62 protein-coding genes, 1 tRNA gene, 1 other RNA gene and 1 pseudogene (2 of these 65 cut by a window edge) are annotated in these 53,711 nt (G+C 64.0%); 28 read left to right on the top strand and 37 right to left on the bottom strand.

From position 1 onward, the window contains the following. On the bottom strand, positions 1–137 hold the 5' portion of the coding sequence (locus AC0X69_RS14985; RefSeq protein WP_482608583.1) for a DUF2905 domain-containing protein. Its footprint begins 64 nt before the window's first position; the window shows 137 of its 201 coding nt (coding positions 1–137); the start codon lies at positions 135–137; the stop codon falls past the left edge of the window. Positions 138–709: 572 nt separating this feature from the next. Between AC0X69_RS14985 and AC0X69_RS14980 the strand changes: the two genes are divergently transcribed. After that, positions 710–1,393 carry an alpha/beta hydrolase gene (locus tag AC0X69_RS14980; RefSeq protein WP_482608582.1) on the top strand — a complete coding sequence of 228 codons (684 nt, stop codon included), beginning with the start codon at positions 710–712 and terminating at the stop codon, positions 1,391–1,393. A 61-nt stretch (positions 1,394–1,454) separates the two neighbouring features. Here AC0X69_RS14980 and AC0X69_RS14975 read toward each other — a convergent pair whose 3' ends face one another. Further along, positions 1,455–2,210, bottom strand: a complete 756-nt coding sequence (locus tag AC0X69_RS14975) for a class I SAM-dependent methyltransferase (protein ID WP_482608581.1) — start codon at positions 2,208–2,210, stop codon at positions 1,455–1,457. A 109-nt stretch (positions 2,211–2,319) separates the two neighbouring features. Here AC0X69_RS14975 and gloB point away from each other — a divergent pair, with 109 nt between their 5' ends. From gloB to AC0X69_RS14960, 3 genes are all read left to right on the top strand, one after another. Then, entirely contained in the window at positions 2,320–3,096 is a 777-nt protein-coding gene (gene gloB / locus AC0X69_RS14970; RefSeq protein ID WP_482608580.1) for a hydroxyacylglutathione hydrolase, read from the top strand. After that, positions 3,093–3,548 carry a cupin domain-containing protein gene (locus tag AC0X69_RS14965; RefSeq protein WP_482608579.1) on the top strand — a complete coding sequence of 152 codons (456 nt, stop codon included), beginning with the start codon at positions 3,093–3,095 and terminating at the stop codon, positions 3,546–3,548. The genes gloB and AC0X69_RS14965 overlap by 4 nt, the downstream gene beginning before the upstream one ends. 109 nt (positions 3,549–3,657) lie before the next feature. Continuing rightward, entirely contained in the window at positions 3,658–4,470 is an 813-nt protein-coding gene (locus AC0X69_RS14960) for a DUF5765 domain-containing protein (RefSeq protein ID WP_482608578.1), read from the top strand. On the opposite strand, the gene AC0X69_RS14955 is transcribed toward AC0X69_RS14960, so the two are convergent. The 3 genes from AC0X69_RS14955 to AC0X69_RS14945 are packed head-to-tail and all read right to left on the bottom strand — an operon-like array spanning position 4,471 to position 7,024. Next, complete coding sequence (locus AC0X69_RS14955; protein WP_482608577.1) at positions 4,471–5,469, bottom strand: 5-oxoprolinase subunit C family protein; 999 nt, start codon at positions 5,467–5,469, stop codon at positions 4,471–4,473. Continuing rightward, positions 5,466–6,203 carry a 5-oxoprolinase subunit B family protein gene (locus AC0X69_RS14950; protein WP_482608576.1) on the bottom strand — a complete coding sequence of 246 codons (738 nt, stop codon included), beginning with the start codon at positions 6,201–6,203 and terminating at the stop codon, positions 5,466–5,468. Before AC0X69_RS14950 ends, AC0X69_RS14955 begins: the two co-directional genes overlap by 4 nt. 5 nt (positions 6,204–6,208) lie before the next feature. Further along, a complete protein-coding gene (locus AC0X69_RS14945; protein WP_482608575.1) occupies positions 6,209–7,024 on the bottom strand; it encodes a LamB/YcsF family protein in 816 nt (271 codons plus the stop codon). A gap of 179 nt (positions 7,025–7,203) precedes the next feature. On the opposite strand from AC0X69_RS14945, the gene AC0X69_RS14940 reads away from it, so the two are divergent. Next, positions 7,204–7,350, top strand: a complete 147-nt coding sequence (locus tag AC0X69_RS14940) for a hypothetical protein (protein WP_482608574.1) — start codon at positions 7,204–7,206, stop codon at positions 7,348–7,350. Positions 7,351–7,501: 151 nt separating this feature from the next. On the opposite strand, the gene AC0X69_RS14935 is transcribed toward AC0X69_RS14940, so the two are convergent. After that, positions 7,502–9,763: a sensor histidine kinase gene (locus AC0X69_RS14935; RefSeq protein WP_482608573.1), complete on the bottom strand. Its 2,262-nt coding sequence runs from the start codon at positions 9,761–9,763 to the stop codon at positions 7,502–7,504. A gap of 314 nt (positions 9,764–10,077) precedes the next feature. Here AC0X69_RS14935 and AC0X69_RS14930 point away from each other — a divergent pair, with 314 nt between their 5' ends. Next, positions 10,078–10,434 carry a phasin gene (locus AC0X69_RS14930; protein WP_482608572.1) on the top strand — a complete coding sequence of 119 codons (357 nt, stop codon included), beginning with the start codon at positions 10,078–10,080 and terminating at the stop codon, positions 10,432–10,434. Between the two features lie 14 nt (positions 10,435–10,448). Further along, positions 10,449–10,916 carry a phasin family protein gene (locus tag AC0X69_RS14925; RefSeq protein ID WP_482608571.1) on the top strand — a complete coding sequence of 156 codons (468 nt, stop codon included), beginning with the start codon at positions 10,449–10,451 and terminating at the stop codon, positions 10,914–10,916. A gap of 87 nt (positions 10,917–11,003) precedes the next feature. Here AC0X69_RS14925 and AC0X69_RS14920 read toward each other — a convergent pair whose 3' ends face one another. From AC0X69_RS14920 to AC0X69_RS14905, 4 genes are read right to left on the bottom strand one after another with little or no spacing between them, the layout of a single operon-like run. After that, on the bottom strand, positions 11,004–11,852 hold the full coding sequence (locus tag AC0X69_RS14920) for a shikimate dehydrogenase (RefSeq protein ID WP_482608570.1): 849 nt from the start codon (positions 11,850–11,852) through the stop codon (positions 11,004–11,006). Positions 11,853–11,866: 14 nt separating this feature from the next. After that, positions 11,867–12,166, bottom strand: coding sequence for an acylphosphatase (locus AC0X69_RS14915; protein WP_482608569.1), 300 nt, complete (start codon positions 12,164–12,166; stop codon positions 11,867–11,869). After that, on the bottom strand, positions 12,163–13,020 hold the full coding sequence (gene panC / locus AC0X69_RS14910; protein WP_482608568.1) for a pantoate--beta-alanine ligase: 858 nt from the start codon (positions 13,018–13,020) through the stop codon (positions 12,163–12,165). The genes AC0X69_RS14915 and panC overlap by 4 nt, the downstream gene beginning before the upstream one ends. Continuing rightward, entirely contained in the window at positions 13,017–13,469 is a 453-nt protein-coding gene (locus tag AC0X69_RS14905) for a gamma-glutamylcyclotransferase family protein (protein WP_482608567.1), read from the bottom strand. Before AC0X69_RS14905 ends, panC begins: the two co-directional genes overlap by 4 nt. A 46-nt stretch (positions 13,470–13,515) precedes the next feature. On the opposite strand from AC0X69_RS14905, the gene AC0X69_RS14900 reads away from it, so the two are divergent. After that, positions 13,516–13,605, top strand: a tRNA-Ser gene (locus AC0X69_RS14900). 13 nt (positions 13,606–13,618) lie between these two features. Here AC0X69_RS14900 and AC0X69_RS14895 read toward each other — a convergent pair. The 4 genes from AC0X69_RS14895 to AC0X69_RS14880 form a co-directional block, all read right to left on the bottom strand. Further along, positions 13,619–14,134, bottom strand: coding sequence for a superoxide dismutase family protein (locus AC0X69_RS14895; protein ID WP_482608566.1), 516 nt, complete (start codon positions 14,132–14,134; stop codon positions 13,619–13,621). Positions 14,135–14,327: 193 nt separating this feature from the next. Continuing rightward, the gene (locus AC0X69_RS14890) at positions 14,328–15,269 is read right to left on the bottom strand and encodes a phosphotransferase family protein (RefSeq protein WP_482608565.1); all 942 of its coding nucleotides are present in this window, start codon (positions 15,267–15,269) and stop codon (positions 14,328–14,330) included. Then, the gene (locus AC0X69_RS14885) at positions 15,266–16,186 is read right to left on the bottom strand and encodes an HAD family hydrolase (protein ID WP_482608564.1); all 921 of its coding nucleotides are present in this window, start codon (positions 16,184–16,186) and stop codon (positions 15,266–15,268) included. Before AC0X69_RS14885 ends, AC0X69_RS14890 begins: the two co-directional genes overlap by 4 nt. A 329-nt stretch (positions 16,187–16,515) precedes the next feature. Continuing rightward, positions 16,516–17,376, bottom strand: coding sequence for a sensor histidine kinase (locus AC0X69_RS14880; protein ID WP_482613411.1), 861 nt, complete (start codon positions 17,374–17,376; stop codon positions 16,516–16,518). A 424-nt stretch (positions 17,377–17,800) separates the two neighbouring features. Between AC0X69_RS14880 and AC0X69_RS14875 the strand changes: the two genes are divergently transcribed. After that, positions 17,801–19,975 (top strand): catalase, encoded by a 2,175-nt coding sequence (locus AC0X69_RS14875; RefSeq protein ID WP_482608563.1) that lies wholly within the window; start codon positions 17,801–17,803, stop codon positions 19,973–19,975. Positions 19,976–20,032: 57 nt separating this feature from the next. Further along, positions 20,033–20,560, top strand: coding sequence for a hemerythrin domain-containing protein (locus AC0X69_RS14870; RefSeq protein ID WP_482608562.1), 528 nt, complete (start codon positions 20,033–20,035; stop codon positions 20,558–20,560). Between the two features lie 18 nt (positions 20,561–20,578). Here AC0X69_RS14870 and AC0X69_RS14865 read toward each other — a convergent pair whose 3' ends face one another. From AC0X69_RS14865 to AC0X69_RS14855, 3 genes are all read right to left on the bottom strand, one after another. Continuing rightward, on the bottom strand, positions 20,579–21,145 hold the full coding sequence (locus AC0X69_RS14865) for a general stress protein (protein WP_482608561.1): 567 nt from the start codon (positions 21,143–21,145) through the stop codon (positions 20,579–20,581). Positions 21,146–21,287: 142 nt separating this feature from the next. Continuing rightward, on the bottom strand, positions 21,288–22,196 hold the full coding sequence (gene speB / locus AC0X69_RS14860; protein WP_482608560.1) for an agmatinase: 909 nt from the start codon (positions 22,194–22,196) through the stop codon (positions 21,288–21,290). Beyond that, on the bottom strand, positions 22,193–22,762 hold the full coding sequence (locus AC0X69_RS14855; protein ID WP_482608559.1) for a pyruvoyl-dependent arginine decarboxylase: 570 nt from the start codon (positions 22,760–22,762) through the stop codon (positions 22,193–22,195). The genes speB and AC0X69_RS14855 overlap by 4 nt, the downstream gene beginning before the upstream one ends. A gap of 168 nt (positions 22,763–22,930) precedes the next feature. On the opposite strand from AC0X69_RS14855, the gene AC0X69_RS14850 reads away from it, so the two are divergent. Continuing rightward, positions 22,931–23,977 carry an SGNH/GDSL hydrolase family protein gene (locus AC0X69_RS14850; RefSeq protein WP_482608558.1) on the top strand — a complete coding sequence of 349 codons (1,047 nt, stop codon included), beginning with the start codon at positions 22,931–22,933 and terminating at the stop codon, positions 23,975–23,977. Between the two features lie 15 nt (positions 23,978–23,992). Here the strand turns inward: AC0X69_RS14850 and AC0X69_RS14845 are convergent, their stop codons facing one another. Then, complete coding sequence (locus AC0X69_RS14845; RefSeq protein ID WP_482608557.1) at positions 23,993–24,817, bottom strand: cell envelope integrity EipB family protein; 825 nt, start codon at positions 24,815–24,817, stop codon at positions 23,993–23,995. A 106-nt stretch (positions 24,818–24,923) separates the two neighbouring features. Here AC0X69_RS14845 and AC0X69_RS14840 point away from each other — a divergent pair, with 106 nt between their 5' ends. After that, a complete protein-coding gene (locus tag AC0X69_RS14840; protein ID WP_482608556.1) occupies positions 24,924–25,403 on the top strand; it encodes a RidA family protein in 480 nt (159 codons plus the stop codon). Beyond that, positions 25,400–26,167 (top strand): glycerophosphodiester phosphodiesterase family protein, encoded by a 768-nt coding sequence (locus tag AC0X69_RS14835; RefSeq protein WP_482608555.1) that lies wholly within the window; start codon positions 25,400–25,402, stop codon positions 26,165–26,167. Before AC0X69_RS14840 ends, AC0X69_RS14835 begins: the two co-directional genes overlap by 4 nt. A gap of 186 nt (positions 26,168–26,353) precedes the next feature. On the opposite strand, the gene AC0X69_RS14830 is transcribed toward AC0X69_RS14835, so the two are convergent. From AC0X69_RS14830 to AC0X69_RS14820, 3 genes are all read right to left on the bottom strand, one after another. Next, complete coding sequence (locus tag AC0X69_RS14830; RefSeq protein ID WP_482608554.1) at positions 26,354–27,919, bottom strand: SulP family inorganic anion transporter; 1,566 nt, start codon at positions 27,917–27,919, stop codon at positions 26,354–26,356. 42 nt (positions 27,920–27,961) lie between these two features. Further along, positions 27,962–28,612 carry a carbonic anhydrase gene (locus AC0X69_RS14825; RefSeq protein WP_482608553.1) on the bottom strand — a complete coding sequence of 217 codons (651 nt, stop codon included), beginning with the start codon at positions 28,610–28,612 and terminating at the stop codon, positions 27,962–27,964. Positions 28,613–28,855: 243 nt separating this feature from the next. Then, positions 28,856–30,394 carry an NAD(P)H-hydrate dehydratase gene (locus AC0X69_RS14820; protein WP_482608552.1) on the bottom strand — a complete coding sequence of 513 codons (1,539 nt, stop codon included), beginning with the start codon at positions 30,392–30,394 and terminating at the stop codon, positions 28,856–28,858. Here AC0X69_RS14820 and AC0X69_RS14815 point away from each other — a divergent pair. Next, on the top strand, positions 30,393–31,028 hold the full coding sequence (locus tag AC0X69_RS14815) for a transposase (protein WP_482608551.1): 636 nt from the start codon (positions 30,393–30,395) through the stop codon (positions 31,026–31,028). The genes AC0X69_RS14820 and AC0X69_RS14815 overlap by 2 nt on opposite strands. A gap of 1 nt (position 31,029) precedes the next feature. On the opposite strand, the gene ypfJ is transcribed toward AC0X69_RS14815, so the two are convergent. Continuing rightward, positions 31,030–31,926, bottom strand: coding sequence for a KPN_02809 family neutral zinc metallopeptidase (gene ypfJ / locus AC0X69_RS14810; RefSeq protein WP_482608550.1), 897 nt, complete (start codon positions 31,924–31,926; stop codon positions 31,030–31,032). A gap of 90 nt (positions 31,927–32,016) precedes the next feature. Next, the gene (locus AC0X69_RS14805; protein WP_482608549.1) at positions 32,017–32,859 is read right to left on the bottom strand and encodes a TIGR00282 family metallophosphoesterase; all 843 of its coding nucleotides are present in this window, start codon (positions 32,857–32,859) and stop codon (positions 32,017–32,019) included. Between the two features lie 127 nt (positions 32,860–32,986). On the opposite strand from AC0X69_RS14805, the gene AC0X69_RS14800 reads away from it, so the two are divergent. Both AC0X69_RS14800 and AC0X69_RS14795 read left to right on the top strand, forming a co-directional pair. Then, positions 32,987–34,168, top strand: coding sequence for an aminodeoxychorismate synthase component I (locus AC0X69_RS14800; RefSeq protein WP_482608548.1), 1,182 nt, complete (start codon positions 32,987–32,989; stop codon positions 34,166–34,168). Beyond that, positions 34,117–34,782, top strand: coding sequence for an aminotransferase class IV (locus AC0X69_RS14795; RefSeq protein WP_482608547.1), 666 nt, complete (start codon positions 34,117–34,119; stop codon positions 34,780–34,782). The genes AC0X69_RS14800 and AC0X69_RS14795 overlap by 52 nt, the downstream gene beginning before the upstream one ends. Before the next feature lie 128 nt (positions 34,783–34,910). Here the strand turns inward: AC0X69_RS14795 and AC0X69_RS14790 are convergent, their stop codons facing one another. From AC0X69_RS14790 to AC0X69_RS14780, 3 genes and pseudogenes are all read right to left on the bottom strand, one after another. Further along, positions 34,911–35,339: a hypothetical protein gene (locus AC0X69_RS14790; protein WP_482608546.1), complete on the bottom strand. Its 429-nt coding sequence runs from the start codon at positions 35,337–35,339 to the stop codon at positions 34,911–34,913. 11 nt (positions 35,340–35,350) lie between these two features. Continuing rightward, positions 35,351–35,683: pseudogene (locus tag AC0X69_RS14785) on the bottom strand (DUF8757 domain-containing protein); the annotation flags it as partial. Positions 35,684–35,779: 96 nt separating this feature from the next. Next, positions 35,780–36,217, bottom strand: a complete 438-nt coding sequence (locus tag AC0X69_RS14780) for a hypothetical protein (RefSeq protein WP_482608544.1) — start codon at positions 36,215–36,217, stop codon at positions 35,780–35,782. Between AC0X69_RS14780 and tnpA the strand changes: the two genes are divergently transcribed. The 3 genes from tnpA to tnpC are packed head-to-tail and all read left to right on the top strand — an operon-like array spanning position 36,206 to position 38,615. After that, positions 36,206–36,649: an IS66-like element accessory protein TnpA gene (tnpA, locus tag AC0X69_RS14775; protein ID WP_482608543.1), complete on the top strand. Its 444-nt coding sequence runs from the start codon at positions 36,206–36,208 to the stop codon at positions 36,647–36,649. The genes AC0X69_RS14780 and tnpA overlap by 12 nt on opposite strands. Continuing rightward, positions 36,646–37,002 carry an IS66 family insertion sequence element accessory protein TnpB gene (gene tnpB, locus AC0X69_RS14770; protein ID WP_482608542.1) on the top strand — a complete coding sequence of 119 codons (357 nt, stop codon included), beginning with the start codon at positions 36,646–36,648 and terminating at the stop codon, positions 37,000–37,002. The genes tnpA and tnpB overlap by 4 nt, the downstream gene beginning before the upstream one ends. Before the next feature lie 50 nt (positions 37,003–37,052). Next, complete coding sequence (gene tnpC / locus AC0X69_RS14765; RefSeq protein WP_482608541.1) at positions 37,053–38,615, top strand: IS66 family transposase; 1,563 nt, start codon at positions 37,053–37,055, stop codon at positions 38,613–38,615. A 7-nt stretch (positions 38,616–38,622) separates the two neighbouring features. On the opposite strand, the gene AC0X69_RS14760 is transcribed toward tnpC, so the two are convergent. From AC0X69_RS14760 to AC0X69_RS14735, 7 genes are all read right to left on the bottom strand, one after another. Further along, the gene (locus AC0X69_RS14760; protein WP_482608540.1) at positions 38,623–39,060 is read right to left on the bottom strand and encodes a hypothetical protein; all 438 of its coding nucleotides are present in this window, start codon (positions 39,058–39,060) and stop codon (positions 38,623–38,625) included. A gap of 46 nt (positions 39,061–39,106) precedes the next feature. After that, positions 39,107–39,406: a hypothetical protein gene (locus AC0X69_RS14755; protein ID WP_482608539.1), complete on the bottom strand. Its 300-nt coding sequence runs from the start codon at positions 39,404–39,406 to the stop codon at positions 39,107–39,109. Further along, complete coding sequence (locus tag AC0X69_RS14750) at positions 39,391–39,951, bottom strand: ISAs1 family transposase (protein ID WP_482608538.1); 561 nt, start codon at positions 39,949–39,951, stop codon at positions 39,391–39,393. The genes AC0X69_RS14755 and AC0X69_RS14750 overlap by 16 nt, the downstream gene beginning before the upstream one ends. Positions 39,952–40,022: 71 nt before the next feature. Further along, complete coding sequence (locus AC0X69_RS23430; RefSeq protein ID WP_510175242.1) at positions 40,023–40,427, bottom strand: DUF8758 domain-containing protein; 405 nt, start codon at positions 40,425–40,427, stop codon at positions 40,023–40,025. Continuing rightward, positions 40,351–40,878: a DUF488 domain-containing protein gene (locus tag AC0X69_RS14745; protein WP_482608537.1), complete on the bottom strand. Its 528-nt coding sequence runs from the start codon at positions 40,876–40,878 to the stop codon at positions 40,351–40,353. The genes AC0X69_RS23430 and AC0X69_RS14745 overlap by 77 nt, the downstream gene beginning before the upstream one ends. A gap of 174 nt (positions 40,879–41,052) precedes the next feature. Next, a complete protein-coding gene (locus AC0X69_RS14740; protein WP_482608536.1) occupies positions 41,053–42,333 on the bottom strand; it encodes a cell wall hydrolase in 1,281 nt (426 codons plus the stop codon). A 152-nt stretch (positions 42,334–42,485) separates the two neighbouring features. Then, a complete protein-coding gene (locus tag AC0X69_RS14735) occupies positions 42,486–42,902 on the bottom strand; it encodes a secondary thiamine-phosphate synthase enzyme YjbQ (protein WP_482608535.1) in 417 nt (138 codons plus the stop codon). A 105-nt stretch (positions 42,903–43,007) separates the two neighbouring features. On the opposite strand from AC0X69_RS14735, the gene AC0X69_RS14730 reads away from it, so the two are divergent. Then, a complete protein-coding gene (locus AC0X69_RS14730; protein ID WP_482608534.1) occupies positions 43,008–43,679 on the top strand; it encodes a cyclic nucleotide-binding domain-containing protein in 672 nt (223 codons plus the stop codon). Positions 43,680–43,779: 100 nt separating this feature from the next. On the opposite strand, the gene ppdK is transcribed toward AC0X69_RS14730, so the two are convergent. Next, positions 43,780–46,458: a pyruvate, phosphate dikinase gene (gene ppdK / locus AC0X69_RS14725; protein ID WP_482608533.1), complete on the bottom strand. Its 2,679-nt coding sequence runs from the start codon at positions 46,456–46,458 to the stop codon at positions 43,780–43,782. 133 nt (positions 46,459–46,591) lie between these two features. Between ppdK and AC0X69_RS14720 the strand changes: the two genes are divergently transcribed. Continuing rightward, positions 46,592–46,870, top strand: coding sequence for a DUF1192 domain-containing protein (locus AC0X69_RS14720; protein ID WP_482608532.1), 279 nt, complete (start codon positions 46,592–46,594; stop codon positions 46,868–46,870). Positions 46,871–46,994: 124 nt separating this feature from the next. Then, positions 46,995–48,776 (top strand): aspartate--tRNA ligase, encoded by a 1,782-nt coding sequence (aspS, locus tag AC0X69_RS14715; protein WP_482613410.1) that lies wholly within the window; start codon positions 46,995–46,997, stop codon positions 48,774–48,776. A gap of 5 nt (positions 48,777–48,781) precedes the next feature. Here aspS and AC0X69_RS14710 read toward each other — a convergent pair whose 3' ends face one another. Beyond that, positions 48,782–49,801, bottom strand: a complete 1,020-nt coding sequence (locus tag AC0X69_RS14710; RefSeq protein ID WP_482608531.1) for a COG3904 family protein — start codon at positions 49,799–49,801, stop codon at positions 48,782–48,784. A gap of 290 nt (positions 49,802–50,091) precedes the next feature. After that, on the bottom strand, positions 50,092–50,286 hold the full coding sequence (locus AC0X69_RS14705; protein ID WP_482608530.1) for a hypothetical protein: 195 nt from the start codon (positions 50,284–50,286) through the stop codon (positions 50,092–50,094). Between the two features lie 382 nt (positions 50,287–50,668). Here AC0X69_RS14705 and AC0X69_RS14700 point away from each other — a divergent pair, with 382 nt between their 5' ends. The 6 genes from AC0X69_RS14700 (at position 50,669) to AC0X69_RS14675 (ending at position 53,595) form a co-directional block, all read left to right on the top strand. Continuing rightward, positions 50,669–51,310: a 50S ribosomal protein L25/general stress protein Ctc gene (locus AC0X69_RS14700; RefSeq protein WP_482608529.1), complete on the top strand. Its 642-nt coding sequence runs from the start codon at positions 50,669–50,671 to the stop codon at positions 51,308–51,310. Positions 51,311–51,373: 63 nt separating this feature from the next. Next, positions 51,374–51,979: an aminoacyl-tRNA hydrolase gene (pth, locus tag AC0X69_RS14695; protein WP_482608528.1), complete on the top strand. Its 606-nt coding sequence runs from the start codon at positions 51,374–51,376 to the stop codon at positions 51,977–51,979. A 78-nt stretch (positions 51,980–52,057) separates the two neighbouring features. Next, positions 52,058–52,416: a transfer-messenger RNA gene (ssrA, locus tag AC0X69_RS14690) on the top strand. Positions 52,417–52,517: 101 nt separating this feature from the next. Further along, positions 52,518–53,153, top strand: a complete 636-nt coding sequence (locus AC0X69_RS14685) for an SspB family protein (protein ID WP_482608527.1) — start codon at positions 52,518–52,520, stop codon at positions 53,151–53,153. Continuing rightward, positions 53,153–53,347, top strand: coding sequence for a DUF4169 family protein (locus AC0X69_RS14680; RefSeq protein ID WP_482608526.1), 195 nt, complete (start codon positions 53,153–53,155; stop codon positions 53,345–53,347). The genes AC0X69_RS14685 and AC0X69_RS14680 overlap by 1 nt, the downstream gene beginning before the upstream one ends. Next, positions 53,344–53,595 (top strand): ribbon-helix-helix domain-containing protein, encoded by a 252-nt coding sequence (locus AC0X69_RS14675; protein ID WP_482608525.1) that lies wholly within the window; start codon positions 53,344–53,346, stop codon positions 53,593–53,595. Before AC0X69_RS14680 ends, AC0X69_RS14675 begins: the two co-directional genes overlap by 4 nt. An 83-nt stretch (positions 53,596–53,678) precedes the next feature. On the opposite strand, the gene AC0X69_RS14670 is transcribed toward AC0X69_RS14675, so the two are convergent. After that, on the bottom strand, positions 53,679–53,711 hold the end of the coding sequence (locus AC0X69_RS14670) for a hypothetical protein (protein WP_482608524.1). The gene runs 378 nt beyond the window's last position; only the last 33 of its 411 coding nucleotides appear in the window; its start codon lies off the right edge, out of view; it ends in the stop codon at positions 53,679–53,681.

Below are 53,711 nucleotides of genomic sequence, written 5' to 3'. Positions count from 1 at the left end.
GGAAAATAGAATTTGAAATTGCCGCGCTCGACGACGATGTCGCCCGGCAAGCGTCCAAGGCCAAACCGCTCGCCGACCAGCCAAAGAACGCCGACGCCTGCCAGAACGAGCCCAGCGACGATGAGAAACTTGGCCATGTCGGATCCCCTCCCCTCGCGTCATGATCGCGTCGCGTCCAGCACTGCTATCTCGTGCATCTGAGTGAAATCGCCAGCGGATCGGCGTCGCGTCCGGCGCCGCCGTTTCAGGTGACATATTGTCGCGAAGCCAGGAATCGCGGGCGTTTTGCTTGACCGGGCGCCGCGTCGAAGTTTACCTGCCGACGAGGGTTCGAACTTGAATTCGGTTTTCGCCTGCGGCGAACCGACGCATTCGAACCGACGGCGCATGGCGCGCCTCTTGCGGAAGCCTGTTGGAGACGCAGGCCGCGCGACGTTTCGCAAAACACTCGTCTCGTTTGAATGTCGCTCCTGATGCGATCGCCGGCGCGCAGCGGTTGCGTGCGACTAAGAGGGTTTGATGAGGCCTGATCACATTTATCTCGCCATGACCATGGTCAAGCACAGCACGCTGGCTGGCGCTTGCATCTATGCGTTCAAGATTGCCTCGTTTGTCGTCAAAGCGATGTAATTTCACGCGCCGTTGCGCCGGCGCCGCCCTTCGCGCATAAACCTTCCGACGCATCGATGCGACGGAGGGGCGCAAGTTCATGGCGGCGATTGACGGTCCGAGGGTGCAGGCGCGTTCCGGCAAGCCGAAGCAGCTTGTCGTTTTTCTGCACGGATATGGCGCCGACGGCGCCGATCTCATCGAGATCGGCCGTCAATGGCGCGCCTTCCTTCCCGACGCCGAATTCGTCGCGCCGCATGCGCCGGAGCGATGCTCGGCGTCGCCGACCGGACGACAGTGGTTTCCGCTCACGATGCGCGATCCGGAAGAGCGCTGGCGCGGCTGCGTCGCGGCGCGTCCGACGCTCGACGCCTTTCTCGACGCCGAACTCGACAAGCGCGGAATGGACGACAGCGCGCTGGCGCTCGTCGGCTTCAGCCAGGGCACGATGATGGCGCTGCACACCGGACTGCGCCGCAAACGCGCGCCGCGCGCGATCCTCGGCTATTCGGGAATTTATGTGCTCGGGCCGGCGCAGCCCGGCGAAGAGCCGGCAGCCCATGAGAAGCCCCCCGCGGTCCTCCTCGCGCATGGCGAAGAAGACGAAATCATCCCCGTCGAGGCGCTGCTGATGTCCGCCAATGCGTTGGCGGATGCAGGCGTGCCGACGCAATGGCATCTCTCGGCGCGTCTCGGCCATGGCATCGACGAAACAGGACTGATCCACGGCGCGCTGTTCCTCGCGCAATCCTTCGGCGTCGCCGTCGAATTCCGCCGGCGCTGACGAGCCCTTTGCCGCCGCGGGCTGACGACCTGTTCCCTCATCACGCAAAAAGAACCCGCGTTTACGCGCCTTCCAGCCCCGCCTCCGCGCCGGCTGGCTCCATCGCCGGCTCGAGTTCGATGGGCGCGCGGCGCACCGCGCGGCGCGTCACCGGCCGATAGAGCTGCTTCGTCGCCTCGACGATATGAACGCCGCCGCCCGGCAGTGAGAACCGGCCGGCGATGCGCTCAAATGCGGGCGCCGAGCGCAGCAGCGAAGCGCGCTGGAACGGCGGCACATACAGCGCCTCATCCCAGTAGAGCGGCAGGAACTGCGCCTCCTGCAGCAATTGCTGCAGCTGGCCGCGCGAGTAGGGATGGCCCTGTCCGAAGGGCGTCGTGTCGACGCGCGCCCAAAGTCCGGTGCGGCTCGGCGCGACGATCAGCACCCGTCCGCCGGGCGCGAGAATGCGCCAGACCTCTTCGAGCAGATCATGCGGGTGCTCGTCGGTCTCGAGCGCATGCACGATCAGGATGCGATCCATGCTGGCGTCGGGCAGCGGCGTCATGGACGGCTCCACGAGAGCCGTGGCGGAACGCCCGTCGAGCGGCCAATGAACGACGCCCTGCGTGGCCGGCATGAAGGCGAGAACGCGCTGCGCCTTCTCGCGAAAACCGTCGAGGTACGGCGTGGCGTAACCGAGGCCGAGCACGCGCAGCCCCGCATGATCCTGCCAGCGGGCGCGCACCAGCCGCGACACCAAGCGCCGCGCCACCTCGCCAAGCGCCGTATCGTAAAAGGCGCGCAAATCGACGACGTCGAGCATAGCGTCGATCATCGACGCAATCGGTCACGCGCGCAAGGCGCGCCGAGCCTTCCTGCGTCGCTGTCGCGTTTTTCGGCGGCGCGCGTTTATGATAAACGACCGGCCGAGAAGAGGATGCCCCATGGCGCTGGAAGTCGCGCAGTTCATCTGCCTGAATGACAATTTCGGCCTGCTCGCGCATGAGCCCGAGCTAGGCGCGACCGCCAGCATCGATGCGCCCGACGGCGAAGCGATCGCCAATGAGGCCGACCGACGCGGGTGGCGGCTGACGCATCTGCTGCTGACCCATCACCACGCCGATCATGTTCAAGGGACGCAGACGCTCAAGGCGCGCTTTCCGCACGTGAAAGTCATCGGCGCCGCCAAGGACGCGCATCGGCTCCCGCCGCTCGATCAGGCGGTCGTAGAGGGCGACGTGGTCGAAGTCGGGGAGGCGCGGGCGCGCGTGATCGAAACGCCCGGCCACACGCTTGGACACATCGCCTATCGCTTCGTCGAGGATGAGATCCTGTTCGTCGGCGACACGCTCTTCTCGCTCGGCTGCGGCCGCGTTTTCGAGGGCACCATGGACATGATGCGCCTCACGCTCGAAAAGCTCGCCAACCTGCCCGGCGAGACCATGGTCTATTGCGGCCACGAATATACGCAGGCCAACGCGAAATTCGCGCTCACCGTCGATCCCGACAATTCAGTGCTGCGCGAGCGGGCGCAAACGGTCGCCGAGTTGCGCAAGGACGGGAAGTTCACGCTGCCGACGACAATCGCGCTCGAAAACGCCACCAACCCCTTCCTGCGAGTCGAGGATCCGAAACTGAAGGCCGCGATGGGCATGCCGGACGCCAATCCCTTCGCCGTCTTCGCCGCGATGCGCGAGCGCAAGAACTCTTTCGCCGCATGACAAACGCGCTTCTGACCGATGAGGTTGTGCGGCTTTTGAACCTCTCCCCGCACCCGGAGGGCGGCTTCTACCGACAGACCTTTCGCGACCCCCTGCCCGTCAACAGCGGCCGCGCCGCCTCGACGACGATCTACTATCTGCTCCCCGGCGGCGAAATATCTCACTGGCATCGGGTCGACGCCGCCGAAGTCTGGCACTTCTATGCGGGCGCCGCCCTGGAGCTTAAGGTCGGGGCGCAGGGCGCGCCGACCGAAATCCTGCGCCTCGGCGCCAACCTCGCGGCGGGCGAGCGGCCGCAAGCCGTGGTTCCTGCAGGCGTATGGCAGTCGGTGAAGAGTATGGGCCGTGGACCCGACGAATGGACCCTCGTCGGCTGCACTGTCGCGCCCGGGTTCGAATTCGCCGGTTTCGAACTGGCGCCGGCGGATTTTTCGCCCGACTTTTCGGCCTGAACGCAATGGCTTCGGCCTTTTCGGGGCTTTGACCCACCCGTCGGATAGTGTATCGGGTCGCAGACAATAACGAGGAAATGCTCGAATGTGCTGGAGTGGAGAGGCGTCAATGGTGTTGGCGGCGACGGGGATCGCCGGCGCGGCCTATTCGGCGCTCAAGAAGGATCCCGAACCGCTCGCTCTGTGGGTCTGCCTTCTCTATTTCGCCAGCATGGAGTCGCTTCAGGCCGTCGCCTATACGGTCCTGAACCAATGCGACTCGCCACTAAACCAATTGATGACCATGTTCGGTTATCTACACATAACGTTCCAGCCGTTCTTCATTAACGCCGTCGCGCTCTATTTCATGCCCAAGGACAGCGCCCGCATCATCGCGCCCTGGGCCTATTTCGGCTGCTTCGTCGCGGCCATCGCCATGCTGCTGCAGCTTTATCCCTTCGCCTGGGCGGGTCACTGCGCCGCCGGACGGCCGTTGTGCGGCGACGTGCTCTGCACGGTGCGCGGCGAATGGCACATCGCCTGGCTGCTGCCGACGAACGGCATCGGCAACTCCATGGTCGACAACGCCTATCTCGGGCGCGGCTACATCGAATATCCGCTGATGGCCTTTTACATCCCGTCGCTTTACGGCAGCTGGCGCTTCATCCTGTTCTCCTGGCTTGCCGGTCCGTTTCTGGCCGGCCTGACCACCAGCAACATCAATGAATGGCCGGCGGTCTGGTGCCTGTTCTCGATCGGACTCGTGCTCGCCATCATCAAGACGCCGCTGCGGTATCACCTGCATGTCGGCGATCCGTGGTGGATGATGCTTTACAAGTGGTGGAAGCGGCGGAGAGCGGCCGCGAAAGCGGCCATAGCCGCGCCCGCGCTGCCGGCGGAGCCGCCGGCGCTGATCGCCGAAGTCAAAGAGCCGGCGGAATAGTCAGTCCTTCGCGTTGACGACGCCGCCGACGAGATTCTCCCCGAGCAGCGATTCGGTGGTCAGTCCCGCGGACAGAGGCGCTCGCTGCGCGCCGGACTCGATCGCGGCGAGATAGTCGCGGCGGGCGGCGACCGCCTCGTCCCAACTCACGGCGCAGAACGACAGAGCTTCGCCCGGCCGCAGTTGCGCGAGCCGGCCGAGATCCGCGCCGATCACCGTCGCGATCTTGGGATAGCCGCCCGTCGGCTGACGGTCGGCCATCAGGGCGAGCGGCGCGCCGTCGCCGGTGATCTGGATGGCGCCCATGGCGACGCCGTCGGAGACGATGTCGTGTCCGCGCAAGTGGCGGATCGCCGGGCCCTCGAGCCGATAGGCCATGCGGTCGCTACGCGCGCCAATCCGCCAGCGCGCGGCCAGAAAGGCCTCGACCTGATCGGGGGCGAAATAATCGTCCTGAGGTCCAAGAAGCAGGCGGATCGGCGCGCCGCTCGACGCCAGCCAGGGCGCCGACAAGGCCAGCGGGTCGGGGGGCGGCGGTCCGGTCTCCGCGAACAGCAAGGCGTCGCCAGACGCCAGGGGCTTGGGCCCGAGTCCGGATCGGGCGTGGGTCGCGCGCGAGCCGAGGGTGGGCGCAAGGCCGAGCGTTCCCCCCACGGCGACATAGCACCAGGCCCCGGAACGGCCGGCGCGCAGCGCCAGCCGCGCGCCTGGAGGAAGGGCGAGCAGGCAGGCGGAGGGCAGCCGCCGGCCATCGAGCCGAATGTCGAAATCGCCGCCAGCGACGGCGACGCACAACGTCGCGCCTTCCGCCCGCAGGGTCGCGCCGCCGAGCGAGACTTCGATCGCGCTGTCGGCGCCAGCGGCGCGCGTCGCGGCCAGATAGGCGCCAAGGTCCATGGGCCCCGCCGGCGTGACGCCATAGCGCGACTGTCCGAAGCGGCCCTCGTCCTGAATGGTGACGCCAGGCCCGGCGGCGTCGATAAGCAGCCGCCCGATCATGACAGCATCTGCCGGCGCGCCACCGTTTCGCCCGCCAGGGCGCGGGCGTCGAGCATCCGAAAGGTCTCGGCGTTGATCGGCTCGAAGCGCACCGCGTCGCCCGGCGCGATGAGAAAAGGCGGGTCGCGCCGCAGCGAGAACATGCGCTCAGGCGTGCGCCCGACGACATACCAGCCGGTCGGCATCGGATTGGAGGCGATGAGCGAGAGCGCGCCGCCGATCAGCGCCGCGCCGGGCGGCGTCGGTCCGCGCGGGCTGACGCGCCGGGGAATCGCCAGCCCCTGCGGCAGTCCGCCGAGATAGCACCAGCCCGGCGCGAAACCGTACATATAGGCGCGGTACTCTGCGCCCGCGTGCGACTTTGCCAGCGACTGCGCGGAGCGCCCGAGCTGCGCGGCGGCCTCGCCGATATCCTCGGCGAATTCAGGATCGTAGCAACAGGGAACGGTCCAGCGCAGGGCGGGCTGTAGCGCCTGCGCCTCCGCGTCGACGCGCTCGATCAGTCCCATGATCAGGTCGATCAGCGAGTCGCGTGAAATCTCGAGCGGCTCGTAGCGCAGAAGGAGCGCGCGATAGGTCGGCGTCGTTTCGCGCAGGCCTTGCGGCGGCGCGGCGCAAAGACGCGCGTCCAGCGCCAGCACGCGCGCATTCACCTCGGGGTCGACGACGTCGCCGAACTCGACTGACAGCGCCGCCTCGCCGCAGTCGAGAAAGCGCGGCGTCTTATGGTTCATTGCGGTCAGACTCCCGCGAAGGCGCTGAGCTCCCAGCCGTCGCGTTCGAGGGTCGCGCGAAGATTTCGGGCCATTTCAACCGCGAGCGGCGTATCGCCGTGAACGCAGATCGAGTCGATCTGCGTAGGCAGGAGTTTGCCGCTGGCCGTCCTCAACCCGCCATGCGCGAGCATGTCGCGCACCCGCGAACAGGCTCTGTCCACATCCTCGATAACGGCGCCTTCTTGCGATCTCGGCTGCAGACTTCCATCGTCCATATAGGCCCGGTCGGCGAAGACTTCATTTACGACGCGCAGCCCCGCGCGCGCGCCGGCGCGCGTTTGCTCCGACAGAGCGATGGCGAGCAGCGCGAGCGACGGATCAACGCCGCGCACGGCGCGCGCGATCGCGGTCGCCGCCTCGCCGTCGCGCTCGGCGATATTGGCGAGCGCGCCATGGGCCTTCACATGCGTGATTCGATGTCCGCTCAAGACGGCGAGCGCTTGCGCCGCGCCGATCTGATAAGCGACCGCGCGCTCGATTTCCCGGGCGCTCATCGGCAAGGTGCGCCGGCCGAAGCCCGCAAGATCCGGAAAGGCGACGTGGGCGCCGACGGCCACTCCGCTTTCTCTGGCGCGCGCAAACGTGGTCGCCATGATGTCGGGGTCGCCGGCGTGGAACCCGCACGCGACATTCGCGCTCGTGACGATGTCGAGCATGGCGTCGTCGTCGCCCATGCGCCAGCGCCCGAAACCCTCTCCGAGATCGGCGTTAAGATCGATGGCGCGAGAGTCGGCGTTCATGGCGCTTGCGAGTTCGTCTCTGTTTGCGGCCTGCGACATTGGCCGAACGCCGCCGAGACGGCAATGCGCGCCCCACCGGTTCTGCGCGCAGGATCTTCACGACCGGAATGTCGTCGAGGCCCAGCTTGCCGGGCCGTGAGAGGCCGCTCCGGAGCGACGAGGATCGACACGATCCCGCACAAATAGGGCGTGGCGGCGCTTGACAAAGACTGTCCCCTTTGGTGAAGCTGTATCGCGGCGAAGCCGGAAAAAAGAGCCACTGGCTGGCGCAAACGTGGGAGGAAAATATGCAGTATCTGATCCCGGGACTCATGCTCGCAATCGTCGTCGGCGGCGCGATCGTCGCGATGCGGATGGGCAAGTAAGTTCAAGAAAACGGGGCGTTTACGCCCCAACGGTCCGTTGGCGGGCAGCAGCCTGACGTGAGCGTCGGCGTTATTGCGCCAACGGACTGAGCTGGTCCAGTCCAGCTCTGGCTCGCCCCCAGGCGGCGAATCTCCTCTCCGTTCAGTTGTTTTACTCCGCTGCGAGTTCTTGCTGCGGCGGAAATGCGATTTCGACCAGCGTCCCCTCATTGTGACGGCTCTTGATGCTGAATGAGGCGTGGTTCGCTTCGATCAAGGCCTTTGTCAGCGGCAGTCCAAGTCCCGTTCCGCTTGCCTTGCGCGAGGTGTCGACCTGTCGGAACGGCTCCAAGGCGGTTGCGACATCCGCTTCCGACATGCCGATCCCGGTGTCCTTGACGCGAAGGACGACCGACCCGGCTTCGGTCAGCGCGCTCGACACGATGACCTGCCCGCCAGGCTCGTTGAACTTCACAGCATTTGAAAGAAGATTGAGAAGAATCTGCCTGAGCGAACGCGCATCGGCGCGCAGCGGCGGCAGATCCTGCGCGAGCGCGAGTCGCATCACGACGCGCCCGCGGTTGGCCTGCGCCTGCATGATCGACGCGCATTCGGCGATAACCGCATTGGCGTCCACTCGCGAGAAGGAAAGCTCCATCTTGCCGGCTTCGATCTTGGAAAGATCCAGAAGATCGTTGACGAGCGACAGGACATGCTCGCCGGAAGCGTGAATGTCTTTCAGATACTCCTTATAGCGCGGCGAGCCGATCGGCCCGAGACGCTCCTCCATCATCACTTCCGCAAAGCCAATGATCGCGTTCAGCGGGGTGCGAATCTCATGTGACACGCGCGTCAGAAAATCGGATTTCGCCGCATTGGCGCTTTCGGCGGCAAGCCGGGCCGCTTCGAGCGCCCGGTCGTCCGGAACTTCGCCCTGAGGCGCATCGGCAAAAACCACGATCACTGATTTTCCATCGAGTGAAAGCCGCCGCAGCGTCATCTCTACCGGAGAGCCGCCGCCCGGCGCGGCCGGCGCGACAGACAGTCGTGCGCTCGCGCTCGGTTCGGCCTCAAGAAAACGCTGAACCAATAAGTGTGCGTCGGAGGGGGCGAGAAGAGACGCGAGAGTGCGGTTCTCAACGGACTTCTCTCCGAATCGCGCCGCGAACGGGGCATTCGCCCTTACGATCGTCCCATCGGCGGCGGCGATCGCGAGCGGCGTGGGCGAGAGGTCGAAGACCGCGCCGAGCATCGCATTCTCTGATTTTGCCCGCGCAAGCCTTTCTTCCAGGCTGCGCGCGAGCGCGAGAGCGCTTTGCTCCGGACCCGCCGCGAGAAATTCCCGGCCGTGCAGCAGCGTCGTAGGACGCTCCTCCGCCGACTCAGTCGATTCGGCAAAGACGGTCCCCGTCCCCTGCCCAAGACTCCCTTCCCGGAGCGCCCGCGCGATTTCGTCAAAAGCCAGACGCTCGCTCGAACTGAGCGCCTCCCTCGCGTCCGAATTGACGCGCGCGGACGCGGGCGCGCGCAGCATCACGACATTGTCGGCTGGCCGCTCGGCGGAAGCTTCATGGGGATCCCCACGAGAATCGATCGCCTCCTGCGGCTGAACCGCGCGAGCGCGTTCGATATGCAGCACCCCATAGCCCTGATAGCCGAGAAACCGCCGGGCCGCGTCGGTCATCGGCAGCGCGCCGAGCGTCGTCGGCACGCTGCCGATATTGTCCTCTAGCGGCCACGCGACCTCGACGCCGCTCCAGGCCCGGCGGGAAGCGCAGGCGCGCGCAAATGCGGGCTCGAGCGAAAGCGCATGCGACGCGTCTGGAACCGACCGGCCGAGAATGTCGGCGGCGGCTTCGCCGACGACGCCGGCGAGCGCGTGCGTCAGGTGGATAAAGCGCCCCTCCGAGTCGGTCTTCCACAAAAAGCGCGGCGGACGCGCGCCGTGCCGCGCCGCAAGACTGCGGCGGAGCGCCGCAGTCTCTTCACTGACCTCCGCTTCGCTCGAGACGTTGGGAGCGCGGCGAACTCCAGCAGGCGCATCCGCGCGAACGCCGAGCGCGGCGATGACGAAACAGGAACCGCAATCGGGATCGAGGCTGCGGCAGAGAAAAGTGACGGTCTGCGCCTCGCCGGAAACATGGAAGCGCAGTCGCTCGAGGCGAAGATTCCGACCGTGACGCAATTCGGCGACGAGTCCGGCCAGCCGCTGCGCCCCGGGGTCGTCGCTGCGAAACAGGCGCTCGGTCAAAAGTTCAGCGTCTTCGCCGAAGACCGCCCGCGCCGAATCGTTCAGAAACGTGATGTGCAACGGATCGCCGTTCGCCGCCACGACCGGCGCGCCCGAAGCGTCGAGTGCGGCAAAAACGGGGTCAGCCGCGACGCAAGCGGCTGCGCGCGCGCGCTCTTCCAGGTCCTGCTCCGAACCGCCCATTTGCCTTACCGCCTCAACCGACGGTCTCGCTCGCCGCGCGCTTCTCAGGCGTCTCGCCGGCTCGACGCGAACGGATAACCGAATTTAATCGCGGCTGATTGCAAGGTCTACGATCGTCGTGCGTCTTTCATAGTATTTCTGCGTAATTCTCATCTGGAGATTGCGAGCTGCTGCGGCGCACAAAATTGTTGCATCGCAGCATAAAATCCGGCAGGATGGTTCGACTCGCCGCATCGCCGTTGAGCTTGGCGTGACTCGGGTAAGATATGGCTTAGCGCGGCGTTTCCTGAATTTTCACGGCACGGAGGTGCGTCATGGTCGAATCCATCTATCAAATTCCCACCGAGGTCCGCGATTTCGCGGAGAAGAGCGTCGAGCAGGCGCGCAAGGCCTTCGAAGGTTTCGCCGGAGCGGCGCAGAAGGCGCTCGATACGCAGGCGGACATGCCGTTCGGCCTGCCGAGCGCCAAGGACGTGAGCGCCAAGGCCCTGTCTTTCGCCGAGGCGAACGTCAACGCCGCCTTCGATCTGGCCCAGAAGCTCGTCCACGCCAAGGACCCGCAGGAAGTCTTCAAGCTTCAATCGGAGTTCGTGCAGGCCCAACTCCAGACGATTCAGGAGCAGACCAAGGAGCTTGGCGCGTCCTTCCAGCGCGCGACGACCAAGTCCTAACGGGGAGAAGCTCAATGGCGAATCCGCAGAACAGTTCCCCAAAACCCAAGACCCCCGAAGCAAAGCGCGCGCTGCCCAGCGTTCCGGAGACGGAAGCGGCGCCGACGACGAGCGAAGCTGTGAGCGCAGAACCAGCCTCGCCGCCAGTCGAAGCGGTCACGCCGCCCGTCGTCCAGGCGCCGTCGACCGCCCTCGCGATCGCCGTGGAGATGACGTCGTCAGGAGCCAAGGCCGAGGATTTCGACCCCACGCTCTGGTCGCAGAAGTCGATCGACCTCTGGGCCGAAAACGCGACGGCGCTCCTCGATTTCACTGAGCGGCTCGCCGGCGCCAAGACGCTCGACGAGGTGACGAGCCTTCAGTCGCGCTTCGTAAGCGAAAGGTTCGACGCTCTGCTGCGGCAATCGAACGAGCTGATGACGCTGGCGCAGCGTCTGCTCAATATCTCGATCGCGCCGCTCTATGGCGCGCGCACGGCGTAACGCGTCATGTGAGTCCTGTAAGGCGTAACGCGTAATTCGAGTTCCTGCGAGGAGCGCCGCGGCGAATGGGCTGCGGCGCTCCTTGCTTTAAAGCGTTGCGACGATCACGGCGCGCAGCGCCGGCGTCGCGTCAGGCATCACCCCGGTCCAGTCGCGGAACGCCGGGCGCGCCTGATGCAGCAGCATTCCCAGCCCGTCCACAGGCGTCGCGCCATGCGCGCGCGCGGCGGCCAGCAGCGGCGTTTCCAGAGGCGCATAAACGATGTCGGCGACGAGCGCCGACTTCGACTTCGGCAATGCGCTGAGCGATAGATCGAGCGGCGGCTGGCCGACCATCCCCTGACTCGTCGCATTGACGACAAGTCCCGCGCCGGCAAGCCCCGCCTCACGTTGGCTCCACGGCAAGGCCGACACGCGCGGTCCGAAGTCGGCGGCGAGAATCTGCGCCCGCTCGAAGGTGCGGTTGAACAGTCGAATCTCCTGCGCGCCGGCGTCGAGCAGACCGTGAACGATGGCGCGCGCCCCGCCGCCCGCGCCGATGACGACGCAGGGCGCGCTCGCGGCGCGCCAGCCAGGAACCGCCTCATGAAGCGACGCGATGAACCCATAGCCGTCGTAGTTATGCCCGGTCAGTTCGCCGTTCTTCTCGACGACGACGCAATTGACGGCGCCGATTCGCGCCGCCGACTCATCGACATGATCGACAAACCGGAGCGCCGTTTCCTTATGCGGAATCGTGAGATTGCACCCGGCGAAGCCGAGCGCCGGCATGGCGCGCAACGCCGCCTCGAGCCGGCCCGGTTCGACCGGCAGCGGCGCATAGCAGCCCTCGATGCCATATTGCGCGAACCAGTGATTGTGAATCTTCGGCGAGCGCGAATGCGCGATTGGCCAGCCCATCACGCCGGCGAGCACGAAACCATGGCTGTGTGTCACGTCGTCTCTCCCGGTCACGCGTCAGGGGCGACGGAAAATCCCGCCCCGCAAAACTCGACAAGCGCGGCTTCATTAGCGCCCTCCTCGCGCAGCGCATCGACTCGCGCGAGCCTCGGCCCACGCCGCGCCGCGAGGATAAGCGCGTCGAGCGCCGGGCGCGGACCGGAGACGACCGCCTCGACCGCGCCGTCGCGACGGTTGCGCGCCCAGCCGGTAAGATCGAGCGCAAGCGCCTCGCGGACGAGGAAAGCGCGATAGCCGACGCCCTGCACGCGGCCTTCGACGAAGAGACGTATGATCTCCCGATCGCTCATGATTCTACCGCGATATTGTCGATGAGCCGCGTCGCGCCGAGCTTCGCCGCCGCGAGCAGGCGGATCGGACCCTCCCCGAGAGTTGCGACCGGCGCCAGCGTCTCGGCATGGCGGGCTTCGAGATAGTCGATTTCGAACCCGACATCCGCAACCGCGGCGCAGGCTGCCTCGATCGCAGCGCCGATGCTCTCGCCGCTCAGGATTCGACGCGCCGCTTCGCTCAACGCGCCATGCAACGCCTTCGCGCGCTCGCGTTCATCGCGGGAGAGATAGACATTGCGTGAGGACATGGCGAGGCCGTCCGCCTCGCGCAGAGTCGGCGCGCCGAGAATTTCGGTCGCGATGTCGAGATCGCGCGCGAGGCGTTTGATCACCAGCAGCTGCTGATAATCCTTCTCGCCGAAGACGGCGACATCGGCCTGCGCCTGATTGAGCAGTTTCGTCACGACCGTCGCCACGCCGGAAAAATGCGTGGGTCGAAATCGATCTTCGAGACCGGCCGTCGCCGGTCCTTCCAGGATCACCTTCGTCGAAAAGCCCGGCGGGTAGATTTCGTCGACCGCAGGCGCGAAGACGAGATCCGCCGCGACGCCCGCCAGCCTGTCGACGTCCGCCGCAAGCGTGCGCGGATAGCGCGCGAAGTCTTCATTGGGGCCGAACTGCGCGGGATTGACGAAAATCGTGACGACGACGCGGTCGGCCGCCCGACGCGCCGCTTCGACCAGCGACAGATGACCGGCGTGCAGCGCGCCCATCGTCGGCACAAGGCCGATACGCTCGCCGGCGGCGCGACGCGCGCGAACGTAGCGGCGCAGTTCGTCGATCGCGCCGACGACAGGAACCTGTGCATTCATGAACCGCGCCCCGACTGCCGGATGGAAAGCAAGCTCGTCAGATAATCGATGTAGACGCCGGGCAGCGCTTGCGCGCGCGCCGCGGCGATGACCCCCTCGAAATAGCCCCGCGACGCGGTGCCGAGGTCCGGCCGCGCGCCGACATAGACGAGCGCCCGCGCCGAGCCCACCGGCTCGCGCAGAATGAGGAGATTTTTCTTGGCGCAAAGACCATGGGCGACGTCTTCATAGCGATCGAGCGCGGCGACGTCGCCGACTGCGACGTCCCACAGCACGCCATGGACGCTCATGCGGCGGTCCGGCGCGACGCTGACAAAGCCGGATGGCATCAGAACCGTCCTGAAGCCGGCGAGCCGCCCCCGCCCGATCAGCCGCGACCGCGGACAGCGCGCCGCCATGGCGGCGGCGTCCATGTTTGAGCCATAGGCGAAGTAGAGCGGCACGCGCAAATCCCGGTCGCGAAAAGGACGACGCGTGCTATATCACGACCGACGCGGAAGGGTGGCCGAGTGGTTTAAGGCACCGGTCTTGAAAACCGGCGTGGGGGCAACTCCACCGTGGGTTCGAATCCCACCCCTTCCGCCATCAATCGCCACCGCTACTTCAAGACGGCGCAGGCGACGCGCGCGCCGGCGCCGCCGATCGGCTGCGACATGTGGTCGTCCAGACTGGCGTGCACCACCAGCGCCGATCCGTCCGCGTCAAGGAGATTGATCTTACCGCCGCTCAAGGACACGCCGTCGATGAACATTTCCGCCTGCGCGGAGCCGTCGGCATATGCATAGACATTCGGCAGATCGGCCGGGTGCGGGCCCTTGGGATTGAGGAATCCGTGTTCGGCATTTGACGGATTTATATGGCCCTTCGAGTGCATGAATTTTTCAATGTCGGAGCAGTCCCCAACTTCGTGCAGATGGACGCCGTGCCAACCGGGCGCCAGCGCGCCGGCCCGCAGCATGATGCGCAGCACGACCCCGTGCGGACCTTGCGTGACGTCGATCGCGCCGACCGACTTGCCCTTGTTGTCGAGCACGTCGGCGCCTCGTTGTTCGCCGCTTGCGGCGCCCGTCATAAGGGCGATCGAAAATAAGGTGACGACGAGTCTGTCAAACATGTTTTCCTCGCAGGATTTCGCTAACGCCGCCGCCCGGCGGCTGTTCCCTCGGAGCGGCTCTCTGCAGCATCAGCATATTTGGCGTGACAGCGCAGCTTTGGAAGCGGCGATAACCTTCTGATGACGGATTTTTCCCCTTGATGCGATATCCGGAAGTTTACGTGAAGGAACCCGCGATCAATCGACGTTCTGTTCAGAGCGAATATAGATCCAGCGCGCCCGAGAGGCGCGTCCGATATTGCTCGAGCCGCGCCTTGTCTCTTTCGTCGGCGGCGCGCTCAACATAGGGGGCGTAATTGATTAGATTGATCGCCTTGATGATCGGCGCGATCTCGCGGACCTTCTCCTCCGTCAGACCATAGCCCGCGAGGAATTCCTGCTTGGCGTCGACCGAAAGATCATGCAGCGCCACCGAAAGATCCCAGTAGGGAGCAACGTTCGAGGCGCAGTTCTCCCAGTCGATGACGGCGGCGACCGCGCCGGATGCGTCCGCGACGACATTCTTCAGACGCATGTCGCCATGGTTGAGGACGGGCGATGGCTCCCAGCGCTCCATTTCGCCGACGACCGCTCGCAGGCTTTTAAGCTGCGCCTTGTCGAGCATGCCATGCTCGTCGAGCAGGTCGACGCGCGCTTCAACTTTCAACTCGCCGTGCAGATATTCCTTCCAGGTCTCCTTGCGCGAGAGCTGATTTCCCGACCAGTCGAAAGTGTGGCCAAAGCCCGAAGTGCCGATGGAGTGTATCAGGGCGGTCAGGCGCCCCATCTCGCGTAAGATTGCGAAGCGTTCCGGATGATGCGTGCCTTCCTGACCCTCGATCTTGGGAAGCACCATGTAAGGCATGCCGATGATGTCAGCGCCCACCTCCAGAATCGTCGCGGTCGGCACGCCTGCCTCGCTCGCCCTGGCGATCGCCCATTGCTCTTTGAGATAGTCCTTCAGCTTGTCTGGAGTGGTGTTCATGCGAACGATGAAATCGCCTTCCGCATGGCGCGCCTCAAACACGAAATTCGTCAGGCCGCCGCCGCGCGCCAGAACGCGTTTGGGTTTCGATCCAAAATGATGCTCGATGATCCTGGCCGCATTGGATCGCGCCTTGCGCGCGCTGACCTGCACATCCTGCACATCGGTCATCGCGGCGCCTCGCTCTGCAGCCGCCCGAGTCGAAACAGCAGTTCTCCGAGCTCGATCGAACTCCCGATCTTCACCGTCCGCAGCAGACCTTTGTATTCCAGATCGCGGGTTCCGACATGCACCGCGAGCCCGACGCCGGAAAGGAACGAATCCATCGGCGTGTCGCCGCAGCCGACGGAAGCCTCCAGTTCGACCCCGAGCCGTTCGGCGATGGCGCGGACGCCGGACAATTTGTCGACGCCCCGGCGCGTCGCGAAGTTGGATCGCTTGACGTGCTGGTAGGCCATCAGCCGATCCTGCGGGGCTTCGACAAGCAGAAACATCATGCAGATCTCATGGGCCATCAAGGCCTCGCGAAGATCCTCCAGCGTCAGGCAAACAACCGAGGACGCGCTTTTGTATTTTTCGCGAACATGAGGAACTCTTTCGGCGTCAGGCGTCCAGATCGTCTCGCCGAGAGTCCAGTCCCGCGTGTAGTAGAAGACAAGAAGCTCATTGACGCCAATTGCGAGCAGTCCCCGCACGCCCGTCAGCACTTCGTCGATTTCCTCAGCTTCAAGCGGAAAGGCGTCGAGCTCCTCGAAGATGATTTCGCCGGCGGGGTCTTCTCTGAGATGGCCGACGACGCCGCCGTTCAGCGAAACCAGCGGCAACGGCGCATTTGTGATCGCATACCACTCGCGCCCGAAGGTGCGGATGACGTTCAACGGAAACCGCAGCGTGTTCAGCACAATCGGCCGGCCAAGATCATTGAGGCGCTTCAAGCCGCAAGCCACCGGATCGGGAATGACGACGCGCCCTTCGAATTCGTGCACCGCCGTTCCGTCGAGATCGGTGACGACCGCGCCCGCTCGCGCGAAATCGGTTTCCGACAGAAACGCCTTAAGCTCATCCTCAATCTTCTCGGAGAGCGCCATTCATTGCGCCTCCATAGCTTCTCGCCGCATCGCGACGCCTGCGCATGAGACGCGCACCCCGACCGAGACAGCGGATTTCGACAGCGAGAAGGGAGACATTGAGGTCACGCTTGTGTTTCGTCCATAGACGGATCTGCAGCGGCGCTGATCGCGCACAGTTTCGTTTATCTGGCGATGACGCACCCGATGCGACAGACCTTGAAAGTCATTCGCGGACGACTTTTCTCCGGAGGGGGCTTCGAAACTGCGCCGGAAGCTCGCCAGCGCCCTGCCAAGGACTCGCTGTCCAGCGGCGCCCCGGGCGCGAGCGCGACTGACGCGCAGCTGCGCTACTCGGCCGAGAACTCGACCATCAAGGTCGTGCCGCAAGAGGCTTCCATCTCCAGCGATCCGCCGAGCTGACGCGCGAAGGCCTGCATAATGTTCATGCCGAGAGAACCCGACGCAGCTGCAGGAGCCGACATAATCCCAGGACCGTCATCACGAACGATAAGCTGCAGATGGCCGTTCGTCAGCCTCAGCAAGGCGACCTCGAACTTCGATCCCTGCCCTTTTTCGAAGACATGCTTGGTGGCGTTGAGCGCAGCCTCATTTATCAGGAGAAGCGCCGCCGTCATCTGATCCAGTGACAGTTTTGCATCCGGGGCAATATCCACCGCGACCTCGATCGGCAGATCGCCAAAATCATTGAGCAGCATCTCGCGAAGAATGGGCGCCAGTCCCTGCTCATAGGTCGTCTTATCGTAGAGCCGGCGATGCAGGGTCGACATCGCGGCAATCCGATCTTCTGCGGCTGCGATCCGTTCGGCGGCCGGCCCCTCCGGCATTCCCCGCCGGGCGCTGCTGATCATGGCGAGCACAATCTGGAGATTGTTGGCCACGCGATGCTGAAGCTCGCCGAACAGGCTGACCTGCACCTGGTTCGCCGCCTCGAGTCGCCTGATCAGATCGGCCATTCCCGACACGAGAATGAGCAGGAAGCCGCCGACGAGGAGAAAGCCGATCAGGGCGAATAGGGCGTTCTGCTCTCGGAGCAGAAACGAGTTGTGGGGCTCGAAGAAAAAATACCAACCCGCAAGAGCGGAGAGCGCCATCACCAACATGCCCTGACGCCAGCCGCAGAGGAGCGCGCTCCCCGCGATCGCCGGGTAAAAGGTCACGAACTTCAGAGTGAGCCAGGGATCCGCCAGATAACGAACAGAAAGGCTCGCGGCAAATAGGGTCAGAGCAATGATCCAGGAAGGCGCGCCCTCTATTCTTTTCGACGCCCTGTAAACTTTCGTCGCCCACGCCACGTCGCGCACCCTGTTGTAAGTCGACGCAATTGCGATACTTCCGCCCTAGCCTGGGCGCGCGTATCGTCGCACAGCGCACTGTTGCGAACAAGATCGCGAGCGTTTTCAGCATCGCACATCCATCGCGGCAACGACTCGGAGCGACGAAATTGCGTTCGTCTCTCATTGACGCGTCAAGGCGCTCGGCCTGACTAGGGATTGGGCAGTGTGCGTGATGCGACGTCTGATCGGGAATTTTGTTTCGCCTGGGGAACAATACGAATTGGCCCGAGGTTACGCTTACGATTGGTCTTCTACTGCGGCTTTTCGGAGTTTTCCTATGGCATCAAAACGCAAACCGGCGTCGCCCGCCAAATCCTCCATGCCCTATCCTGGAAAAAGTCCGACCGAGCAGCCGGAAATTTTGGCGGCCGAAACTGAAAGCTCCTTTCAACAGCCGCAAGGCGATGGCGGGGAAACCCACCAGACCGCCAATGATGAAGTTGAGACGCTCACCACGCAGCAGGGCGTCCCGGTGTCGGACGACCAGAACACGCTGCGCGTCGGCGCTCGCGGTCCGAGTCTGCTCGAGGACTTTCACTTCCGAGAGAAGATCTTTCATTTCGATCATGAGCGCATTCCGGAACGCGTCGTTCATGCGCGCGGCTTCGGCGTGCACGGCTATTTCGAACTCACGAAATCTCTCGCCGACGTCACACGCGCCAATCTTTTTCAGCGCGTCGGCGATCAGACGCCGGTGTTCGTGCGGTTCTCGACGGTGGCGGGCAGCAAGGGGTCGTTCGATCTCGCCCGTGACGTCAGAGGCTTTGCGGTCAAGTTCTACACCAAAGAAGGAAACTGGGACCTCGTCGGCAATAACATCCCGGTGTTCTTCATCCAGGACGCGATCAAGTTTCCGGACCTGGTTCATTCAGTGAAGCCTGCTCCAGATCGAGGCTTTCCTCAGGCCCAGTCCGCGCACGACAATTTCTGGGACTTCGCTTCGCTCTCGCCGGAGAGCTTTCACATGATCATGTGGATCATGTCCGATCGCGCCATTCCACGCTCCTTCCGCTTCATGGAAGGATTCGGCGTGCACACTTTCCGTTTTGTCAATGCAAAGGGCAAGCCGACCTTCGTCAAATTCCACTGGAAGCCGAAGCTCGGGCTGCAATCGGTGCTGTGGAACGAAGCGGTTAAGATCAACGGCGCCGACCCCGACTTTCATCGCCGCGACCTCTGGGATGCGATCAAGGGCGGACATTTCCCGGAATGGGAGCTTGGCGTTCAGCTCTTCGACGAAGAGTTCGCCGACGCATTCGAATTCGACGTTCTCGACGCGACGAAGATCATCCCCGAGGAGCAGGTTCCCGTTCAGATCGTTGGGCGGCTTGTGCTCGACCGCACGGTGGACAATTTCTTTGCCGAAACCGAACAGGTCGCCTTCTGCACCCAGAACATCGTCCCTGGGATCGACTTCAGCGACGATCCGCTGCTTCAGGGCCGCAATTTCTCCTATCTGGACACACAGCTGAAGCGGCTCGGAAGCCCCAACTTCACCCATATTCCGGTGAATGCGCCGCGATGCCCGATGGCGCATTTCCAGCAGGATGGACATATGGCGATGAAGAACCCGAAGGGGCGCGCCAATTACGAGCCGAACAGTTGGGGCGCGCTCGGCGGTCCGCGCGAGAATCCCGAGCGGGGCTTCACATCCTTCCCGGCAGAAACGTCAGGGGAGAAGAGGAGACTGCGCGCCGAAAGCTTCGCCGATCACTACAGCCAGGCGCGGCAATTCTTTCTCAGCCAGACGCCGATCGAGCGTAAGCATATTGGCGACGCGCTCGTGTTTGAACTGAGCAAATGCGAGCGCCCCGATATTCGCGCGCGTGTCGTGTCGCATCTCATGAACATCGACGTTGCGCTTGCGACGCGCGTCGCCGACGGCTTGCGGCTTGAAATGCCAGAGCCGGCGAAGGCCGCGCGTCCGACGCTGCAAGAACTCCCCCCATCCCCGCCGCTGAGCATAGTGGCGCGTCCGACATCGTTCGAGGGGCGCAAGCTCGGCATTCTCGCGACGGACGGCGCGGACGCCAAGCTGCTCGCGTCGCTGATCGAAGCCGTCGAGAAAATCGGAGCCGTCTACGAGATCGTCGCGCCTCACATCGGCGGCGTGGTGCTTGACGACGGCGCCATGCAACCGGCCGCGCAGAAAATCGATGGCGGACCATCGGTGCTTTACGACGCCGTGGCCATTGTCGCGTCGGAGACCGGGGCCGCCGATTTTGCGGCCGACGCCTCCGCGCGAGACTTCGTGAGCGACGCCTTTGCGCATTGCAAGTTCATCGGCTTCACCGGCGCCGCCGTGCCTTTCCTTGAGAAGGCCGGCGTCGCCGAAGCGCTGGATGAAGGCTGCATTCGGCTCGCGGCGGCCAAGGACGCGGCGGCCTTTATCGCGGCCTGCGCGAAACTTCGCCATTGGCCGCGGGAACTTACGGTCGATCTCGACGCTTGAGTATGCGCGCCCTGCAGAAGCGCGACGGATTATCGATGCGAGACAAGGAGAACGAAAATGCCCACCGCGAGTGTCAGCAGCAATGCGAAGACAAGAAAGTCGACGTCGAAAGCGCGCGCCAAGCCGGCGACCTCAGCGACCAGGCCGGCCGACGCAATCAAGCTGCTGCGAGATGATCATCGAGAGGTGAAAAACTGGTTCAAGGAATACGAGAAGCTTGAGGACGAGGACGAGCGAGAGGCGCTCGCGCGAAAGATATGCGCCGCGCTGACCGTTCACGCCAGGATCGAGGAGGAAATCTTCTATCCGGCGCTGCGCGAGAGCATAGAGGACCAGGATCTTCTCGACGAGGCGGCGGTCGAACATGCGAGCGCGAAACAGCTCATAGCGGAGATCGAGTCGATGTCGCCGGACGAGGAGCTGTTCGACGCAAAGGTCAAGGTCCTCGGCGAATATGTGATGCACCATGTGCAGGAAGAAGAGCAGGAAATGTTCCCCGAGGCGCGCGAGAGCGACGTCGATCTGCGCGCGCTGGGGGCGCAGCTTTCCAAGCGGAAAGCCGAACTGATGAAAAAGGCGAGCTGATCGCGCTCGCGTTAATTCTCAGACCGCCGCGACAGGCATGTCATGCGCATGAACGTCGCGGCCGGAATGCTGGGCGAGAATATGCTTCGCCTTTTCCTCCAGCGCTGAATTCCGGGTTCGCACCCAGAGCAAAAGCCCGCCATGGTCAAGTTGCTCCTGGAGATATTTTGCATGACGCTCTTCCAGGAACTCGCCAAGCACGACGCCGATCAGGCCGCCGACTTCCGCGCCCACGACCCCGCTGACGAGAAGCATCGCGAGCGCGCCGCCTGAAGCGAGCGCCGCGCCGGCCGCCATCGTCGCGCCGACATAAACAAGCGCGCCGACGAGCGCGCCATTCTTGACGCCTCGAGATTCCTTGGGCGCATAGGCGACTCGGGGCGCCTTGCCGTCGTCCTCGACGTCTTCGACCTTCTCGTATTTATGGCCAAGCTTGGCGGCGACGGTTTTCTCGCCCGCCAACAGGTGTATGTCGCCGAGGTCGAATCCTGAATTCAGCAAGTCGTTGACCGCGCTTTCAAGCGCATAGCCGTCTGCGAAAACGCCGACAACCTCTCGCGTCCGTTCGCCGTCAGCACTGATCATGCCGCCCTCCCCTACGCTTTCAGAAGCCTCGCCTGGTCGCGAAGCTGGACCGCCGCCGCCGCGGCTGTTCATAGCACAGTGCTGCCGAAGGACGGCCTTGGCAAGAGCCGCATTGACGCTGGCGAACGTCGCTCGGAAACGGCTAGGCGGACCGCGACGCGCCCGCCGAGTTCGCGAACAGGCAGAGGTATTCCCATGCCATCGTCGCGCCGGCGAGGGCGGTGATTTCGGATATGTCATAGGCCGGCGCGACTTCGACGACGTCCATGCCGACGAAGCGTAGGCCGGCGAGCCTGCGGAGGATCGACTGCGCCTGCCAGGTCGCGAGGCCGCCGATTTCCGGCGTGCCGGTCCCGGGGGCGAAGGCCGGATCGAGCGCGTCGACGTCGAAGGTCAGATAGACCGGGGCGCCGCCGGCGACTTCCAGGATCCGCGAGGCGACGGCGGCGGCGCCGATCTCATGCGCCTCCTGCGCGGAGATGATCGTCACGCCTTTTCCGATCGTCCAGTCGTAGACGTCGCGTTGCACGGGCGAACGGATGCCGATCTGAATCATGCGGCGCGGATCGATCACGCCTTCGTTGATCGCATGGTAGAACATCGAGCCATGCGCGTAAGGCTGACCGAAGTTGTCTGGCCACGTGTCGACGTGCGCGTCGAAATGAATCAGCCCCAGCGGCCCGCGCCTTCTCGCGCAAGCGCGCAGGAGCGGCAGCGTTATGCCATGATCGCCGCCGAGCGTCACGAGATGCGCGTATCCTGAGGCTTGCTCCTCGATGAGCTTCAGACTAGCCGCGATGTCGCCGAGCGCGATGGCGAAATCCCCAACGTCGGCGAGCGGCAGATCGACCGGCGACGTCCATAAGGACGGATGCTCGCCATCGATGAGCATGCGGCTCGCGTGACGAATCGCCGTCGGCCCGAAGCGCGCGCCGCTGCGATTGGTCGTGCCGATATCGAAGGGCGCGCCCGCGACGACAACCGCGGCGTCCGCGCGCTGTTCGACGCCAAGAAAGGTCGGCCTCGCGGCGAAGGTCGGCGTTCCGCTCACGGCGCGCCATCCAGTCTTTCGAAGCGGAACACCGCCGCGGCGATCGCACAGGTCCAGTCGCCATTTGGAGCGCCTTCGGCGGCCGCGGTCAGCGACAGACTCTCAACGATGAGCTCGCTCGTTTCGTAGACTTTCTTGCGCTCGTTCCAGGCGGCATCGGGGTCGAATTCGATGCCCAGCGTCGACGCAAGCATTGTGGCGGCGAGATCTTCCGCGTAGTCGCCGCTCTCGCGCTCCGTCATGCCGTAGCCGTGATGTTCCGAAATATAGCCGTAGAGCGTCGGCTCTTTTGGCCGGGCGAGGCCGATGCTCGCGGTGATGCGCCGGCCGGGTTCGTCGGTCTCGGCGCGCGCGAGCACGGTGAAGGTGATTTCGCCGGGCTGAAGCGTCGCGACGCCTTTCTCGACAGGCACGAGATCGCATCCCGCCGGCAGGATCGACGATACGGCGACGAGATTCTGCTGTTCGATGTCCGCGTCGCGCAGCGCATATTCGAACGCCGTCAAACGATGGCGATGCACGCCGACGCCGCGGGTGAGAAAGACGCATTGGGGAATGGGAAACATCGAACGCGCTCCGTGGCTCGAAGAAGCCACCGCCTCAATTAGGACGAAAAGCCCGTGCGGCGATAGCCATTCCGGCGACCTTCGTCTATGGCCACGCGCTCACAAACCGATTAGCATCGCCGCGAGAGCCGGCCGCTCTCGACTGATGGCGCAACATATCTCGATCGCATGAAAATTTTGCTGCTCGGCGGCTCCAACGCCGGAATGCGCGAAGGCTGGGCCTCCCAATTTCAACGGCAGGCGTCGACGCACGAAGTCGAGAACCGCTTTCTCGGCGCCGTGGGGTCGCTCTACGGGCTGATGGCGCTGCTGAAAATGGAGCGCGAGGGCGGCGCTCCTCCAGACGTCGTCGTTTTCGAATATTGTCTCAACGACATTCTGCTTTTCGCCGCCGGCTGTCTCGATCCGACGCTCGTCGCCGATACGCTCGAAGCGATCGCAGCCCATTGCGCCCGGCGCGGGATTCGCCTCATGTTTCTTTGTCTCGACCCGCGGCCGACAGATTCAAGAGCGCTGCGCAGCGCAATGCGGCGCGCGCGCCGGCTCTATAGTGAAGCGGCTCATCGTTACGCCCTGCCCGCCCTCTGGCTCGACGAGATCTTCCCGGGCGGACGGGCGACATCGCATTATCAGGATGAAAACCATCTCACGGTCGAGGCGTCAGCGGCGGTGGCCGCCGCTGCGCTAAGCAAGATCGACGACGCTCGGATCCCCTCGGCCCCCAAAGCGGACATCCGCTTCGATTATGTAGATGCGACGCAGGCGCAGCCTCGCGGCGCATGCGAGCGTCATCACATTGGCTCCAAGGTCTTCGAAGGCGGGTTCATGCGGCTGAAGCGGCCGAGCGAATGCCATTGGCCCGGACGCGGCCGTCTCGTGGCGCTGATGCTGCGCTCCGACGATGCGAGCGGCGAATATTTCATTCGCGCGCCGGGATGCGCATACCGCAAGAATCCGCGCTCGAAGATGCAGGAGATCGTCGCCAATCTCATGCTGCTGCATTACGTATCGCGAAACATCGTCACGGATTGCGGCGTCTCCGTCGCCCTGCCTGACGACGAAGCGGCGCTGAGACGCGCGCCAGAGGATGCGACGCTGCTCGCAGTTCCGCCGACGGCGCCATTTCTCGACCAGACTCTCGACATTCATGCCGTGATCTTCTGGCGCCCGCGATCGCTCGCCCAGCGAATCGCCGCGCTATGGCGCGGCCAGTGAGCTGCTGAGCGGGGGCTATTTCTTGCAGGAAGGCGTCGGCTGCAGGACGAGATCCGTCATGTCGCCGCGCAGGACAAAGTCGCCGTAGTCGAGTCTCAGAGCGCGCGAGACGCCGTTTTCATAAAGGTCGAAGGACAGCACGTAGATCGGCTGGCCGTCCTTCTTGCCGAGGTCGAAATAGGAGATCGACACCGGCCAGCGGCGGGTGTTCTTGAGTTCGCTCGCGCGCGCGGCCTTTTCCGGCGGCTGTTCCGTCGTCGGCTTGCCGATAACCGTCAACGTGTCGAACGCCTTTTCGCCGTCGCCCGTGCCGTCAAAGACCCGCGCCTCGAGCAAAGGTTCGCCGGCGACGGCCGTCTCCACGATCTTGCGCAAATGCTCGGTCGGAAAGAGCATCGGACCCGCGAGCTCCAGTCGCGCGCGCTTTGGCTTGGAAAGGTCGATAGACAGACGGGCGTCGCCAGATTTTTTCGCCCTTCCGTCGACTTCCTCCGAACGCGAGTTGTCGATCCTGGTTTCCACCTTGAATCGAAAATCAGCGCCGTCGCCGCCCTCGAAGGTCGCCGAGCGCATGTCGGAGAGTTTCGCGGCGCCTTCCGAGGGCTGCAACTCGGTGATCTGGCGAAAATTCTGCACATAGCCCTCGCAGGCGGAACCGGAAAAGTCGAAGGCGATGCGGCCGCGCGCCTGCGCGGGCGCCTTCGCGCCGCTGGTCTTCAAGAGGCTCAGATCGTAAACAGCGCGATGGTTGGCGAGCGGAGCCAAAGCGCGCTCGGCAGCCGCCTGGCCGATCGGCGCCGCCGCGCAGATCGCCGCAGTCAGCAGTCGTAACGGAATCATCGGACCTCTTCCTGTGGCGGGCAATTCGACGCCATTGCGTCGGGTGGAGTAGGAAACTAGGGTCGCGCTTCTTTGGGAGCAACGACTTTCTCTTTGGAGAGGCGCCATGACCGCATCGTCCGACACCCCGCTCGCGCGGTTGAATGAGCTGGGACTGACGCTGCCTGCCGCGGCCGCGCCGGTGGCCAACTATGTTCCTTATGTGCGCACAGGCGCTTTGCTGTTCATCTCGGGACAGCTGCCGCTCGGCGCCAACGGCGTCGACCCGGCGCATAAGGGCAAGCTCGGCGCCGGCGTTTCGCTTGAGGCCGGGCAGTCCGCCGCCCGCCAGGCGGCGCTCAATGTTCTCGCCCAGGCCAACGCCGCGGTCGGTGATCTCGCCAAGCTGCGCACCGTGCGGCTCGGCGGCTTTGTGAACAGCGCGCCCGACTTCGATTCATTGCCGCAAGTCGTCAATGGCGCTTCCGATCTCGTCGCGACCGTGTTGGGCGAGAACGGCAAACACGCGCGCTTCGCCGTTGGCGTCGCGCAATTGCCGCTCGACGCCGCCGTCGAAGTCGAGGGGATCTTCGAGATTCTTCCGTGAACGCCTCTGATTTTACGTGGCTGGTCGCGCGTCCAATCGCGCACCGCGGCCTGCATGACGCGGCGAAGGGCGTGATCGAAAATTCGATTTCGGCGGCGCGCGCCGCGATCGCCGGCGGATTTGCGATCGAGTGCGACGTGCAACTCACCGCCGACGGCGAACTCGTCGTTTTCCACGACGACACGCTCGAACGGCTGACCGAAGGCGCCGGCGCCGTCGCGGCGCATAGCGCCGACGAGCTCGGTCGTCTGAAGTTACGCGGCGGCGTTGACCGCATTCCGACGTTTTCTGAATTTCTCAAGGCGGTTGGCGGGCGAACGCCGATCGTCGTCGAGATCAAGAGCGCCTTCGATGGCGACACGACCGTGGCGCAGCGCACGGCGCAGGCGCTGGCGCGCTACGGCGGGCCCGTCGCGATTGAAAGCTTCGACCCCGATCAGATCGCCTTTCTTCGCGCGCGCGCCGCCGCGCTCGGCATTGCGCAACGGCCGCTCGGCATGGTCGGCGAGGCGCAATACAAAAATGACGACTGGCCGCAGCTCTCGAGCGCACAGCGCGCGGAGCTCACGCACTTTCTGCACTACAGGCGCACGCTGCCGGATTTCCTGTCCTGGCGCGTCGGCGATCTGCCGCACGCCATTCCGCTGCTCATGCGCGACGCGCTGAAACTTCCAGTGACGGCCTGGACAGTGCGTTCACCTGAAATGGCGGCGCGGTCGAAAGAATGGATCGATCAGATCGTCTTCGAGGGTTTCACGCCGTGAAGCGTTCGCGCCGCCTGTGCGCCGCCGCCGAGTCCGACCTAGCGGAGGCGATGGGCGCAACGGCGAGGGCGTAACTAAAGAGCGTTACGCTCGCCCGCCGTTACTATAGGGGATCCTGCCGGCTCGACCCGGAATTCGACGCCTGCGCCTTCTCCCGGCGAGCGCTGAGTCCATTTGACGGGCCCGCTATTGTGCGGGAACCAACCCGTTGACGGGCTCAAGCCCCCGCATCTCCTTGAGTTCGACCCGGATGTTGTAGTCGCTCGCGGCTTTTATGTAATCCTGGATCGTCTCCATGATGTCCTGGTCGATAAAGCCGGCGCGCGTGCCGTCGATCACGAGGTAGCTGTTCTCGTCGACGTTCTCGAGGAAGTTGCGCAGCTGCGCCTTGTTGAGGAACGAGACGTCCTTTTGCAGGCGCAGCAGGTAGTGGCGGCCGTCGCGCGTCAACGTGAACGCCGAATGATAATTCGCGCGCAACACGAAGAAGAGGCCGACGGCCATGCCGATCGCCATTCCCTTGAGGAGGTCCGTCGAAAGAATTGCGCCGATCGTCACGGCGAAGGGGGCAAACTGGTTGAACCCCTTTTCATATTGCTGAACGAAGAGCTTCGGCTTCGCAAGCTTGTAGCCCGTCAGCAGCAGCACCGCAGCGAGACACGCGAGCGGAATCATATTGAGCACGCTGGCGAGGAACATCGCGCTGAGCAACAGCAGCACGCCGTGGACGAAGGAAGCCACCTTGGTGTGCGCGCCCGCGTCGATGCTGGCGGAGCTGCGCACGATCACCGCGGTGATCGGCAATCCTCCCAACATGCCGCTCAGGAAATTGCCGACGCCCTGGGCCTTGAGCTCCTGGTTGGTCGGCGCGATGCGCTTGAGCGGGTCGAGTTTATCGACGGCCTCGAGACTGAGCAGAGTTTCAAGACTGCCGACCAGCGCCAAAGTCGCGGCCGTCACATAGATCTGGACGTCGATCAGCCGGGTAAAATCCGGAAAGCTGAACTCCCGTGCGAAATCTATCGGCCCGAAGACGTTCGGCAGGTTGACGAGATGCTGCGGAGCGATGGCCAAAGCGGGAAACAGCGTCTGAGCCACGACGTTGTAGAAGATGCCAAACAGCACCGCGACAAGCGGACCCGGCATCAGCGAGAGGTAACGATGCTTCTTGATCTGCTTCGTGTCCCAGAGAAGCATGATCGCAAGCGAAACTAGGCTGACGATCACCGCTCCTGTCGAAAACGAGCGGAAAGCGTCCCACAGAAAGGAAAGACCCGTGTGGCTATCGCCCTCAAGGAAGGACAAGTCAGCTTCCGCGTCGGCGTCATAGCCGACGGCGTGCGGCAGCTGCTTCATGATCAGGATCAGGCCGATCGCCGCGAGCATGCCTTTGATGACGGCCGACGGAAAAAACGCGCCGATGACGCCCGCCCGCAGAAAGCCCATCCCGAGCTGCATGAGTCCCGACAGCGCCACAGCAAGCAGCATGGCGTCGAAACCGAATTTTTCGACAGCGGTCGCAACGATGACGGTGAGTCCCGCAGCCGGGCCTGAAACGCTCAACTGCGATCCGCTAAGGAGAGAGATGACGAGACCGCCGATGATCCCGGAGATGACTCCGGAGAATGGCGGGGCGCCGGAAGCGACCGCAATGCCGAGGCAGAGCGGCACCGCGACAAGAAACACGACCACGCCCGCAGGAATGTCGTGATTAAGGTAGCGGAAGTAGTAGTCGAGATGCCTCCTCAACACGCCTGATTTCTCCTTATTCTGACCGTGTCCGCGCGCGGCGGATTAATGTTGTTCATCGCCGCTGTGCTGCTGATAGATGACATCGACGTCGCTGCCCGGCGGCAGCGTAATGAGTTGATGCAGTATCCCATCCTCGAGCCCGAACACCCAGCCGTGCAGCATGGGCCGCCGGTCCTCTTTCCAGGCGGTCTGCACAATGGAGAACTGCGACAATCGGACCACCTGTTCGATCACGTTGAGTTCGACCAGCCGATTGGCTCTTTCAGTTTGAGAATTGAGGGCGTCGACTTCGTCCCTGTGCACCCGATAGGTGTCTTTGATGTGCATCAGCCATTTGTTGAGCAGCGCCAGATCGGGATGCTGCCGATCGAGAGCGGCGCGAACGCCGCCGCAATTATAGTGGCCGCAGACGATGACATGCGGAACTTTGAGCACTTGCACGGCGTATTGGATGACGCTGAGACAGTTGAAGTCCGTGCAGATCACCTGATTGGCGATGTTGCGATGAGCGAAGATCGCGCCCGGTCGCGCATTGACGATGATGTCGGCGGGCACACGGCTGTCGGAACAGCCGATCCATAGGAATTCTGGCTTCTGATCGGCGGCAAGGCGATCGAAATAGCTGGGATCGCGCTCTTGGACTTCTTCGGCCCAGGCTTTGTTCTCGAGTAGCAGTTTTTCGAAGGATTCCATCCGACGCCCGTTTCTCTCAAGCCGTCGCGATCAGAAGCGTTCCGGCTGCGACAGCAATATGACAGCGACGGATGCCGCTTGGAACAGGCGCTCGACGCGAGCGACTCTCATCGGCATCCACGGCGCCCTCGTTCAAGCACGTGACTCTACGAAGCTCTATTGGTCGCGGCAAGTCCGCCAACCAACAATCGAATAGGGCCACGCTTGCGACCAGTCAGGCGCGCGGCGACGGGTTTCGACAGTCTACTTGGGCTGAACCGCGCATAGCTCCCGCCACACTTGCGGCAAGGCGGCGATGATATCGTCAGCAATTAGCCCAGGCCCGAAAATCTCGGCGGCGCGCGCATGCATCCAGGCTGCGCATGACGCCGCGAGAAAGCCGTCCATACGCTGGGCAAGCAAGCCGGCGACGACGCCGGTCAAGACGTCGCCGGAACCCGCGGTGGCGAGCCAGGGCGTAGCATAAGGAAGAATTGAGGCGCGACCATCGGGCGCAGCGACGACGGTGTCGGCGCCTTTGAAGAGAACGACGGCGCCGCTGGCGCGCGCGGCTTCGCGCGCCTTGTCGAGTTTCGAATGGCAGTTGCAGTCGCTCTCGCAGGCGGCGAACAGGCGCGCGAATTCTCCCGCATGCGGCGTCATCACGACGGGACCAGGCGCGGCGCGCGTCGCACGCCACAGTCGCTCCGGATCGTGGGCGAAGCTCGTGAGCGCATCCGCGTCAAGCACCGCAGCGCGGCGATAGGCCTGCGGCGCGAGCGCGGTTTCGACCTGCGCGCAGCTTTCGTCGCTGACGCCCAGCCCCGGTCCGAGCGCGACGGCGTTCTTGCGCTCGTCGGTCAGGACCTTTGCGAGGCCCTGCGCCCCGTCAGCCGGTCGAACCATCACCGAGGTCAGCGCGCTGGCGTTGACCGCGAGCGCGTCGACGGGGCTGGCGAGCGTCACCAGCCCGGCGCCGGCGCGCAGCGCCGCAGCCGCCGACAGGCGTGCGGCGCCCGTAAAGGAGGCGCCGCCCGAGACGACCAGCGCATGGCCGCGCGAATATTTATGCCCCTCGACCTGCGGCAGCGGCAGCGCCGCGCGCCAGAGTTGCGGCATGTTGACGAAAGTCGCGACATCGAGCGAATCGAGCGCTGAAGTTCTTATGCCGATATGCGCGCAGGCGAGCTGTCCACAGTGCAGCCGGCCGGGCAACAGCAGGTGGCCGGTCTTCACCCGAAAAAAAGTGACGGTCGCGTCCGCCTCGACGGCCGCGCCGCGCACGGCGCCCGTGGTGCCGTCGACGCCGCTCGGAATATCGACGGCGACGACATTCTGGCCGCTTTCGCGACGCCAGCGGTTCAGGCGCCGGACGAGCGCGCATGCGTTGGCGTCGAGGTCGCGCGCGAGCCCTGTTCCGAACAGCGCGTCGATGACGAGATCGATTCCGTCGAAGCTGCAGTCGAGCGCTGAAGTGACGGGACATGGCCAGGCGGCGGCGGCCCGTGCGGCGTCGCCGCGCAATTTGTCGAGCGGAGTCAGCGAGGCGACGCGCACCTTGTAGCGCAGCGCGCGCAGCAGCCGCGCCGCGACAAAGCCGTCGCCGCCATTGTTGCCCGGACCGCACAGCACCAGGACGCGCCGCCCGCTGGTGCGCTGAAGAATCTGGCTGGTCGCCCGAGCGAGCGCCGCGGCCGCGCTCTCCATCAGCGTCATCGCCGGCACGCCGCTCTCGATCGTCAGGCGATCGGCGCGAGCCATTTGATCCGTCGTGAGAATTTCGAGCGGGAGTTCGGAGGGCATGCCGGATCGTGACCGATGGGCGTCGCCCGCGCAATGGGCGCCGCTCACAAGATGGACGCAACGCACGTTAATGCGGCGCCGCATTCCGCCCGGCGTGGGTTTCCGCTATGTCAGCAAGATGCTGACCGCCGTGCTCATCGCCTTCGATTCCCCCCGCGCGCCGCTGCGCCGCGAGGCCGTGGCGCGCAGCCTCGGTTCGCTCGTCGAGTCCTGCGTGCAGGGAGTGATCGCCGACGCTCTGGTCCTCGCTGCGCCGGATCGAGGGCTGGACGGCATCGCGGATGAAGCTGGCTGCGCGCTCATTGAAACGCCGCGCGCTGCGGACGGCGTGGCGCAAGCGCTGAAAGCGGCGCGGCGCGACCATATTCTTCTTCTGCAGGCCGGCTTCGCGGTCGAGCGGGGATTCGCGGAAGAAGCGCAGGATTTATTCGCCTATGGCGAAAGCGACCGACCCAGAGCCCTGCGGCTGGCGCCCGATTCCCTGCTGACGCGTCTTGCGCCCGGCCGGGCGCGCGCGGTCGGCCTCATTGCCCCGAAAAAAGCGCTTGCGGCTGCCGCAAGCGCGGACTTCGCGCGACTCGCGCGCCAGCTGCGGGCCGCCGATCTGACGACCCGCGCCCGCCGAGTCCTTTAGTTCAGTAAGCGAAGGTGTTGCAGGCGTCGACGCTGCCCGTGCGCAGCCCTTTCAGCAGCCATTGCGTGCGCTGCGCCGCGGAGCCATGGGTGAAACTGTCGGGCACGACATAGCCGCGCGTGGCGCGTTGCTGCCGGTCGTCGCCGATCGCCTGCGCCGAAGCGACAGCCTCCTCGATGTCGCCTTCCTCGAGAATAGGCTTCTGCTTGTTGGCGTTGTTCGCCCAGACGCCCGCCAGGCAATCGGCCATCAGCTCGGCCCGCACCGATAGCGCATTGGCTTCGGAGCGGCTGCCGGCCATCTGCTGCGCCCGCTGAATCTTCGGCAGAATGCCCAGCAGGTTCTGCACGTGATGGCCCATCTCATGCGAGATCACATAAGCGTAGGCGAAATCGCCGCCGCCGCCGAACCGGCGCTGCATGTCGCGAAAGAAGGACGTGTCGAGATAGATGCGCTGGTCGAGCGGGCAGTAGAACGGCCCCATCGCCGACTGCGCCGGCCCGCAACGCGACTGCGTATAGCCGCTGAAGAGAACGAGGCGCGGCGGCTGGAACCGGACGCCCTTCTGCTCGGGCAGCACTTGCGACCAGACCTGCTCATTCGACCCCACGACCTTCGCGACGAAACGGCCCAATTCATCCGTTGGCGGCGCGCTCTGCCGCGGCGCCTCCTGGCGCGGCAGCGCCGCCTCGCGATTCGGGCGCATGCTGTTGATCATCTGCGCGCCGCCGATGAGAATCGCCGGATTGATGCCGAGCGCCCAGCCGATCAGGCCGAGAATCACCATAGTGCCGAGACCGATGCCCCCCGCGCCCATGCGGGGGCCGCCCCCAATCATCGGCCCGCCGCCGCGGCGATCCTCGATGTTTTCCGACGACTGGAGATCTTCCCACTTCATATCCGCGCTCCGGACCCGCCCCCAGGGGCGCTGCTCGACTGCTATTTAAGCGAGCTTACGGGCTCTGGGTAGAGCGGCGTTTCAGCCCTCTCACGGCGCGCCCCATTTGTCGGGCCATTCTTCGCGCAGCCTGCCGCCGAGCCGCACCGGCGAGATCATGGTCGTCAATCCGTCGCCGTCGATCTCCGCCGCCACGGCGCAGAAGGTCGCCTCGCCATTTGCGGGCTCATAGCGCGCGCCAGGCGTCTTGCGCAGAAAGCGGCGCAGCGGCTCCTCCTTGTCCATGCCGACGACGGAATCATAATCGCCCGTCATGCCGGCGTCGGTCTGATAGCCGGTGCCGCCCGGCAGGATCTGCGCGTCGGCGGTTGGGATATGCGTGTGCGAGCCGACCACGACGGAGGCGCGGCCGTCGACAAAATGCGCCATCGCCATCTTCTCGCTCGACGCCTCGGCGTGCATGTCGATGACGATCGCGTCGCATCCGACGCCGAGCGGACAGGCGCCGAGCTCGCGTTCAATGGCGGCGAAGGGATCGTCGAGCGCGTCCATGAAGACCCGGCCAATCGGATTGACGACGAGCACCTGCTGTCCCCGCGCGCCCGTATAGACCCCGGCGCCTCGCCCTGGGGTGCCCGGCGGATAATTGACGGGGCGCAGAAGACGCGGCTGGCGTTCGATGAAGACGAGCGCTTCGCGCTGATCGAAGGCGTGATTGCCGAGCGTCACGCAATCGACGCCAAGGCCGAGCATCTCGTCACAGATCGCCTCGGTGACGCCGAAGCCTCCGGCGGCGTTCTCGCCATTGGCGACGACGAAGTCGAGCGCCCATTTTTCGCGCAGCCGCGGGACGAAGCGCGACAAGGCCGCGCGGCCCGAACGGCCCAGCACGTCGCCGATGAAGAGAAAACGAAGCGGCGGGGATTTCACCATGGGCCGTCATAGCCCGCGCGCGCCGCCAGGGCAAAGGAACGGGAGCCTGGATATTGCGCACAGGCGTCGCGTTTCATAACTGGAGCCGCTGATGTAACATCCCCTTCCCTTGGAAACTCCGCCAAAAATGCAAGACGCCGCCGAACGCCCTGTCGTCCTGACGCCAAAAGATGCGCCGGCGCGGCCTTACGTCGTTTTCGAGGACGGCCGCAGCGGACAGGCCCTGTTGTTCGATGAGCCGGACGAGATCATCGTCGCGCGGACGGCCGAAGAGGTCCCCACTGCATTCGAACGCATGGAGGCTGCGACCCGACGCGGTCTCTATCTCGCGGGCTACGCCGGCTATGAGGTGGGCTATGCTCTGGAGCCAAAATTCTCCGCTCAAGCAACGCCAGACGCGCGCACGCCGCTGCTGCTCTTTGGCGCGTTTCGCGCGCCGCGCCCCTGGTCTCTGCCGCCCGCCGAAGGCCCTGCCCCGAATATTCCGCTGTCGCCCGCCTGGACCCAGGAAGAATACGCCGAGCGATTCAACAAGTGCCGCGAATATATTTTCGCCGGCGACGTCTACCAGATCAATCTCACGTTTCCGCTCTACGGGCGCTTCGAAGGCGATCCGCTTGCGCTTTATCGTGGGCTGCGAAAGCGCCAGCCGGTCGCCTATGGCGGCGTCGTGGCGCTCGAAGCCGAAACCGTCGTCTCCCTGTCGCCGGAAGTTTTCTTTGAGGCGCAGGGCCGCGCCATTCGCGCGCGCCCGATGAAGGGCACGGCGCAGCGCGGCGTGTTGCCGACCGAAGACATGGCGCGCGCGCAATATCTCGTCGAAGACGAGAAATCCCGCGCCGAAAATCTGATGATCGTCGATCTCTTGAGAAACGATCTCTCCCGCCTCGCCATGGTCGGCACGGTGAAAGTCACCGATCTCTTCACCATCCAGACCTATCCGACGCTGCATCAGATGACCTCGGGCATCGAGGCGCGGCTGCGCGAGGAAGTGACGTTGAAGGATCTGTTCACCGGACTTTTTCCCTGCGGCTCGGTGACCGGCGCGCCGAAAATAAGGGCGATGGAGATTATCCGCGATCTCGAATGCGCCGCGCGCGGCGTCTACTGCGGCTCGCTCGGCGTCATCGCGCCCGACGGCGACATTCGTTTCAATGTCGCGATCCGCACGCTGACGATCTTTCCGGAGGGCGATCTCGTCTGCAATGTCGGCTCCGCCATCGTCGCAGACTCCCGCGCGCGCGAAGAGTATGAGGAATGTCTGATCAAGGCGCGCTTTCTGACGGGCGCGAGAACGACTTCGGCCTGATCGAAACGCTGCTGTGGACGCGGGACGAGGGCTTCCGCCTTCTGCCCGAACATCTCGCGCGTCTCGCAGCCTCGAGCGCCGCGCTCGGATTCGCGCATGAGGCGGCGCAAGTTCGGGGCGCGCTGGACGCCGCCGTGGCGCAGGCCGCAAGCGATCGCCTTCGCGTGCGGCTGGTCCTCGCGCGCAACGGGACGATCGACACGAGCGTCACGCCGATCGAACCCATTCCGAGTGATACTGTCTGGAACGTCGCCGTCGCCGAGCGACGATTCTCTTCCACAGATCCGCTGCTGCGGCACAAGACGACTCGGCGCGCGCTCTATGAAGACGCGCTCGCCGAGGCGGCGCAGCGCTGCGGCGCGAACGAAGTACTGTTTCAGAACGAACGCAACGAACTTTGCGAAGCGGCGCGCTGCAACCTCTTCGTCCCAGCGAGCGACATTTTGCTCACCCCGCCGCTCTCCTGCGGCCTGCTGCCCGGAACGCTGCGCGCGGCGCTCCTCGCGCAAGGGCGCGCCCGCCAGTCGATCTTGCGGCTCGACGATATTTCGCAATCGGAGTTTTTTCTCGGCAACTCGGTGCGCGGCCTCGTGCGCGCGCGGCTCGTCGAGTAATGTTTCGAGGCTCGACTCAGTTTCGGGCTAAATGACGCGACCGCCGACGCGCTGCACGCGCGATCGGTTCGTTTGACCTTTCGACTTCGCGCGCCTTAGCGCGCGCTTCCGCTCAGACGAACCGAAACCTAAATCCATTGGTTCTCATAAATTGTGCGGCGCAAGGTCCTGACGCCAACGTGCGCCATCTTTTCTAACTCCTGGACATATCGCCCCGGATCGTCCAGCAGGTCCTGGTCCAGTTCTGGTGATTCGACGTGGACCCAACGGTTGCGGTAGCGCCGCAGCGCATGGATTTCCATTTTGAGATCAGCCGCAATTGGAGCGTTTTCGATCAAATTATACAAATCGGCTTTGCGCGTTCTGGGATATTCGGCTCGGAGATAAGTTTCGATGGCCGAAACGGCCAAAATGATGGTTGCGAGATCAGCTCCCGCGACAAAGGCGGTGTCAGATTCGCAAACGATGAAATTACACCATTCGGAAAGCATAACGCCGCCAAGAAGGAACTCTTCATCCAGGTCAGCACGAAATTTCTCGCGAGCGTCCTGCTTCATGCTTCTCAGCCCTATATTGGCAAAATTGCTTGACGTTGCTGGCTCTCTGTTAAGGGATCGAGTCGAATGACGCCCAGCAACGTCCATTGCTGCGGCCGTTTCTTCAGCGTTCCGAGCGCAAAGGCCACACCTTTTCGGGGATATTCGTCGTTGTACCGGCCGTACATTTCCTCCAGCGTTTTCCGCTCGCCAATCTCGTGCCGGCGTCGCCAGAACCACGCGGTGGTTTCCCAGTCCCCGCAACGCATTGTGTGTCGCCCATCCGCGTCGAACCAAGTAAACGCGAATTCGAATGGAACCGGCTCGATCGCCGCAAGCTCTTCGTCCAAGAACGACCTTTGCCGTGCCGCGTTCTTGTATGCGGCGCGTTCGGCTTCAACGACAGCTAAAGGTTTTTTGCGCGCCCTAAAACGTGGGGCTTGGGCAGGGCTGTTTAGTTCTCAACAAATCCAATGCATTTTTAGGACTTCGTTGAGATCGATAGCGTTGCGCCATCTGGCGTTTTTGATGTTTTGGCAGCCGTCTGCGCGCAGCAGATTGTAGGCGAATGAGCGTATGCGTGCGACGATGTCGGGGTTTTTGCGGATGCGCGAGGCGTCTTCGGCGAAGGCGACGTCGCGCACATAATGACTGCCGTTCTCGATGCGCCAATGGCCTCTGATCCATTCGTTCCATTGTTCCGGCGGCGAGCCGACGGCGGAAGAAACCCAAAAGACGATCTCCGTCGTTTGTTTGAAAAGCCCGGTCGCCGGATTGCGCCGGCAAACCGTGCGCTCAAGCGTAAGCGGTGCGAGCGACCCACCTCGTAAGATTTTGAGTGGCGAGCGATCCTCTTCGGGTGATTTGGTGCTGAGGAGGGTCGCGCGATGGATGATCATTCCATGCTTGAAGCCATGCATGAAGGCAGAACTTATCAGCGGGTGGAGGTGATTACCGGGAGCCGGCGTCGGCGCAGTTGGACGTCGGCGGAGAAGGCCCGGATCGTCGCCGAGAGCGAGGAGCCGAACGCGAACATATCGGATGTCGCTCGACGCAACGGCGTGAGCCGTGGACTATTGACGGTCTGGCGCCGACAGACCCGGAAGGCGCTAAAGACGCCTGGCCGTGCATCGCTGTTCGCTGCGGTGCGTTTGACATGCGACGAGGGGCGGCGAGGCAGCGCTGCCGCGATCGTCGAGGAGAGCGAGGCGGCCTCAGTCGCGTCCTGCGCGATCGAGATTTCGATAGGCGATGCGGCGATCCGTGTGCCGATGGGCGCGGACGGCGCGACAGTCGATGCAGTGATTTCGGCGCTGCGTCGCTCGCGATGATCTCTATTGGCGCGCAGCGACGCGTGTTCGTGTCGACGCGGCCGGTCGATTTCCGTAAGGGCGTGCACGGTCTCGTCGCGCTCGTGGCGGAAGATTTGAAGTGCAATCCTTACTGCGGCGACGTCTATGTGTTTCGCGCCAAACGCAAGGATCGCTTGAAGCTCCTCTTGTTCGATGGCTCGGGGATGGTGCTCGCGACCAAATGGCTCGAGGACGGCGACTTCGCTTGGCCGCCGGCACAAGACGGCGTGATCGCTCTGACGCCGACGCAGTTTGCGATGTTGTTCGACGGCTTGTCGGAATGGGCGCGCATCGTGCCGAAGGCGGTGACAACACCGAATAAAACGGCCTGACATAGCTGCATTCGCTGGAGCTTCGGCTGGCGCGGTGGTACCTTTATATCATGGCGCTTCGCTCCACGCCCCTGCCATCGGACCCGGCTCTTCTGACGGAGCTGGCGCTCGCGCTCGAAGCGGAAAACGAGACGCTGCGAACAACGATCGTGATGCTGAAAGCGCTGATTTTCGGCGCGCGCTCCGAACGTTTTTCCGCGCTGGGCACCGAGCAGCTCGTGCTCGACCTTTTGGATGGTCGCGCCGAGGAGACGCGGAAGACGGCGGCGAGGAACGACGACGTTCCACCAGGCGAGCAAGCCGACAAGACACCGCGCAAAAAGGCCGAGCGCAACATCGGGAAGCTGCCCGAGCATCTTCCCCGCTGCGAGCGCGTGATCGAGCCGACGACGACACTGTGTCCCTGCTGCAAAGGACAAATGCATCGCATCGGAGAGGATGTGAGCGAGACGCTCGACCGCGTTCCCGCCGTGTTGCGCGTCTTGCGCACGATCCGGCCCAAATATGCGTGCCGGGCTTGTGAGAGCGCGGTCATGCAGGCGCCAGCGCCGGCGCAGTTGATCGAAGGTGGCATGGTCTCGACGGCGCTCGTCGCCCATATCGCCGTCGCCAAATACGGCTGGTTGTCGACCCTCTACCGTCAGACCGCCATCCTCGCCGGCCAGGGCGTCGTCGTCGATCGGCAGACGCTGGCGCGCTGGATGAAGCAGACGGCCTGGATGCTGAAGGGGCTCTATGATCTGCAATTGGTGGTGATGCATCGCTGTCCGCGGCTCTTCTGCGACGAGACGCCGATGCCTGTGCTCGCACCCGGCCATGTGAAGCTCCGCCAGTTCTGGGCGCATGCGACCGACGACCGTCCGTGGGCGGGACCTGCTCCGCCTGCCGTCGTCTATGTGTTCGCGGGAGGCCGCAGCAAGAAGGAGATCGCGTCGCAGCTTTGCGACTTTACAGGAATCTTGCAGGTCGACGGCTACGCCGCCTACAAGGCTCTGGTCAAAGACGAGCGCGCAGAGAGCCGCATCACGCTCGCCTTCTGCCTCGCTCACGCGCGTCGCAAGTTCGTCGCGGTGTTCAAGACGACGAACTCGCCATTCGCTAAAGAGGCCATCGAAACGATCGCAACGGTCTATGCGATCGAGAAGCGCATTCGCGGCAAAAGCGCCGAGGAGCGGCACGCTATCCGGCAGGTGGAGACAAAGCCGATCATGGAGGCGCTGCACGCCCGCTTGGTCGCCGTGCGCGACGGGCTGTCGCAAATCTCGCCGCTGACCAAGGCGATCAACTATACGCTCGCTCATTGGAGCGGACTAACGCGCTTTCTCGACGACGGCCGCATCGAGCCGGACACCAACATCGTCGAGCGCCCTATTCGCTCGATCGCCATCGGCAAACGCAACTCGCTTTTCGCCGGCGACAATGGCGGCGCAGAAACATGGGCGATCCTCTCTTCACTGATTCAGACGGCGAAGCTCAATGGCATCGATCCGGAGACGTGGCTCGCAGATGTGCTGGAGCGCATGGTCTCCGGCGCGACGACCAACAACCAGCTCGCCGAGCTTCTGGCGTGGAACTGGAAAGCTGCGCGTGAACAAGCCAAATCGGCGGCTTGATCTGCCTTCAACGCAAAAGATTCGGCTCGCTCGCCGTTTCCGCGTCCCTCGTATCCGAGCAGATCGACTCTTTGATCAGCCGCTCCGTCGTCTGCTCGAAATAGATCCAAAGGTCCGTGTGCAGGTCGGAAAATTGCCGCCATACGACGGTGTCGAAAAAGCGCCGCGGCGCTCTCACCATGATCGTCGTACGGCGTTGCCGCGGATAGCGGAAGGGACGCACGCCATAGCGTCGGCACAGAGCGACGAACAAACGCACCGACCATTCATCCGGCAGGGCGAACTTCATCTCGACGGAGGGATCGCTGCGCGCTGCCTCATCGAGCTTTGCTCTCAACCGATCAGCCGCTGCGCCGGCCGCCTCGCGCTCGCCGGCGCTCGTCGAGCCGAAATACAGCGCCTCGATCTTCCTCAGCCGCTCACGAAGCTGGTCCTCGATCATCATCGGCGTCGCTCCTTATGAGGCACAACGCCATTCCTCTGATCCCAGGTCAACTGTCCGGGTAACGCCATCCACAACCGACCGACGTGTCCCGGTCGCACCGCTTACGCTCAAGCCGCAATACGGTTTTGATCAGCGGCTCCCAAGGCGTATGGCGGAACCACGCCTTGGCGGGAAAGACCGTCAGTTCGCGCGTCTCCCAACGGTTGCGGCCTTTCGCCATGCTCTTGGCATAGCCGCTCGGCTTGCGGCCCGCGGCGCCCAGTTCGAGCCGGCTCCGCAGCTTGGGTTGATTGTCTTTCACCTGGGTCAGCAGATGATTGCCGCATGCAATCACGCGTTCGAACAATTTTTTTGGCAATGTTCGGCGTCGAGCGTGAACAGGCAATCCTTCAGCCCCAAGGCTTCGATCAATTCGGGCGCCGCAGGAATTTCATTACTCTTTTCCGCCACCATCACATGTGCGAGCACGATCTGGTCGACGTGACGCAGCGCCGACATCATATGCGCGGCCTTGCGATCAGCGAAGGCGTCGAAGCTGCCGCGTAGCGTTTTTCCGTCAACGGCGATTGCGGTCAGCTCCTCTGCCTGCGGCGGACGCGGCAAGCTCGCGGCGTGACGACGGAACGCCGTCTCCAGCGCCGCCGGGTCGATGCTTTGCAGGATCAGACGCAATCCGGTGTAGGACGGAGAATAAGGCAGCTCCAGGCCAAACGCCGCATTGAGCCGTTGCAGATGCGCACGGATGAACTCATGCATCTGCCGGTAGGAATTCGCGCCGGCGACCATGGCGAGGATCGAGTAAAGCAGCACGGTCGCCAAATCGAACCGCTTGCCTTCTCGCCGACGATGGTCCGGTATCTCGCGCAAAATCTCCAGCAGCGACGCCTGCATGCGACAACCTCCGATTCGGGTTGTCGCATATAGATTCACATATCTACCGAGCCGGGAATCGGGAAAATGCCTCACAGTTCAGAGAACTGAACAGCCCTGGGGGCTTGGGGACGAATGAGCGCTAAACTCTGACCCCGAGCTGAAGCTTCTGAAGCGGAAGGAAGGACAATTGGATTTAACAGGGCAGAACGTTCTGAGGCGCGCTTGAGCGTGTTAGTGACCATCAAGCGATCCTCGTAAACGTGACAGCTTTCAATCCGGTTGTCGGACCGCGCCGGTCCATAATCAAATTGCACCCAATCCCAACGTTGAAATTTGGATTCCTTAAGGTGTCGGTACCTGACGGGAAAAAGGCGCCTCCATCGCCCTTCGGCGGTCACGCCGGCACAACTGACCGTTTCACCGTACTTCTGGCTGGGATTGGGAATCGCCTTGACGAGGATGACGACGCGGTCGCTTTTGAGCGTGGCGCACATATCGGGCAGGCTCATCGCCAAAAAGGTCGAAAACTTCGAGCCCGCGCGTTTTCAGCCGGTCGGCGATAAGAGTCCGGTGACATGTGGACGGGTCGCGTTCAAAACAAAGCAAGCAAACTTCGTCTGTCTGAGCGATGTCTTCTAGCACCTGGAGGGCCGCTACTGAACCGGCCGTCCGCAGATGTCTTGTGTATATTTGCTGAAATTTAGCGAATTGTCCGGCCCGCGCAGCTTCACGCCCAGATTTCGGGTCGCCGAGTTCCACCAGATGGACATACGCGATCCCGTCGGACTTGAGCCTGTCACGTAAGCTGTTCTTGGAGAAGCCTTTCTTACGTGAAATTGCGACGGCTCGAACGTCGGCGAGCACAGTCACCCCCACCGCCTTCAAAGTTGCGATGAAGCGATCAACGTCGGTTCCCTGATATCCAATAGTGTATACAGTGTTCATTTCAGGATCGCTCCCCGCACAGTTAACGCACGACTAAACGTAAGGTTCACCGGGGCAGCATTCCGTTGATCGTGAAGGCATTTCTTCTCGGCATCATCTAAAGGCGGCTCGCAAGCCGGCTGGTGCGCAAGGTTTCTCTCAAAAAGCCATCTGATCTGTGGCGTGACAGCTCCGTCACGTCTGCCCCGGCTTCAGCCGGTAGAAAATATGGCGTCCGATGACGTCCATCTTCCTGAGCGCGCGCGCCCAGCGCGGGTGCACATAGTTGGCGTGATAATGCGTCGAACGGCCGACGTCTGAAATATAGGTCCGCCCCACCATGACTTCCTTGGCGACGCGCACCGCCTGCTCCCAGGAGTCGCCTTCGGTGATGCGGAGCGACCTGCCCTCGCAGGCGAAGGAGAACTGGCACTGCCGGAAGCGGTGGCGGTTTTGATAGACGACGCCGCAGACGCTTGACGGATACAGTCCGCTCTGGACGCGGTTGAGCACGACCTGAGCGACGGCCGCCTGCCCGGCCTCGGGTTCGCTGCGCGCCTCGAAATAGACCGCTTCCGCCAGGCAGCGCGTTTCGCGGCCGAGTTTCTCCGGATCGATCGAGGCCGCATAATCCGGCCGCGTTACGCTTTCTTCCTTGCCTGGAACGGCGAGCGCCAGCGTCGCGCCGCGGAAGGACGACACTTCGATCGGCACCGCGTCCGGCTGCGCCGGCGTCGAAGACCCCAGCGCGACCGCGCGCGGCGTCTGCGGCGTTGCGCCGTGGAGGGCGCGTTCGGTGAGCGCCTGCCGCCCGGCGTCACGGGGCGAATCGGCGCCGGTGGGCGTCGAGATCGACGAACTCTGAGAAGGCGAAGCGGCGGCCGTCGATTTCTGGGTCGTCGCCGGCTCCGGAGCGGCGCCGGCGTCCGCTTCTTCCAGCGCCTCGTCGCCCGGGGTTCTGCCGCGTGGCGGCAGCGGCGTGGCCGTCGGCCGGGTCGACTTGCCCTCGATGCCGAAGGAAAGCGCCGGCGAGCCGCTCAGCCCCAGATTGGCCGGTTGCGGGCGCCGCGTCTCGAAGCCGGGCCGCATGGCGACCACCGGGTCGCCCTTATGCCGCCGATCGACCTGCGGAAAATGCTTCACGTCGGGCTTGAGGTCGACATGCGGCTCGCGCTCGTCGGGAGCCCCGCCGTTCTCCTCCGGCGCGCCGACGATGAGACGCGCCTCCTGAATCTGGGCGCGGGTCTGGCCGTAAAAGCCGTAATCGCCGCTCGCCGCCTCGCTGAAGCCGAGCGACAGCGCCCCTGGGGCGCGCGCCGCAAGCGGAGAGACCTTCCAGTCGGCGATCGGGTCCTGTCCTGCGGCCGCGGTGAAAGAGACCAGCATGCCGACGCCCAGCGCCCAGGGCGCCGTTACGCTGAAAACCCAGGGCGCGATCCCTCTGCGCACGACACGCGTTCTCGACTGACGACGCATAGACTGATCCATGTGCGGCGGCGCGTCTCGCGAGGCGTCGCGATTTCGCGCCGCGCCACCCCGGATGCGATCTTTCGTAAAATCTTATCGTTCATTAGCCTTGCGGAACCGTTGCCGGCCTGTCACGGGTGGCGTGCCAGAATGGCGCATGATCACTCGCCGATCAGATGCAGCGCGATCTCGCGCCCGTGCGGCCGGCGGCGATGCTCGAAAAGATAGACGCCCTGCCAGGTTCCAAGCGCCAGGGCGCCGCCGATGAGCGGAATCGAAAGCTGCGTCTGCGTGAGCGCGGCGCGGATATGGGCCGGCATGTCGTCGGCCCCTTCCGTATCATGCGCGTAATCCGCCCCCTCCGGCGCCAGCCGCTCGAAGACGGCTTCGAGATCGCGCAGAATGGTGGGATCGGCGTTCTCCTGAATGAGCAGCGAGGCCGAGGTGTGACGGCAGAAAATGGTCAGCAGCCCCTGAGCCATGCGCGCGCCGCGCGCAAAGTCGCGAAGGTTCTCGGTGAATTCGTAGAATCCGCGCCCCGAAGTGTCGATCCGCAGCATTCGGCCCGTTTGTCGCATGAAGCGAATGTGCGAAAGCGCATGGGAAAGTCCAGTCCCAGGCCGTTTGATCGCTTGTCTTGATCGCGCGCAAAGGTTAAGCGCCGCGTGAGAATGGAAGCCATAATGTCTCAACTGATCGATACGCTGACGAACTGGGCCGCCTCCGACACGGGAAAGACGGTCGGCGGGGTCGCGCTGACCGCGCTCGCCTGGGCTGAGGCGTCCACGGTCGTCGGCGCGGCTTACATGAAGCGCATGATCCCGCTGCGCATCACCGCGATGCTCGGCAATGTTCTCGGCGTGACTCTGGGACTCATCATCGCGAGCCCGCCGACCATCGCCAAACATGCGATCAACTTGCCGCTCAACTTCACCCGCATGCGCGAAATGCGCCGGCTGATCGCCAGCGTGCGCGAGGCGAACGCCAGCGACCTGAACATCGAATGGCTGAAGCCCTTCATGCATCCGCGGGCGCTAAGACGCGGCGAAGCGGTCTTCATGAAGGGCGACGAAGCCGATGAGGCTTTCGTCGTCGTTGAAGGCCAGATCGAGATCGTCGAACGCGGCGCAATTCTCTCGCCCGGCGCCATTTTCGGCGAAATGGCGCTTTTTACGACGAAGGGCAAACGCACCGCGACGGCGCGTTGCAAGAGCGACGTCCGGCTGCTCGTCATCACCTATGAGCAGTTCGAGCAGCTCTACTTTCAGAACCCCGAATTCGGTCTGTATCTCGTGCGGCTGATCGTGCGGCGCTTCGAGATGAACCATCGCGACGAGGAGCTGGAGAGCACGTAGGCGGGGGGCGGTCCACTCAACGCCTCTCCCGCGTCATGCCCGCGGCTCGTCGCGGGCATCCACGCAAGGCCGCTCCGCACCTTTGCCGATTTATCGGTGATCACGCCGTGCTCGAGGCCTTTTCGCCGAGCGCCGCCTGGGCGGCGGCGAGCCGCGCGATCGGCACGCGGAACGGCGAACAGGACACATAGTCGAAGCCGATCTTGTCGAAGAAGGCGACGGACGTCGGATCGCCGCCATGCTCGCCGCAGACCCCGAGCGTAATGGTGGGATTGGCCTGACGGGCGCGTTTGCAGCCGAGCGCGACAAGCTCGCCCACGCCTTCCTGATCGATCGTCACGAACGGGTCCGCCGGCAGCAGCCCCTTTTCCACATAGGCGTTGAGGAACGAGCCCGAATCGTCGCGGGAAATGCCGAGCGTCGTCTGCGTGAGGTCATTGGTGCCGAAGGAGAAGAAATCCGCCGAGGGCGCGATGTCATCTGCGCGCAAAGCCGCGCGCGGCAGTTCGATCATCGTGCCGACATGATAGTTCGGCCTGATCCCGGTCTCGTCTTCGACGAGCTTCGCCATCGCGGCGACCCGCGCCTTGACGAGATCGAGCTCCGCTCGGGTGAAGACGAGCGGCGCCATGATCTCGATGTCGACGGGTTCGCCTGTCGAGAGAGAAGCTTCGATCGCCGCCTCAAAAATCGCCCGCGCCTGCATGTCGACGATCTCGGGGAAGATCACGGCGAGGCGCACGCCGCGAAAGCCGAGCATCGGATTGAATTCGGAAAGCTGCGCGGCGCGCCGGCGCAGCTTCACCGGATCGGCGCCCATCGCCCGCGCCACGGCCGCGATCTCGGCGTCCGAATGCGGCAGGAATTCATGCAGAGGCGGATCGAGCAGGCGGATCGTGACCGGCAGGCCGGACATGATCTCGAAGAGCTGCTTGAAGTCCTCGCGCTGAATCGGCAGCAGCTTCGCCAGAGCGAGCCGGCGCCCCTCGGCGTCGTCGGCGAGAATCATCTCGCGTACGGCGACGATGCGCTCGCCTTCAAAGAACATGTGCTCGGTGCGCGCGAGACCGATGCCCTCGGCGCCGAAACGGCGCGCGGCGCGCGCGTCGGACGGCGTCTCGGCGTTGGCGCGGATTTTCAACCGGCGCTTCTGGTCCGCCCAGGACATCAGCACGGCGAATTCGCCGGTGAGCTCCGGCCGCTGCATCTTCACTTCGCCGGCGATGACCTGGCCGGCCGAGCCGTCGATGGTGATGCGCTCGCCCTTGCCGAAGCGCTTGCCGGCGACGGTGAAGCTCTGGTCCTCATAGTCGATGCGCAGCGCGCCGGCGCCGGTGACGCAGGGCTTGCCCATGCCGCGCGCCACGACGGCCGCGTGCGAGGTCATGCCGCCGCGCGCGGTAAGGATGCCTTCCGCCGCATGCATGCCGCCGATGTCTTCGGGACTCGTCTCGATGCGCACGAGGATGATCTTGCGCCCGTTCGAGGCGAGCTTCGCGGCCTCCTCCGGATCGAAGACGATTTCGCCGACCGCCGCTCCGGGCGAAGCCGGGAGGCCGGTCGCGAGAATGTTGCGCTTCGCCGCCGGATCGATCGTCGGATGCAGCAATTGCTCGAGCGACTGCGGCTCGACGCGCGTGATCGCCTCGTCCTTGCCGATCAGGCCTTCGCGCGCCATGTCGACGGCGAGTTTGAGCGCCGCGCGCGCGGTGCGCTTGCCCGCGCGGGTCTGCAGCATCCATAATTTGCCGCGCTCGACCGTGAACTCCATGTCCTGCATGTCGCGGAAATGACGTTCGAGCTTGTCGGCGTATCCCTTGAACTCCGCGAAGATTGCGGGCATCGCCGCTTCCAGGGAAATCTTCTCAAAGCCGGAGGCGTGACTCGCGGACTGTGCGATCGGCTGCGGCGTTCGAATGCCGGCGACGACGTCTTCGCCCTGCGCGTTGATGAGATATTCGCCGTAAAGCTCGCGCACGCCGGTCGAGGGATTGCGCGTGAAGGCGACGCCGGTCGCCGATTGCGCGCCCATATTGCCAAACACCATGGCCTGAACACTGACCGCGGTGCCCCAGCTCTCGGGGATGTTATGCAGGCTGCGATACACGACCGCGCGATTGTTCATCCAGGATGAGAACACAGCCTTGATCGCGCACCACAATTGCTCGCGCGGATCCTGGGGAAAGCTCTTGCCCGCGGACTTTTCGACGATCGCCTTGTATTGCCCGGCGACCTTGCGCCAATCGTCGGCGGAGAGCTGCGTGTCGAGCGCGAACCCTTTGCTCTCCTTTAAATGCTCCAGCGCTTCCTCGAACTCGTGATGCTCGACGCCGAGCACGACGGACGAATACATTTCGATGAAGCGCCGGTAGCAATCCCAGGCGAAGCGTTCGTCGCCGGAGTTGCGCGCCACCGCCTCAACTGTCTCGTCGTTGAGGCCGAGATTGAGCACCGTGTCCATCATCCCCGGCATCGAGGCGCGGGCGCCGGAACGCACGGAGACGAGCAGCGGCCACTGTGGGTCCTCGAAGGCGTGTCCGGCGATGCGGCCGATTTCGGCGAGCGCTTCATCGACCTGCCCCGCGAGATCGGCGGGAAACGTCTTGCCGTTGGCGTAAAAATAGGCGCAGACCTCGGTGGTGATGGTGAAGCCGGGCGGCACCGGCAGTCCGAGCGCCGCCATTTCCGCGAGATTGGCTCCCTTGCCGCCCAACAGCTCTTTCATCGACGCCGATCCTTCGGACCGACCGGCGCTGAAACTGTAAACCCACTTGGTCATAGGTATTTTCGTCCGGCGAGAGAGGCGGGCGGCGAACGCGCGCCTGGCGTCATGGGCGCTTCCAGCCGGCGCTTGAGCGGCCGCCGACGCCCCGCCGTCGCGGACCATCAAGCGCGCCGGAAATTACGCTCAAATGACGCGCGTCGACAAGGTTGGCGCACTGCTCCTTGAGCGCTATTTTGGCCAGCGATCGAAGAAATCCAGCCGAGGCCGCGCGTCCATGAAGAGCGATGAGGATGAGGCGCCGCGTCGTCCCGCGGCTTTCGAGATCGGCCAGCCGCTCGATCTTCTCTCGATCGCCGAACTCGATGAGCGCATCGAGCGATTGCGGCAGGAGATCGCGCGGCTCGAGGCCGCCCGCGCCGCGAAACAGGCGGCAAGCGCCGCGGCGGACGCCTTTTTCAAGAAATAGCCTTTCACACCGGCGGCGCTCGGCTTGACAGCCGGCGACGGCCCATGCCCTTTCTGCGCGCGAAAACGCCAGATCCTCCGAGGATCGCGATCCCTATTAACCCAAAAGCCTGATGAGCCGGCCCTTGCATCGCTATCGTTCGCATAATTGTGGCGCGCCCAATGAGGCGCTTGTCGGCGAAAAAATCCGACTCTCCGGCTGGTGCCATCGCATTCGCGACCATGGCGGCGTGCTGTTTATCGACCTGCGCGACCATTACGGCCTGACGCAATGCGTCGTGGACCCGGATTCTCCAGCCTTCGCGCAGGCGGAAAAGCTCCGCTCCGAATGGGTCGTGCGGCTCGACGGCGAGGTGAGGAAGCGCCCCGCCGGCACCGAAAATCCCGACATGCCGACGGGACAGGTCGAGGTCTACGTCAGCGAAATCGAGGTCCTCGGCCCGGCGGCCGAATTGCCGCTGCCGGTTTTCGGGGATCAGCAATATCCCGAAGACACGCGCCTCAAATATCGCTTTATCGATCTGCGCCGCGAGAAGCTGCATCGAAACATCATGCTGCGCGGCCGCATCATCGACTCGATCCGCACGCGCATGAAGCAGGCGGGCTTCTTCGAGTTCCAGACCCCGATCCTGACCGCCTCATCGCCCGAAGGCGCGCGCGACTTTCTCGTGCCCTCGCGCCTGCATCCGGGAAAATTCTACGCGCTGCCGCAGGCGCCGCAGCAGTTCAAGCAGCTCATCATGGTTGCCGGCTTCGACCGCTATTTTCAGATCGCGCCCTGCTTTCGCGACGAAGACGCGCGCGCCGACCGCTCACCCGGCGAGTTCTACCAGCTCGACGTCGAAATGAGCTTCGTCACGCAGGACGACGTCTTCGACGCGATGGAGCCGGTGCTGCGCGGGCTGTTCGAGGAGTTCGCCGACGGAAAGGCGGTCACGCAGAAATTCCCCCGCATTTCCTTCCGCGAGTCGATGCTCAAATACGGCACGGACAAGCCGGATCTGCGCAATCCGCTGATCATCGCCGACGTGTCCGAGGAATTCGCCCGCGAGGACGTGAGCTTCAAGGCGTTCCGCGGCAAGACCGTGCGCGCCATCCCGGCGCCGGGCGCCGCCGCCCAGCCGAGGAGCTTCTTCGACAAGCTGAACGACTGGGCGCGCAGCGAAGGCGCGCCGGGCCTCGGCTATGTGATCTTTGAAGAAGAAAACGGCGCGCTCGCCGGCAAAGGCCCGATCGCCAAATTCATTCCGGCCGACGTGCAGGCCGCGATCGCCGCCAAGGCGAGCGTCAAGGCGGGCGACGCAGTCTTCTTTTCGGCCGGCGAAGAGACCGCCGCCGCAAGGCTCGCCGGCATGGCGCGGCAGCGCATCGGCGACGAACTCGGCCTGGCGAAGAAGGACGTCTTCGAATTCTGCTGGATCGTCGATTTCCCGATGTATGAGTGGAACGAGGACGACAAGAAGGTCGACTTCTCGCACAATCCCTTCTCCATGCCGCAGGGGGGCATGGAGGCGCTGGAGACCCAGGACCCGCTCACGATCCTCGCCTATCAATACGACATCGTCTGCAATGGCGTGGAGCTGTCCTCCGGCGCGATCCGAAATCATCGGCCCGACGTCATGAAAAAGGCGTTCGAGATCGCCGGCTATGGCGAAGACGTGCTGATCGAGAAATTCGGGGGAATGTATCGCGCCTTCCAATATGGCGCGCCGCCGCATGGCGGCATTGCGCCCGGCGTCGACCGCATCGTCATGCTGCTCGCGGAAGAGGAAAACTTACGCGAAGTGACGCTCTTCCCGATGAATCAGCGCGCCGAGGATCTGCTGATGGGCGCGCCGTCGGAAGCGACGATGAAGCATCTGCGCGAACTGCACATCAGGCTGAACTTGCCGGAAAACAAGGCGTAGACGCGTTACGACAGCGGAGGCGGATCGCGGCGGTGGTCCGCGCCGCCAAGCCATCCGCCGCGCCGGAACGAGATCAGCATCGCCGCAAACATGGCGAGCGCGATCACGCCGAGCGCGCCGAGTTGCCCGATGCTAAGCGGAAAACGCGAACCGCTCGCAGGCGGCGCCTCTCCAGCCGGAGCCGGCGCGACGACCTTAGGCGTAAGACCGAGCGCCGCCTCGGGCGTCTGGGCGTCGGTCGCAAGCAATGTGTCGGCGAGACCCTGTCGCGACATCCAGACCATGCCGTCCGGCGACGCCTTGTGCATGAAGGCCACCACCTTCGCCGATGGCAGTCCCATCTCATCGAGATAGGCCGCGACCTTGCGATAGTCCTTCTCCGAGGTCGAATGGCGCCCGATGTGTGTGACCACGTCCTGCTCGCCGACGACGCGCGTCTCTTTCGAGATCACCTGGTCGCCCAGCATCAGCGTGCGCGTCTTGAAGTAACGCACATGTTGCGTCTCGTCGTGCTCCGGAATGACCATCTTGTGCAGACCGACGCGCGCGTAGAGCGCAACGTGGCGCGCCTTGCCGGCCGCAAGCAGCAAGGGGCAGGCCGAGGCGCAATAGGTGCCGCTGACGGAGGGGCTGCCGCCCTCTAGGACCGCGATGGCGGACTGTGGCGTTTTCCTAGGCGCCGCGTTCTCCGCCGGCGGCTCGACGAGCGTGCGCGCGACGCTGACGTCGAGCGCTTTGGCGCGCAGCATCCGGCCCATCTCCATTGCGGCGTCAACCATGCCGCCGCCGGAGCTGATCAGCACTTGCGGCTTTCGAGCGCCGACCTGTTCCAGCGCCTTGCGAAACAGCGCGGGCGTTTCCTTCACAATCGCCCCTTCCAGGGAGATCCATTCAGGGCATTTCGTCGGACACTCGGGACCCGCGCCGCGCACGATCAGAATGCGCATCGGCGGGCCGAAATCGGGCGCCTTCGGTCGCGCCTCCGCGTGAGAAACGATCAGCGCCCATCCGAACGCTAAAATCAAAAACTCTCGCCCAAACATTCGACGTCCCACAAACCGCAAATCGCAATCGTGAGATAAAACAATAAAGCTTCCGGTCGCGCTAGAGCTGAAAAGCCCGCGACCTTGCTCCCGAATCCAAGATGAAATGGCCTTGTGGAGTTTAAGTCAGCGATAAATCTAAGCTTTACTTGCCGCGAGCGCGCCTCGCCGCGCGCGACAAACTACAAGGCCGACGCGATCCCCCGCCCGCTGCGCGCCGCCCCCAAGAGGGCGACGCGCCTATGCGCGGGCGGGATCCTCTTAACGATGCGTCAATAGGCGTTGTTGCGCATGGTGCCGCGCCTGTTGTCGCGCCGGTCATAGCGGCCGCTGCCGTAATAGCTTCGGCCGGCCCTGCCTTCGAACTCCTTGTTCGTCAGCTTGAAGTCGCGATCGAACGTCAGGTCGTAACGCTTGCCGCGGCAATTGGCGTCGTCGACTTCGAATTTGCCGTCGTCAAATTCCATCTTGCCGCCGGAACATCCCATGTCCCTCATCGCCGATCGCAGGCTTGATTTCTCCTGACCAGTTAGCCGACGGTCCGCCTGGGCCGGGGTCGCCGCCAAGCCGACGAGCCCAAGAAGCGCGATGCAAGTCACCAGAGTACGCATGTTCGAACCCTTTCTCTTGCAGCCGGAACGTTGCCGCGGCTGCGCCATGCCGCTCAAAAAGGCGAGCGATCTGCGGCCATATGAGGCGCTGGCCGCGATCGGAAAGGGGTCGCCTGGCTGTTTCGGCCCTTTGCCTTGCCTCTGCGGCCGCGCTCGCCTATAAGCGCCGCGGCGCCTGCGTTTCCGACACCCCTGGAGGCGAAGCAGCGCCTTTTCTTTTGACATGAAGGACACCGACATGGCCGAGACCAAGAAGCTCGCGGCCACGGTGCGCAGCGGGACAGGCAAGGGGGCCGCCCGCAGCGTTCGCCGTGAGGGCCGCATTCCAGGAGTGCTCTATGGCGGCGGCGAAGCGCCGCAGCCGCTTTCGCTCGACAAGAAGAACCTCTCTCAACTGATCTTCGCCGGGCACTTCCTCACGACGATTTTCGAGTTGGACATCGACGGCAAGAAAGAGCGCGCGATCCCGCGCGACTATCAGCTTGACGTCGTCAAGGACACGCCGATCCACGTCGATTTCCTGCGCCTGAAGCCAGGTTCGCGGCTGCGGGTGCAGGTGCCGGTGCATTTCGTCAATCAGGAAGCCTCGCCGGGTCTGAAGCGCGGCGGCGCGCTCAACATCGTCTATCACACGGTGGAGATGTGGGTGCCGGCCGACAACATTCCCGAAGCCCTCACCGCCGACCTGGCCGGCATGGACTTTAACGATTCGCTGCATATCTCGGCGATCCCGCTGCCGGAGGGCTGCAAACCCACCAATCCGGACAAGAATTTCACCGTGGCGAGCTTGACCCCGCCCGCGGGCGGCGGCGCCGAGGAAGAGGCTCCGGCCGCGGCCGCGCCTGCGGCTGCTCCCGCCAAGGAAGAAAAGAAGAAGTAAGCCTGCAAAGCTTGCCGTGGTAATGGCCGGGTTCGCCCGGCCATTTTTATGTCAGAGGCTCCAATGCTGCTCCTTGTCGGACTCGGCAATCCCGGACGCGCCTACGCCAGAAACCGGCACAATATCGGCTTCATGGCGCTCGAAGCGATCGCCAAACGGCACGGCTTTCCGCAGGCGCGGGCGCGTTTCCAGGGCCTCGTCAGCGAAGGGACGATCGGCGGCGAGCGCGTCATGCTGCTCGAGCCGCAGACCTATATGAACGACAGCGGCCGTTCCGTCGGCGAGGCCGCGCGATTTCACAAGATCGGACCAGACGACGTCGTCGTCATTCACGACGAACTCGATCTCGCGCCGGCCAAATGCCGGATCAAGACCGGTGGCGGAGTCGCGGGACACAACGGGTTGCGCTCGATCTCGGCGCATATCGGCAACGACTATAAGCGGCTGCGGCTCGGCATCGGCCACCCCGGCGACAAGGGGCTGGTCCACGCCTATGTGCTCAGCGATTTCGCCAAGAGCGAGGAGCCTTGGGTGGCGGCGCTGTGCGACGCGCTGGCGGAAAACGCCGGACTCATCGTCAAGGGCGACGACGCCGGCCTGCAGAACCGGCTGCATCTCGCCATGGAGGCGAAAGGCTTCGGGGCGGTTAAGCGCGTCGGCGAAGCGTAAGCGGCGGGCTTCGCCTTCGACGACGCAGCCGGCACGGTTCGCGTCAGCCGCCGAAGGAACCTGTGCATACGGCGGGGGCCCCTTTCACAAAATCGTGCATGCGCCTATATTCAATCTGCCGTCGCTTGCGGCGGCTATGGCGATAAACGGACACCGTAATAAACCATTCGGACCCGGGGGCGGTACCCGGCGCCTCCACCCAAGCCCGTCAACTCGGCGGGTTTCGGCGGGGGCGAAATAGGATCGACGAGGGCGTAAAGGGTGATTTTTCGCTCGGCATGATACCGCCGTTATCGGGTCAAACCTTATAGTTGCCAACGACAACTATGCTCCGGTGGCCGTCGCTGCGTAATGCAGCGCCCAAACTGGGAATTAAGCCCTAGGGGTTTGCACTTCTAGGCGGGGTCCGGAGGCGCCTGGCAACAGAAGCCTCCACTTAATTCAATCGCGCCGCGCAGCCGTGACGCCAAGCGCGGCAAACATGATGGTCGGATGCGGCAGCCCGTCGACCATGAAGATGGCAGTCTGGCGCGACGCAATGGCCAAAGACATTATCCGTTACGATCTTCTCGTTCAGGACGCCATGCGCGGCGTCATGCGCAAAGTCCTGAGCGACGTCGCCGAGAGCGGCTATCTGCCGGGCGACCATCACTTCACCATCAGCTTCCGCACCGACGCGCCAGGCGTGACGATCTCGCGGCGCCTTGCCGAGCAATGGCCGCGCGAGCTGACGATCATCCTGCAGCACCAATATTCCAGTCTCGAAGTCGACGACGAAGGCTTCGGCGTCACCCTGTCCTTCCGCTCGATTCCCGAGCGCCTCTACGTGCCCTTCTCCGCCGTCACCGGCTTCTTCGATCCCGCGGTCGAGTTCGGCCTGCGCTTCGAGAGCGACGAAGAGTCGCCCGAGGACATGGAGGAGGAAGAGGAGAAGGAGGAGGATGCGCCTTCGCCGGGACCGAGCCTCGTCGCCAGAAAGCCCGAACCGGCAAGAGACTTCAAGCCGGCCAAGATCGAGCCTGCTAAGTCTGATTCCGCCAGAGCGGAGCCGCCCAAAGCGGAGCCGAACAAGGCGCCGAGCGCCGAGAAGCCGCGAAGACTGAAGCCGGTCGAAACCAAGGAAGACGGCGACGAGAAGGTCGTCTCGATCGACGCGTTCCGCAAGAAGCCCTGATGGGCGAAATCGTCAATCTGCGCCGCGCGCGCAAACAGCGCGACCGCCGCGCCAAGGAAGAAGCGGCGGAATCGAATCGCGTCGTTCATGGGCGCAGCGAATCCGAGCGGCGATTGACCGACGCGCAGGCGCGGCTGGAAAGCGCGCGGCTCGAGGGACACAAGCGGACGCGCGAAGCGGACGACCCGGCGTGAGCGAGGCGCAGGACGCGCCACAGGACGCAACTTCCCGCCGCGTTGTCAAACATTCGGTCGTCATCGCCGGCCATCGCACCAGCGTCTCTCTCGAAGACGCCTTTTGGCGTGCGCTGAAAGACATCGCCGCGCAGGAGGGCGTGTCGCTCGCGGCGCTCATCGCCCGCGTCGACGCGGGACGGGGCGACGCGAATCTCTCCTCCGCGCTGCGGGTCTTCGTGCTGGAGCGGGCGCTGGGGCGTTTTTGAATTCCCCCATGCTACAGGCCAAAGCCGCAAGGAACGTCCCGACTTCGCCGAAAGTCGTCGCTCCCCTGCTCTGGTTCGGCCGGCTAGTTTTTGGCGTCAATCGGCTCTGCGAAAAG

This window comes from Methylocystis sp. Uni0008, assembly GCF_056838045.1.
This window is presented reverse-complemented; position numbering and strand designations above follow the sequence as displayed.

Bases quoted from the DNA above. Each gene is read 5' to 3' on its own strand.
- AC0X69_RS14840 (WP_482608556.1), top strand. From the start codon at position 24,924: ATGACCGCATCGTCCGACACCCCGCTCGCGCGGTTGAATGAGCTGGGA.
- panC (WP_482608568.1), bottom strand. From the start codon at position 13,020: ATGAATGCACAGGTTCCTGTCGTCGGCGCGATCGACGAACTGCGCCGC.
- AC0X69_RS14790 (WP_482608546.1), bottom strand. From the start codon at position 35,339: ATGAAGCAGGACGCTCGCGAGAAATTTCGTGCTGACCTGGATGAAGAG.
- AC0X69_RS14855 (WP_482608559.1), bottom strand. From the start codon at position 22,762: ATGTTTCCCATTCCCCAATGCGTCTTTCTCACCCGCGGCGTCGGCGTG.
- AC0X69_RS14960 (WP_482608578.1), top strand. From the start codon at position 3,658: ATGGTGTTGGCGGCGACGGGGATCGCCGGCGCGGCCTATTCGGCGCTC.
- AC0X69_RS14935 (WP_482608573.1), bottom strand. From the start codon at position 9,763: ATGGGCGGTTCGGAGCAGGACCTGGAAGAGCGCGCGCGCGCAGCCGCT.
- AC0X69_RS14760 (WP_482608540.1), bottom strand. From the start codon at position 39,060: ATGATGATCGAGGACCAGCTTCGTGAGCGGCTGAGGAAGATCGAGGCG.
- pth (WP_482608528.1), top strand. From the start codon at position 51,374: ATGCTGCTCCTTGTCGGACTCGGCAATCCCGGACGCGCCTACGCCAGA.
- AC0X69_RS23430 (WP_510175242.1), bottom strand. From the start codon at position 40,427: ATGTGCGCCACGCTCAAAAGCGACCGCGTCGTCATCCTCGTCAAGGCG.
- AC0X69_RS14865 (WP_482608561.1), bottom strand. From the start codon at position 21,145: ATGATCAGTGCTGACGGCGAACGGACGCGAGAGGTTGTCGGCGTTTTC.
- AC0X69_RS14980 (WP_482608582.1), top strand. From the start codon at position 710: ATGGCGGCGATTGACGGTCCGAGGGTGCAGGCGCGTTCCGGCAAGCCG.
- AC0X69_RS14925 (WP_482608571.1), top strand. From the start codon at position 10,449: ATGGCGAATCCGCAGAACAGTTCCCCAAAACCCAAGACCCCCGAAGCA.
- AC0X69_RS14885 (WP_482608564.1), bottom strand. From the start codon at position 16,186: ATGGCGCTCTCCGAGAAGATTGAGGATGAGCTTAAGGCGTTTCTGTCG.
- AC0X69_RS14895 (WP_482608566.1), bottom strand. From the start codon at position 14,134: ATGTTTGACAGACTCGTCGTCACCTTATTTTCGATCGCCCTTATGACG.
- AC0X69_RS14685 (WP_482608527.1), top strand. From the start codon at position 52,518: ATGGCCAAAGACATTATCCGTTACGATCTTCTCGTTCAGGACGCCATG.
- AC0X69_RS14870 (WP_482608562.1), top strand. From the start codon at position 20,033: ATGCCCACCGCGAGTGTCAGCAGCAATGCGAAGACAAGAAAGTCGACG.
- tnpB (WP_482608542.1), top strand. From the start codon at position 36,646: ATGATCTCTATTGGCGCGCAGCGACGCGTGTTCGTGTCGACGCGGCCG.
- AC0X69_RS14700 (WP_482608529.1), top strand. From the start codon at position 50,669: ATGGCCGAGACCAAGAAGCTCGCGGCCACGGTGCGCAGCGGGACAGGC.
- tnpA (WP_482608543.1), top strand. From the start codon at position 36,206: ATGGATGATCATTCCATGCTTGAAGCCATGCATGAAGGCAGAACTTAT.
- AC0X69_RS14975 (WP_482608581.1), bottom strand. From the start codon at position 2,210: ATGATCGACGCTATGCTCGACGTCGTCGATTTGCGCGCCTTTTACGAT.
- AC0X69_RS14965 (WP_482608579.1), top strand. From the start codon at position 3,093: ATGACAAACGCGCTTCTGACCGATGAGGTTGTGCGGCTTTTGAACCTC.
- tnpC (WP_482608541.1), top strand. From the start codon at position 37,053: ATGGCGCTTCGCTCCACGCCCCTGCCATCGGACCCGGCTCTTCTGACG.
- AC0X69_RS14850 (WP_482608558.1), top strand. From the start codon at position 22,931: ATGAAAATTTTGCTGCTCGGCGGCTCCAACGCCGGAATGCGCGAAGGC.
- AC0X69_RS14795 (WP_482608547.1), top strand. From the start codon at position 34,117: ATGTCTGATCAAGGCGCGCTTTCTGACGGGCGCGAGAACGACTTCGGC.
- AC0X69_RS14845 (WP_482608557.1), bottom strand. From the start codon at position 24,817: ATGATTCCGTTACGACTGCTGACTGCGGCGATCTGCGCGGCGGCGCCG.
- AC0X69_RS14780 (WP_482608544.1), bottom strand. From the start codon at position 36,217: ATGATCATCCATCGCGCGACCCTCCTCAGCACCAAATCACCCGAAGAG.
- AC0X69_RS14820 (WP_482608552.1), bottom strand. From the start codon at position 30,394: ATGCCCTCCGAACTCCCGCTCGAAATTCTCACGACGGATCAAATGGCT.
- AC0X69_RS14825 (WP_482608553.1), bottom strand. From the start codon at position 28,612: ATGGAATCCTTCGAAAAACTGCTACTCGAGAACAAAGCCTGGGCCGAA.
- ypfJ (WP_482608550.1), bottom strand. From the start codon at position 31,926: ATGAAGTGGGAAGATCTCCAGTCGTCGGAAAACATCGAGGATCGCCGC.
- gloB (WP_482608580.1), top strand. From the start codon at position 2,320: ATGGCGCTGGAAGTCGCGCAGTTCATCTGCCTGAATGACAATTTCGGC.
- AC0X69_RS14730 (WP_482608534.1), top strand. From the start codon at position 43,008: ATGTCTCAACTGATCGATACGCTGACGAACTGGGCCGCCTCCGACACG.
- AC0X69_RS14930 (WP_482608572.1), top strand. From the start codon at position 10,078: ATGGTCGAATCCATCTATCAAATTCCCACCGAGGTCCGCGATTTCGCG.
- AC0X69_RS14955 (WP_482608577.1), bottom strand. From the start codon at position 5,469: ATGATCGGGCGGCTGCTTATCGACGCCGCCGGGCCTGGCGTCACCATT.
- AC0X69_RS14805 (WP_482608549.1), bottom strand. From the start codon at position 32,859: ATGGTGAAATCCCCGCCGCTTCGTTTTCTCTTCATCGGCGACGTGCTG.
- AC0X69_RS14720 (WP_482608532.1), top strand. From the start codon at position 46,592: ATGACGCGCGTCGACAAGGTTGGCGCACTGCTCCTTGAGCGCTATTTT.
- AC0X69_RS14680 (WP_482608526.1), top strand. From the start codon at position 53,153: ATGGGCGAAATCGTCAATCTGCGCCGCGCGCGCAAACAGCGCGACCGC.
- AC0X69_RS14705 (WP_482608530.1), bottom strand. From the start codon at position 50,286: ATGGAATTTGACGACGGCAAATTCGAAGTCGACGACGCCAATTGCCGC.
- AC0X69_RS14745 (WP_482608537.1), bottom strand. From the start codon at position 40,878: ATGAACACTGTATACACTATTGGATATCAGGGAACCGACGTTGATCGC.
- AC0X69_RS14815 (WP_482608551.1), top strand. From the start codon at position 30,393: ATGCCGGATCGTGACCGATGGGCGTCGCCCGCGCAATGGGCGCCGCTC.
- AC0X69_RS14750 (WP_482608538.1), bottom strand. From the start codon at position 39,951: ATGCAGGCGTCGCTGCTGGAGATTTTGCGCGAGATACCGGACCATCGT.
- AC0X69_RS14740 (WP_482608536.1), bottom strand. From the start codon at position 42,333: ATGCGTCGTCAGTCGAGAACGCGTGTCGTGCGCAGAGGGATCGCGCCC.
- AC0X69_RS14915 (WP_482608569.1), bottom strand. From the start codon at position 12,166: ATGAGCGATCGGGAGATCATACGTCTCTTCGTCGAAGGCCGCGTGCAG.
- AC0X69_RS14735 (WP_482608535.1), bottom strand. From the start codon at position 42,902: ATGCGACAAACGGGCCGAATGCTGCGGATCGACACTTCGGGGCGCGGA.
- AC0X69_RS14800 (WP_482608548.1), top strand. From the start codon at position 32,987: ATGCAAGACGCCGCCGAACGCCCTGTCGTCCTGACGCCAAAAGATGCG.
- AC0X69_RS14875 (WP_482608563.1), top strand. From the start codon at position 17,801: ATGGCATCAAAACGCAAACCGGCGTCGCCCGCCAAATCCTCCATGCCC.
- ppdK (WP_482608533.1), bottom strand. From the start codon at position 46,458: ATGACCAAGTGGGTTTACAGTTTCAGCGCCGGTCGGTCCGAAGGATCG.
- AC0X69_RS14945 (WP_482608575.1), bottom strand. From the start codon at position 7,024: ATGTCGCAGGCCGCAAACAGAGACGAACTCGCAAGCGCCATGAACGCC.
- AC0X69_RS14890 (WP_482608565.1), bottom strand. From the start codon at position 15,269: ATGACCGATGTGCAGGATGTGCAGGTCAGCGCGCGCAAGGCGCGATCC.
- AC0X69_RS14950 (WP_482608576.1), bottom strand. From the start codon at position 6,203: ATGAACCATAAGACGCCGCGCTTTCTCGACTGCGGCGAGGCGGCGCTG.